This is a genomic window from Bifidobacterium sp. UTCIF-39 (assembly GCF_006408715.1).
In the GTDB taxonomy this organism is placed as follows: Bacteria; Actinomycetota; Actinomycetes; order Actinomycetales; family Bifidobacteriaceae; genus Galliscardovia; species Galliscardovia tissieri.
Window position 1 is genome coordinate 57,672 of record NZ_JEOG01000005.1, and the last position, 57,671, is coordinate 115,342.

Consider the following 57,671-nt stretch of genomic DNA (forward strand, 5'->3'; position numbering starts at 1 on the left):
TCGGCAAACGATCGTCGCGCCCGTGAATCGCGGGCCAGACGACACCGGTCGACTGTCGTCACCTCCGACTGACCTCCGATCTGGCCGCATGTCCCTCTCATGAAATACGAATACGGCACCGGTCAAGGTGATGCTTACGCAACTCCTGATCGGTGCCGTATCGATGAATCCTCCTCATGCAATATGCGAAGAAGGAACTTGGGTGCGTGCCTTACTTCTCGGCGGCGGAACGGACGTAGTCCTCCATCGCGTCGATCTCCACCACGTCATCGAATCGCACGTCCGCGGTCTCCAATCCGCGCAGCGCGGCGGGGGCCGTGGTGCCGGTGGCCTTGGACAGCACATCCATGCACTCGAAATCGGTGCCGGTGGCGTCGAGGCCAAGGGACTCATTGACCACGCGCGGGAACTTGTACGGGCTGGCGGTGCTTAGCAGCACGCGCGGCGTAAGCGGATCGCGCGGGATCTGCTGCATCACGAAGTAGCCGCAGGCGGTATGCGGATCGATCACGTAGTGGTTCTTCTCCCAGCAGTCGTGAATCGACTCGCGTACCTGATCCTCGTCGGCCCAGCCGCATCCGAACAGGGAACGGATCTTGGCCAGCATCTCCTCGGGCACCTCGTAGGCACCCCACTGGTTCAGATCGTTCATGAGCATGGAGATCAGACGGGTGTCCTTGTCGGAGAAGTAGTAGAGCATGCGCTCCAGATTCGACGAGATGAGGATGTCCATCGAGGGGGAGATGGTCTGGAAGAACGGGCGCTGACGGTTGTACGTGCCGGTGGTCAGGAAGTCGAACAGCACGTTGTTCTTGTCGCTGGCCACGATCAGATGCTTGACGGGCAGACCAAGCAGCTTGGCGTAGTAGCCGGCAAGGATGTCGCCGAAGTTACCGGTGGGCACGCAGAACTCCACCTCGTCGCCCACGTTGATCACCTGATCCTCGAGCAGCTGAGCGTAGGCGGCGAAATAGTACACCACCTGCGGCACCAGACGGCCCACGTTGATCGAATTGGCGGAGGACAGCACGGTGTGCGATTCGCCGGCGAGCTCGGCGGCCAGCTCATGGTCGCCGAAGATGCGCTTGACTGCCGACTGCGCGTCGTCGAAGTTGCCCTTGACCGCGCACACGTTCACGTTGGAACCGGTCTGCGTGGTCATCTGCAGCTGCTGGACCTGACTGACCTTGCCTTCCGGATAGAACACGGTGATGGCGGTACCCGGAGCGTCCGCGAAGCCGGCCAGAGCTGCCTTGCCGGTATCGCCGGAGGTGGCCGTGAGGATCATGATCTTCTCGTCGGCGTCACCGTCGTCCGGGGTGGTGCGGGCCATGAACCGCGGCAGGATCTGCAGCGCCACATCCTTGAACGCGCTCGTCGGGCCGTTGAACAGCTCAAGAATGTAGTCGTCGCCGAGCGGCTTGAGCGGCGTGATGGCCGGGTCGGACCACTGGTCGCCGTACGCCGCTCGAATGCAGTCGGACAGCTCCTCCTCGGTGAAGTCGGGAAGCAGCTTGGCGAGCACGGTCTGGGCGATCTGCTGGTAGCTTTTGCCGGCCAGCGAGGCGATGTCGACGCGCTCGGAGCCCAGCGAGTCGGAGACGAACAGGCCACCATCGTCGGCGATGCCCTTGCGGATGGCCTGCTTAGCGGTGAGCGAATCGGTGGTGCTGCGCGTGCTGTGGAAAGTGGTCACGGTCAAAACCCTCGGAATCTCCTAGAAAACATTGTGTGGACAGCCGTCAGTCTACCGGTAGCGCTGGGCAAGCGCGGTCGGGCGTCTCACGAACGTTTATGAGACAAAACCGTTACGGGGATTGGCACGATGCAAATGCCGCCTTAAACTGAACAGGTCATTCATATCCGTGTGCAACGAAGTGAGGAGCACCATGACGGAACAGACGTCCTACCCCCAGAAGCCGGGCGACGCGTTCAACGCGCCGATCGCCGAGGCCGATCCCGAGATCGCCGACATCCTGACTGCAGAGCTGCATCGTCAGCAGGACGGTCTCGAGATGATCGCCTCCGAGAACTTCGTACCGCGTGCCGTGCTTCAGGCGCAGGGATCCGTACTGACCAACAAGTATGCCGAAGGCTATCCGGGACGTCGCTACTATGGCGGCTGCGAACAGGTCGACAAGCTCGAGACCATCGCCCGCAACCGTGCCAAGGAACTGTTCGGCGCCGAATACGCCAACGTGCAGCCCCACTCCGGAGCCCAGGCCAACGCCGCCGTCTACCAGGCGCTCGTCAAGCCCGGCGACACCGTGCTCGGTCTGGCCCTCGACCACGGCGGCCATCTCACCCACGGCATGAAGATCAACTTCTCCGGCCGCTTTTACCACGCCGAAGCCTACGGCGTGAACCCCGAGACCTTCCGCATCGATCCCGAGATCATCCGCCAGCGCGCACTCGAAACGCACCCGGCCATGATCATCGGCGGTTGGAGCGCCTACCCCCGCATCGAGGACTTCAAGGCCATGAAGGAGATCGCCGACGAGGTCGGCGCCAAGTTCTGGGTCGACATGGCCCACTTCGCCGGACTGGTCGCCGCCGGACTGCATCCGAGCCCGGTGCCGTACGCCGACGTGGTGTCCTCCACCGCGCACAAGACGCTCGGCGGCCCGCGTTCCGGCTTCATCCTGGCCAAGCAGGAGTACGCCAAGAAGCTCAACTCCGCCGTGTTCCCCGGCCAGCAGGGCGGCCCGCTCATGCACGTGATCGCCGGCAAGGCCGTGAGCTTCAAGGTGGCCGGCACCCCCGAGTTCAAGGACCGCATGCAGCGCACGCTCGACGGTGCCAAGATCCTCGCCGAGCGTCTGACCTCCGACGACGTGAAGGCCAACGGCATCTCCGTGCTCACCGGCGGTACCGACGTGCATCTGGTGATGGTCGACCTGCGCAACAGCGAGATGGACGGCCAGCAGGGCGAGGATCTGCTCGCCCAGTGCGGCATCACCATCAACCGCAATACCGTGCCGTTCGATCCGCGTCCGGCGTCCGTGGCCTCCGGTCTGCGCATCGGCACCAGCGCGCTCGCCACCCGCGGCTTCGGTCCCAAGGAGTACGAGGAGGTGGCCGACATCATCGGCACCGCGCTCGCAGCCGGCAAGTCCGCCGACGTGGAGTCGCTCAAGGCGCGCGTCGACAGGCTCGTCGAGGACTTCCCGCTCTACCCGGAACTCGATCAGGTGCACTGATCACGTACTGATAGCGCACTGATCGCGCCTGCTGGGGGATATCCCCATCGCATTGACATATACCGCCATGTTCACCCCGCTTTGGGGAGGATATGGCGGTATATTGGCATGAACGGATGTTTCACGCACACGGAGGGGAGTTTCATGGCCGAACAGGACAGCCTGGCGGATGGCGTCTTCGACGCGGTCTGTGCCATGGCCGATGAGGCTGCACACGCCCAGCAGACGCTTGCCGGGGCGAGTACCGAGGTCAAGAACGCACTGCTGCTTGACATAGCCGACGCCTTGGTGAACGGCGCCGGGGACATCGAGAGCGCCAATGCCGAGGATATGGCCGAGGCCAGCGATTCGGGCATGAGCCAGGGGCTGCTTGATCGTCTGCGTTTCGACACGGACCGTATCGTTTCCACCGCTGACGGTGTGCGCAACGTGGCCGCGCTGCCGGACCCCGTGGGTGAGATGGTGCGCGGACGCAACCTTCCCAATGGCATGCGGCTCAATCAGGTCCGCGTGCCCATCGGCGTGATCGGCATGATCTATGAGGCCCGCCCGAACGTGACCGTCGACGTGGCGTCACTGTGTCTGAAGTCGGGCAATGCCGTGCTGCTGCGTGGAGGCCATGCCGCCCGTCGTACCAATGAGGCCACTCTTGAGGTGATCGGCGACGTGCTATCCGCCCATGGCTTCGATCCGGCGCTGGTGGCCAGCGTCGACCGGTTCGGCAGGGACGGTGCCACCGCGATGATGCAGGCGCGCGGTCATATCGATCTGCTGGTGCCGCGCGGCGGTGCCGGGCTTATCCGCGCCGTGGTGGAGAACTCCAAGGTGCCGGTCATCGAAACCGGTGCCGGCAACGTGCATATCTACGTCGACGAATCGGGCGATCTCAACAAGGCCTTGCCGATCATCATCAACGCCAAGACGCAACGCGTGGGCGTGTGCAACGCCGCGGAGAAACTGCTCGTGCATTCATCCGTGGCGGAGGAGTTCCTTCCCGTGGCGGCCCATGCGCTCACCGAGCATGGCGTGAGGCTGCACGCCGACGAGGCCGCGCTGAGCATCATCGTCAACGCCGGCATCGACGGGCTCGACATCGTCCCCGCCACCGAAGAGGATTGGTCCACCGAATATCTCGACTACGAGATGGGCGTCAAGGTGGTCGACTCCCTCGACGAGGCCATTGATCACATCAACGCCTACTCCACTGGGCACACCGAGGCGATCATCTCCGAGGACTACTCGCATATCGAACGGTTCACCGCCCGTATCGACTCCGCCGTGGTGATGGTCAACGCGTCCACGCGGTTCACCGACGGCGGCATGTTCGGTCTTGGTGCGGAGCTGGGCATCTCCACGCAGAAGATGCACGCCCGCGGACCCATGGGATTGGAGGAGCTGACAACGACCAAGTGGATCGGATACGGAACAGGGCAGGTGCGCGCATGAGCGAGAACGACAAGGCTTTCGACGTCGATGAGATGGTGCGGCGCGCCGAGGCGTCCGACGAGCGCAATATGTGGCTTCGTGTGGCGGCGGAACGCCTGAGCATCGTCCGATATGTCTTTCTGGTGCAGATCGAGGATGGCATTCCCACGGCACCACAGCGTTCCGCGTTGGAATATGCTGACGCGGTGCTGATCGGATGGCCCGATGCCGACGCCGAGGACGTGGTCGATGTGCAGTCCGACGAGCTTCGGACCATCGCCGGCCATGTGAAGATGATGGAGGAGTACATCACGCGTTTCCGCGAGTGCGAGCGCGAGAACAGCATCGACGATATGACGGATGTGCTCATCCGCATCTCCGAGCAGGTCGCCGAGATCCGCAAACGATTCCAGCCGGGATTCCCGCTGCCCACGTTCGCCGAGATCCGTCGCGTGGTTCAGGAGGAGTGGGATGAGGACATGGACCGCATCGATCCCGATTCGAGTGGAAACGCCAGTGACGTCGAGCGCGAATCGGAGGTCGAGGACGAGGAGCAGCGCGCCGGAGGTCAGGCATGAGCGAGGCGGTGAATGATCCTCCGGTGAGAAATATGTCCGAGCTCAGCGGCTTGGGCAAGGGGTCGTGGGGCCGACGGTCGGCCCGCGGCAATCGACATCGAGTGCCGCGCATCGGCATCATGGGCGGCACGTTCGACCCGATTCACAACGGCCATCTGGTGGCTGCGTCCGAGGTGGCATGGGTGTATGACCTTGACGAGGTGATGTTCGTGCCCACCGGCCGGCCCGTGTTCAAGCTCGACAAGGCGGTGACCAATGCCGAGGACCGGTATCTGATGACCGTGATCGCCACGGCGTCGAATCCGCAGTTCACGGTGTCTCGTGTGGACATCGACCGTCCTGGCGTGACCTATACGATCGACACGTTGCGTGACATCCATGCGGCACGTCCGGACGCCGAGCTGTTCTTCATCACCGGTGCGGACGCAGTGGCCGAGATCATGCGGTGGAAAGACGCCGACGAGATGTGGGGTCTGGCCCACTTCGTCGCGGTTTCGCGCCCCGGGTATTCGTCCGACATGCAGACGCTGGACGTGCCCGCTCGGGCGGTCGATATGCTCGAGATTCCGGCGCTGGCGATCTCGTCGACGGATGTGCGTCGACGGAGTCGTGATGGCGAGCCGGTATGGTATCTCGTGCCGGACGGCGTGGTGCAGTACATTTCAAAACACGGTCTGTATCACTGATAACTACTGTAATTCCAAGGAAAACCGCGGTCTTTGCGTAGTTGCCCTGTCAAAGTCGGCCTCTATAGTGGTCAATTGTCGTTGGACCTCACACACGTTTGGAGATATGGTGAGCGCAATCCTCGAAGGAAAGCCTGATAAGAATCTCATTCTCGTCACCGGAAGGGCCCATCCAAGGCTGGCCACCGATGTGGCGGATCAGCTCGGCATCGATATTCTGGAGACGACTTCGTATGATTTCGCCAATGGCGAGATGTACGTGCGCTACACCGAATCGGTGCGTGGCGCCGACGTCTTCGTGCTGCAGAGCCATACCACGCCGGTGAACAAGGCGATCATGGAGCAGCTCATTATGATCGACGCGCTGAAGCGCGCCTCCGCCCGTTCCATCACCGCCGTGTGCCCGATGCTTGGCTATTCCCGTCAGGACAAGAAGCATCTCGGCCGCGAGCCCATTTCCTGCCGTCTGGTGTTCGATCTGCTGGCGACGGCCGGTGCCGACCGCATCATGAGCGTCGATCTGCACGCCGCGCAGTCGCAGGGCTTCTTCGACGGTCCGGTGGATCATCTCATCGCCATGCCGGTGCTGGTGGACTATGTGCGTGACCGTCTTGATCTGTCCAACATCGCCGTCGTGTCCCCGGATGCCGGCCGCATCAAGGTGGCCGAACAGTGGGCGCAGCGTCTCGGTGGCTGCCCGCTGGCGTTTGTGCACAAGACCCGTGACATCACCCGTCCGAACCACGCCGTCGCAAACCGCGTGGTGGGCGATGTCAAGGACAAGGACTGCGTGCTTGTCGACGACCTGATCGACACCGCCGGCACCATCGCCAGCGCCTGCCAGGTCCTCAAGAATGCCGGTGCCCGTTCCATCACCGTCGCGGCCACGCACGGCGTGCTGTCCGGGCCGGCCGTGGAACGTCTCAAGAACTGCGGTGCCCGGGAGATCGTGCTGACCGACACCGTGCCGATCCCGGTGGAGAAGCGTTGGGAGGGACTGACCGTCCTGTCCATTGCGCCGCTGCTCGCCAGCGCCATCAAGGCCGTGTTCAGCGATGGCTCGGTGGCCGAGCTGTTCGATACCTATCCGACGCATCATGGGCAGGGATTCCTGTTCGCCTGACCGATCGCGACACACTGCGACACAGTTGACATTCCAACGGTGTCGCAGTGTCGTTCGTCACGCTCTCGAGGTCATGGCATAATAGTGACTCGGCGGTTTCGACCGCCGTTCCCCCATGGTGTAATGGCAGCACACGGGTCTTTGGAACCCTTTGTCTTGGTTCGAGTCCAGGTGGGGGAGCATGACCGAAAGGGTCCGATGACGTTCGCGTCGTTCGGGCCCTTTTGCATACCGATCAACGTCGATCCATATCGACGACAACCAATCAACGAAGGATCCGGATGGGTCCGCGATCACAAGGAAAGTGAAGATTTCAACATGGCATTCAGCGCTGCGATAATTCTTGCCGCCGGTGAAGGCACCCGCATGAAGTCCGCCGATCCGAAGGTGTTGCACACCTTGGCGGGCAGGACGTTCCTTAACCGTGTGATGTCGTCCGTCCGCGCGCTCGATCCGGGCATTCTGGCGGTGGTGGTGCATTACCAGGCCGAACGCGTGACCGAGGCCGCCCGCTCGTACGATGAGAACGTGACCATCGTGCAGCAGGACGACATTCCCGGTACCGGTCGTGCTGTGCAGTGCGCCATGGCCCAGCTTTCCCCCGACGGCCAGCTGGACGGTTCCGTGCTTATCGCCGCCTCCGACATGCCGCTGCTCGACGCCGACACGCTGCGTCGTCTGATGGACTTCCACGCCGCATCGGGCAACTCCGCCACCGTGCTGACCACGATTCTTGATGATCCCACCGGCTATGGTCGCATCATCCGCGATTCCGAGGGCCATGTGCTGCGTATCGTGGAGCAGAAGGACGCCAATTCCTCCGAACTGGCCGTGCACGAGGTGAACACGTCGGTGTACGTGTTCGATGCCAAGGTGCTGTCCCAGGCCATCGCCGGACTGAGCAACAACAACGCGCAGGGCGAGTTCTACCTGACCGACGCCCTCGAGAAGGCCAAGGAATTCGGCGGCGTTGGCGCCTATGCCGCTCCTGACGCCCTTGCGGTGGAGGGCGTCAACGACCGTGTGCAGCTCGCATCGCTCGCCAAACAGCACAATCGTCGCATCTGCGAGGCCTGGATGCGCGCCGGCGTGACGATCCTCGATCCCGACACCACCTGGATCGATGACGACGTCAAGCTCGCCCGCGACGTGACCGTGCTGCCCGGCAGCTTCCTGCAGGGACACACCACCGTCGCCGAGCGCGCGGTCGTGGGACCGTACACCACGCTGATCGACGCCGTGATCGACGAGGAGGCCGTGGTGGAACGCTCCCGTGTGCAGGGAACCCATATCGGCAAGGCCGCGAACATCGGCCCGTGGACCTACCTGCGTCCCGGCAACGAGCTGGGCGAGGGTACCAAGGCCGGAGCGTTCGTGGAGATGAAGAAGGCGCATATCGACAACGGCACCAAGGTGCCGCATCTGAGCTACGTGGGTGATGCACACATCGGCGAGCACACCAACATCGGTGGTGGCACCATCACCGCGAATTACGACGGCAAGCGCAAGCATCACACCGAGATCGGCTCCGGCGTGCACGTGGGTGCCGGCAACCTGTTCGTGGCGCCCGTCACCGTGGGCGACGGCGTGACCACCGGTGCCGGATCCGTGGTACGCCACGACGTGCCCGCCGATTCCATGGTGTACTCGGAGAACACGCAGCACGTGGTCGAGGGCTGGAAGCCCGCCGAGTGATGACAGATCCCGTCCGGTCGTCGGTTGTCGAGGATTGATGACCGGACGGGTCCTGATTTGAATGCGATAACCAGATCAATGGACAATAGATCAAACAGTGTGAGGTGAAAGGAGCGTCCGTGCCCGCAGCACAGGATTCCATCGATTCCGTACGCATCGCCGCCCAGGCGGCCGATTCCATCAAAGCCACCGATATCGTGGCATTCGATGTGAGCGATATGATCGGCATCACCGATGCCTTTCTGATCGCATCGGGATCATCCGACCGTCAGGTCGTGGCCATCGCCGACGAGATCGAACGTCAGTTGCATGAGCGCCGACATGTGGATGCGCGCAACTGCGAGGGCAAGACCGAAGGAGAATGGGTCCTGCTTGACTTCGGCGATTTCGTCGTGCACGTCATGCTTGACGACAAGCGTGAATACTATGATCTGGAACGACTGTGGGCCGATTGCCCGGCCATCGACCTGCACCTCGAACATCCCGAAACCAGCGGCACCGTGAACCCAATCGCAGAGAACGCCGACGCCGCTGACGAACTCGCGGATCAGACCGTATCCTCCGTGGAAGGACGCTGACATGGCCCAGAATGATTCCCGTACAGCGACGCACGTCCACTCAGTCACGCTGGTCCGTCATGGCCGTACGGCATACAACGCCGCCGGACGCCTTCAGGGACAGACCGACATTCCGCTGGACGCCGCCGGCATGTGGCAGGTGGAACGCGCCGGGGAATCACTGCGCAGACTCTATGTGGACGGCGAACAGGGCGGTCGGCCGCACGCGCGCCAGATGGTCGTCAGTTCCGATCTGATCCGTGCCATGCAGACCGCCCATGCCTTTGCTGACCCGCTCGGCGTGGAAGTGCATCCGGACCCGCGCGTGCGCGAACGTGACTTCGGGGAGTGGGAGGGGCGTACCCTACGCGAGCTCGAGGAGCGCTGGCCGGACGATTTCGCAGCCTGGATGGCATTCCAGGGTGGAGAGATGCGGCACGGAGCCGAATCCAAGCACGATGTCGGCATGCGAGGCACCGAAGCGGTCAACGACTGGGCCCGGCGCGCCGGCGACGACACCGACCTGTTCGTGTTCTCCCACGGAGCGTGGATCTCGCAGACCCTGCAGACTCTTCTCGGTCTTGACCTCGTCCATCCCGACTTCGCGTCGCTCGTGTCCCTGCGCAACGCCCACTGGGTGAGGCTGATCCCCATGGATCTGCCGGACGGCGTGATCCGCTGGCGTCTTGCAGCGTTCAATCAGGGGCCCGCCGCCGTGGAGGACGGGGGATGGGCCGATCCCAAACTGCCGTGATCCTCAAACTGCCGTGACCCCCAAGTTATCGTAGATTGGCGCTGCGCGTCAGCGGGCGCCAATGAGACCTCCGTGTTACGAGCACCCATCCATACCCCCGATATTCGTCCCGCTTGTGACGATGATGTGACGGAGTATGAGAATTTATGTGCAGATGAATGGTTCCCCGTCGTGTCGTATCCGATTTCGTCTACGCTGACCCCTGATAAAGGAACCACAATTGCAATCCATGTAGAGAGGTCCATTGTTCAATAAGTTTTTCAAGAACATATCGACCGTTCCCGTCATCGCCGGCGCGCTCGCCGCAGTGACGTCCTTCCTGTTCTCCGCGAAGATCGGCATCGCGGGATCGGTGATCGGCACGGCGGTCGGCTCCATAGTCTCCACGGTGGCCTCGCAGGTCTACCAGAACGTACTGCGCGAATCCGGAAAGAAGATTCAGGAGGTCGTGCAGATCAATTCCGAGGACGACGATTCGTCGTCCGAATCCTCCGATACCAAGAACGTCGCCGCCAAAACGGATGATGCCGTCGAAGCCGACTCCACTCAGGTGCTGGGCAACGAGGCGGCATCCGGCACCACGGTCATGCCGGCGGTGGGTGACGCCACGCAGACTCTTCCCGCAGCGGATGCCACCCGAGTGCTGTCCTCCGATGGCACGGCGGTTGACGGTACGAAGGTCATGCCCACGGTCGGTCGTTCGGCAGCATCCCACAGTGGCCGTACCACGATTTCCGGCGCGGCCGGCACCGGAACCAAGAACGTCAAGGGTGTGCTCGCCGCGTCGAAGGCGGCCGAACAGGACAATCATCGCAAGGCGATCATCATCTCGGTGGTGACCGCACTGGTCGCCGTAGGCATCAGCGCCGGCGTGGTCCTGCTGCTCACCAACGGACAGGGCACCGACGACGTGGTTCGTCGTCATCTGCCGTCGCAGACGCAAACCACGCAGACCGTGACGCCGAGCGAGACCGCCACGCCCACTGCGCCGACGGAGAAGAAGACGAGTGACACCTACGAGCCCACGGACGAATCCACCGGAAGCACCGGTGAACATGCCGGCAGCACATCGGAGTCCACCACGGGCACCAGCGGTACGGGCTCCTCCTCGGAGTCCACCACGGGCACCGGTACCTCCGGGGAATCCGACACCACCTCCGGAACGTCGGGTTCGACATCGAATTCCGGTTCCGGTTCGACGGGTTCCGGCACTGGCAGCGATTCGTCAGGTTCCGGCACCGGTACCAGCGGATCGGGTACGTCGGGTTCGACGGGTTCCGGTTCCACTTCGAATTCCGGCACCGGTTCCGGTTCGACCGGCTCTGGTTCGACCGGCTCCGATTCGTCGGGATCCAGCGGCACGTCGGGTTCCGGTTCGACCGGCTCCGATACCACTACCGGCAGCACGGGTACCACCAGCATCCAGTAGGATCACCGTGTTATTCCGCCGGCCGATATGAATGATCTCCGTCGCCGGACGCATGGCCATCAACGGCCGTGTGTCCGGCGATGTTGCATATATGCGCGAGCGCCCCGTTTTGTGGCACTCGCACAACACGATGTGCCTATAGGACACGCCGAAGTTGCGTGTACTGGAGTGCGCGTGTAATATATTTCAAGTCCGAAACGACCGGTTAGTTGTTCATAGCTATGAACAATGGCTGACGGGGCTATGGCGCAGCTGGTAGCGCATCTCCATGGCATGGAGGGGGTCGGGGGTTCGAATCCCCCTAGCTCCACTGATAAGGTCCGGAATCCGTATGGGTTCCGGACCTTTTTCAATTCCGTACCGGCATGTACTCCGATCCATAACACTCGAGGTGCGGCCCGGCCGACATGAAGTCAGGGTCGGGGCTATCCTTATTGAGGTATTTGCGACAACACCGCTGGTGGAAACGTAGATATCGCAAATTGACAACGTATTGATTGACGGCATCGAAAGCAACACAATCGACAGTTGAAGGACAGCTAGGCGTACGGGTAATGGTACGGCGACCGGGTGAAGGCAGGTGATGTGCGATGATGAGGATTTTCAGCACCGTCAGTGGGCAGATCGAGCAGATTGAGAAACCGGCTCCTGGATCATGGATATGTCTGAGCGAACCGACCGATGTGGAGCTTGCCACCGTTGCCGAAACCTGCAGCATCGATCTTGCCGATCTGCGGGCCCCGCTGGATGATGAGGAGAGGTCACGTGTGGACGTCGAGGACAACTACACGATGATCATCGTCGACATCCCGACCGTGGAGGAACGCGGCGGCCGCGACTGGTACGAGACCATCCCGTTGTCGATCATTCTTGTGGATGACGTGATCATCACCGTCTGCATGCAGGACACCCCGGTGCTCCATCCGTTCATGGAAGGCACGATCCGAGGATTCAACACGTTCATGAAGTCCCGGTTCATCCTGCAGATCCTGTACCGCAACGCCACCATGTACTTGCGGTATCTGCGCATCATCGACCGCGAGAGCGACAAGCTGGAACTCAAGCTGCGTCACTCCATGCAGAACCGTGAGATCCTGATGCTACTCGAGCTGAGCAAGACATTGGTCTACTTCACCACGTCGCTCAAATCGAACGAAATCGTGATGGAGAAGCTCAACACACTGACACGAATCCGTCAGTACCCCGACGATGAGGACCTGCTCGAGGACGTGATCATCGAGAACAAACAGGCCATCGAGATGGCGAACATCTACAGCGGCGTTCTTGCGAACATGACCGACGCATTCGCGTCCGTCGTGTCCAACAACCTGAACAATGTGATGCGAGTGTTCACCATCATCTCCATCACACTGTCGATTCCCACGCTTATTTTCTCGATGTACGGCATGAACTTTGCCGAGGGACAGTTGGGAATGCCGTTGACCGACAAGACGTGGGGCTTCGCGGCGATCATCGTCATATCGTTGATCGTCTCCGCTCTGGTGACCTGGTTCCTCACCCGCTCCCGCATGTTCAAGTAGGGGGACGCCACGTGCATGGCGATGTCGCGGCATGGCGATCAGGCCGCATCATAAGGGGATTGGCTGCCGTTCTGGTTGCCACGCTCACGCTGACCCTGTCGTCCTGCGGGCGCAGCCCACTCGACGTCAGCGAGGTGACCGGTCCACGCATCGTGATCGGCGTGACCTTCGACCAGCCCGGCATGGGGCTGCGCAAGGGCAGCCAGTACAGCGGATTCAACATCGAGGTCGCCGAATACGTCGCCCGCAAGCTTGGCTATGCGAAATGGCAGATCGTATGGGAGGAGGCGCCCTACGACCAGCGGGTGTCCATGCTCGCCAACGGCGATGTGGACATGGTTACCGGCATGTACGTGGACAAGACCACGGCCGCCGACGATTCCGCCATGAATGCGCTCGGCTACGACTTCGTCGGCCCCTATCTCGACGGACGACAGGACGTCATGATGCTGGCACAGGATGCCGATGACATCCACACCATCGGCGATCTTGCCGGACGACATGTATGCGTGGTATCCGGCAGCCGCACAGTGGACGATCTCCAGCAGGCCCTTGGCGCATCGATCACGCTGCTCGAACAGCCCAGCGCCACCCAATGCACCACGGCGCTGATGACGGGAATGGTCGACGCGGTCTCCGCCGAGGCCGCGGTACTCGCCGGCATGGTCGCATCCGCGGACACCGCCAAAGTGACGACGCTGGGACTTGACTATGCGCAAGGCCAATACGGGATCGGACTGAAAACCGGCAGCGACAAGCTCTCCTCGGAAGTGAAGAAAGCACTTGACGGCATGGAACAGGACGGATCCCTGGCCCGAGTGTACGCCGACACACTCGGCAGGATAGGATACCGGGCCTGATCAGTCCCACCACGCCTATTTCCACTCATGGCCGTGAAGCGCTCGCCGGTCCGCTCACCAACTGGGACGGCGGATGCGGCGTGTCCGGATGTGTGGTGATAATTGCCCCTGTTACTTGGAATTTTGTCAGACAAAGGAGCAACATGGCGCAGGACGCAACCGAGGCCGATGTCGCACAGCGGAGCGAGAACGGGGAACCCGCATTCCGATACAACGCCGATCTGGCGCAGAAGATCGAAGAGGACTGGCAGAAGCGCTGGGACGATGAAGGCACCTTCTGGGCGGCCAACGTCAACGGCGATCTGAAGGACGGCGACGGGCGCAACGCCGAGGGACGTCCTTCGTATTTCGCCATGGACATGTTCCCCTATCCGTCGGGCAAGGGCCTGCACGTGGGTCATCCGCTTGGCTACCTCGCCACCGACGTGGTGAGCCGTTACCACCGCATGAAGGGCGAGAACGTACTGCACGCCATGGGCTATGACGCCTTCGGTCTTCCCGCCGAACAGTACGCCGTGCAGACCGGTCAGCATCCTCGCATCACCACCGAGCAGAACATCGCCAACATGCGCCGCCAGCTGCATCGCATGGGCCTGAGCTTCGACAACCGTCGCTCCTTCGCCACCATCGATCCCGGCTATGTGCGCTGGACCCAGTGGATCTTCTCTCGCATCTACGACTCCTGGTACGACGAGGACGCCACCAACCCCAGTGGTTCCAAGGGATCCGCCCGTCCGATCGGCGAGCTGATCGCCAAGTTCGAATCCGGAGAGAAGGCCATCCCGGGCCATGAGTCCGATGGCAAGTCCTGGGCCGACCTGACCGAGGCCGAGCAGCAGGACGTGCTCAACGATTTCCGCATCGCCTACATCTCCAAGTCCCCGGTCAACTGGTGCCCGGGTCTGGGCACCGTGCTCGCCAACGAGGAGGTCACCGCCGAAGGCAAGTCCGAGCGCGGCAACTTCCCCGTCTTCCAGCGTGAGCTCCGCCAGTGGTCCATGCGCATCACCGCCTACGGCCACCGTCTGATCGAGGATCTCGCGACCATCGATTGGCCCGAGAAGGTCAAGCTCATGCAGCGCAACTGGATCGGCGAATCCCACGGTGCATCCGTGCACTTCACCGTGGCCACGCCGAACGGCGAACGCGACATGGAGATCTACACCACCCGTCCCGACACCCTGTTCGGCACCACCTTCGCCGTGGTGTCCCCCGAACACCACCTGCTCGAGGACGTGCCCGCTGAATGGCCGGCCGAGACGCCCGAGGAGTGGAAGGGCGGCTACGCCACGCCCGTCGAGGCCGTAAAGGCCTACCGTCTGGCCGCCGAATCCAAGACCGCCAAGGATCGTGTGGACGAGGGCGGCGAGAAGACCGGTCTGTTCACCGGTCTGTACGCCGTCAATCCGATCACCGGCGCGAAGCTGCCGCTGTTCACCGCCGACTACGTGCTCATGGACTACGGCACCGGTGCCATCATGGCCGTGCCTGGTGGCGATCAGCGTGATTACGACTTCGCCGTGAAGTTCGGCCTGCCGGTCATCTACACCGTGCAGCCGCTGCCGGAATCCGGCGACGATCTGTCGAACTACGAGGGCAAGGCCCCGTTCGTCAGCCACGATGGCATCGTGATCAACTCCTCCGTCGATGCGACCGCGACCAAGGGCGATGCGTTGAGCCTCAATGGTCTGCGTGTGGACGACGCCATTGCCAAGGTGAACGCATGGCTGGAGTCCGCCGGCGTGGGCAAGGGCACGGTCAGCTACCGTCTGCGCGATTGGCTGTTCAGCCGTCAGCGCTACTGGGGCGAGCCGTTCCCGATCGTCTATGACGAGGAGGGAACCCCGCATCTGCTGCCCGATTCCGCGCTGCCGATCAACCTGCCCGACGTGCCCGACTATGAGCCGCGCACCTTCGACCCGATGGACGCCGAGTCCAACCCGGAGGCTCCGCTGAGCCGCAACGAGGACTGGGTCAAGGTCACGCTCGATCTGGGCGATGGCGAGAAGACCTACTACCGTGACACGAACACCATGCCGAACTGGGCTGGTTCCTGCTGGTACTACATGCGCTACATCGACCCGACCGACACCGCACACATGGTGGAGAAGGACGAGTTCGACTACTGGATGGGCCCGAACCACAACGCCACGTCCGGCAAGTCGGGCGGCGTGGACCTGTACATCGGCGGCGTGGAGCACGCGGTGCTGCACCTGCTGTACTCGCGTTTCTGGCACAAGGTGCTCTTCGATCTAGGCTACGTGGATTCGGCCGAACCGTTCCACAAGCTGTTCAACCAGGGCATGATCCAGGCGTACGCCTACACCGACGACCGTGGCCAGTACGTGCCCGCCGCCGAAGTGGAGGAGGGACCGGCCGACGAGAACGGCGAACCGACGTTCACCTGGCACGGCCAGCACGCCAACCGCGAGTTCGGCAAGATGGGCAAGAGCCTGAAGAACATCATTACGCCGGACGACATGTACGCCAATTACGGTGCCGATACGTTCCGTCTGTATGAGATGAGCATGGGCCCGCTGGACGAGTCCCGTCCGTGGAACACGCGCAACGTGGTGGGTGGCATGCGCTTCCTGCAGCGTCTGTGGCGTAATGTGATCGACGAAAACACCGGCGAGGCCCACGCGTCCGACGACGAGCTCGACGTCAAGACGCTCAAGCTGCTGAACAATACGATCCACGATGTGACCGTGGAGATGGAGGCCATGCGCCCGAACACGGCGATCTCCAAGCTCATCGTGCTGAACAACCACCTGACGGGTCTGGACTCCGTGCCGCGCTCCGCGGTCGAGCCGCTGATCCTCATGCTGTCGCCGATCGCCCCGCATATCTGCGAGGAGCTGTGGCGCAGGCTCGGCCACCCCAAGTCGCTGGCGCACGAGCCGTGGCCGGTCGCCGACGAGCAGTACGTGGGTCAGGATTCCGTCACCGCCGTGGTCCAGGTCAAGGGCAAGGTGCGTGGCAAGCTCGAGGTGAGCCCCGACATCTCCGCCGAGGAGCTGGAGAAGCTCGCTCTGGCACTGCCCGCCGTGCAGTCCAGGCTGGGCGGCCAGCCGCCGCGCAAGGTGATCGTCAAGGCCCCGAAGATCGTCTCCGTGGTGCCTGCCAACTGATTCGGTGACTCACTGAATCGGCGGTTCTGATAAAGCCGTGGGGGTCCCTCTCGTGGAGAGGAACCCCCACAGTCGTATTGCAGTGATCGATGCGATGGTGACTGCAGCGTTAGGTGGAGGAGGAGGGGGTTCCATTCGACCACATCGTCCTGTATGGCTTGCGCCGTCGGTGATCGCAAGCCCATGGTGGAAGAGTGCCGAAACCCCTGCCTCATTCCGAATGGTCGTCCGACCCGCCCAGCATCCGTGACCTGCCCGTCACCGAGGTGCCATTGCCGGCGGACTATGCCGATCCAACGGACCCGACCATGACATTGGATCCAGTCATCGGTGACGATGCCCCGCCGGCTCGGACCGGATCATCATCGATGCTGGGCATGCTCGCCGGCGTCACCGTGGACGACGGGGGAGCCGACGACCTGCTGGAGCGACGTATTGCGCGTGACCGCCCCCGATTGGCATTGGAGCCACGGCATGCCATCATCATCATCCTGATCCTCGTAGTGGCCTTGAGCCTCAGCCTCACTCTGCTGGTGCAGCAGGGCATACGTCTCAGCGCCATGTCATGGAAAGAAAGCTCGGCTGACACGCCACCCGCATCGTCGGCACCGACCGACTCCAGCACATCGTCATCCACTTCATCGTCCCCACCCGCATCGGCCCCGCCGCAGAACCCGTCTGAGTCTCAGCCTCAGGATTCGCCATCGTCAGGATCGGACGACAACGACCATGCGACCGCTCCCTCTCCGATTCCGACTTCGACGCCCACATCGACGCTGATCGATCTCAATACGGCGACCGTGGAGGAGTTACAGACCATCAAAGGCGTCGGCCCGGTCACCGCGCAACGCATTGTCGACCATCGCAACCGGATCGGCAGGTACACCAGCGTCGATCAACTCCTCGACGTTTCCGGCATCGGCGCCAAAACACTGGAGAAGATCCGCCCCTACGTGGAGGTGCGGCCATGACGGCGCGAAATGGGGGACGTCGGTCATCGTCGCGACCGTATCATGACCGGGAGCAGGGAAGTCGAGACTGGCGCATGCTGCCCTGCGCGCTCGCCGTCTGGAGCGCAATGCTGGCGGAACACCTGCTGTTCGTCCACTATGCCGATGCCATCGGCAACGCCATTGGTGACGACAGGACAATGTGGCCCATGATCGCCGACCGGATGCCGTTGATCGTCGCATTCGTCATTCTTATCGCCGCGTTGGCGTGTGGCGTGGCCGTTCGATCGTATTGCCGTCATCGTGACCGGAACGCTCGTCGGCATCGATATGGCAGACGCCCTCGACGTCGATCATCGCTTCGACGTCGATCATCTCCTCGACCGCGATTCATGACCGTTGACGCCATGTCGTTGCGCTGCCATGTCATCGTGATCGTCGCCGCGGCGCTCTGCGCGTTCGTCATCGGCGGAATGACCGACATGAAACAGTCCGGCGATCCTATCGCCACTGCCATCGCCGACGGCGCGGATACCACCGTCGAGGTCATCGCCACGACATCCACGCCAATGGCCACGGCCTCCCTCCGTGACGCCGACTGCCAGACCGACATCCGCGTGCACGGAGTGACGATCGATCTCATTCGCCTGCCGTCATCGCTTGCGGTGCGCGTTTACGCGACCGGTTCCGCCTGCAGATTACGGCAGGGAGCCGCATACCGTATCGTCGGCACCCTGCGTCAGCCCCGGTTCGGCACGGCGACGGCATGGCTGATCGTCGACGACGATCCGGATGCGGTGACCGAAACCACGCGGCCGGTCTGGTGGCGACGTGCCGGCACCACCATGCAGGAATCCTTCATCCGCGGCACCCGCGGGCTTCCCGAGTACGGTCGGGTGCTGGTGCCCGGTCTCACCCTCGGTGTGCTGGGACAGGACGTCGTCATGACGCCGTGGACGGAGGAATCCGATACGGAACCACGGGCATGGTCCACCGGTGATGCCGACGATGTCGACGAGGCGTATGCGCAACGATTGGAGGATGATTTCAAACAGGCCGGCATCATGCATCTCATGGCGGTGTCAGGCAGCCATTTCGTGCTTGCCGCGGTCTTCATGCGACGATTGTGCGCCCGGTTCCTGACACCACGTTGGATAACCGCAGCCGGCATCGTCGCCGCGTATGCGGTACTCGGCACACTCGTCTACCCCTCCGACTCGGTGCTACGCGCCGCGATCATGGGTATGGGCGGCGTCGCCTGCCTGCTGGCCGGACGACGATCGCAGGCACTCGCCGGACTGAACTGGACGGTGATCCTCTCCCTACTGTTCGACCCGTCGCTGGCACGCAGCTACGGGTTCGCCCTGTCCTGCACCGCCGTATATGGTCTGGTCCTGTTCGGTGGCGCCGTGGAACGGTTCCTGAGACGGTTCATGCCGCGAGTGCTGGCCGACACGATGGCCGTAACCGTGTCCGCGCAGATCCTCGCCCTGCCCGTGCAGACCATGATGAACCCGCAGCTGCCCGTGCTTGCCGTACCTGCGAACATGCTGGTCGCGCCGTTCGTGGCCTTCGCCACCATCGCCGGTCTGCTGTCGCTTTGCGTGGCATGGGCTATCCCCGTCGTCGGATATGCGCTCGCATGGGGATCGTGTATTGGCACGTTGCCGATCGAACGATGCGCCACGCTGATCGGTGGATCCCGATTCAGTGTTCTGCCTTGGACGGAGGGGCCTGTGGGCGCGCTGATCGTCGTGCTCATCGAGACAGGCGTGTTCTTGATAATGCTGACGGCCCGCAGTGCGATCCGACGATTGACCCGTATGGTGATGCAACGACGATCAGACGGCACCCATCCGTCATATGACGATCCATACGAGGAGGGAGAACCCTATCGCGCGCGATACATGGAACGTGCGGACGTCTGGTGGCGTGAGACCCGCGCCATGCTGTTCGAACGGGACGTGGGTGATGTCCAGCAGTGACGCGACATTAGGATGCATGGCAGCAGCACAAGGCAGAGGCGGAGCGCCCGTCAGCATCGTATTCGGCGGGGACCGGTTCCTCAACACCCAGAATGTGCGCGACCTGTGTCACGCGGCATGCGATCAACGTCCGGATGCGGAACTCGTGGAACTCGATGCATCCGAATGCGACTCCTACGCCTTTGACGAGGCCGTCAGCCCGTCGTTGCTCTCCGACATCGCAATCGTCGAGATCAGCAATCTGCAGTCCGCTGACGATCGTCTTGGCGACGCGTTGATCGCGTACACCAAACAGGCGAAAAACGATCCGACCAACTCCAGCATTCTGATCTGCCAGCATGAAGGCGGCCCCAAGGGCAAGCGCATCCTCGACGCCATGGTGCGTGCCGGCGCGAAACGGATCGACGTTCCCGATCTCAAGAAAGCCGACGCGAAGATCAACTTCGTCTATCAGCGGTTCGAACGCGAAGGCCGGCGCGTGGACCCGCTTGCAGCCCAGCAGCTCGTCGGCGTGCTGGGGGAGAAGACCGGTGAACTCGCCGCCATGTGCTCCCAACTGTGCTTCGATTTCGATGACGAGATCATCGGGCTCGACCGCGTCAACCAGTATCTGATCGCCAATCCACAGGTCACCGGCTTCATGGTGGCCGACAAGGCCGTGGAAGGCCGTACCGCCGAGGCCATCGTCGCCATGCGATCGGCCATCGAGCAGGGAACGGATCCGATCGCGCTCATCGGCGCGCTCGCCATGAAGCTGCGCACCCTGGCCAAGGCGTCGGCCGTGAAATCGGGGACCATCTCCCAGGCTGAGGCAAAAACCAACCCATGGGTGCTGAAGAACGCCACCCGTCAGCTGCCGGGCTGGACATCAGCCGGACTGGCCCGTTGCATCCGCATGCTCGCATGGGCGGACGAGCAGAGCAAGACCAACGGCGGCGATCCCGTCTACGCTTTGGAACGGTCCATCGAGATCATCGCGACCAAGGGCCGCGGCTGAATGTGACGGATGACGATATCCGCGATACACGAGATACGAGTCACGAATACGATTGAGGATGCCATGAACAGAAACGACAACGCGAGCACTACAACCATCACCCTGCAGGCGCCGACCGCCGACGACATGCGTCGCATCGGCCGGCAGCTGGCCGAAATCGTGCACGGCGGCGACGTCCTGCTGCTGTCCGGACCGCTGGGTGCCGGCAAGACCACCCTCGCCCAAGGGTTTGGCGCCGGTCTGGGAATCACCGAACCGATCGTGTCGCCCACCTTCACGATCGCCCGTGAACTCAACGGACGGTTCGCCGACGGTGCGCGCGCGCATCTGGTGCACGTCGACGCGTACCGTCTCGGCGGCACCGCCTACGCTCCGGGACAGGACGCGGTGGGCCGGCTACTCGATGAACTCGAATCCCTGGGTCTCGACGAGGAGCTTGAGGATCCTAGCGACAACACGGTGATCCTCATGGAATGGGGCGAGCAGATGGTGGCTGCCCTCGCCCCGGAACGTCTGGAGATTCACATCGATCGTCCGCTGGACGGATCGTCGGCGACACGCGACGACGGGGAGCTGACCGGCGACGGCATGCGTACCGTCACACTGGTTCCCGTTGGCGAGTCATGGCAGGATCGCCGACTTCCCGCATGATCGCACCGACGCCGATCGGTGTAGACTCACTACAGGCTTTTTGCAGGGCTTGACGCAGACAGGGAGGATTACATGGGCTGCACACTGGTGATCGACACCTCATACGGTTCGACGGTGGGCGTCGTGGGCTACGAGCCGATCATCGAGACCGATTCGCGCACCCACGTGGAAAAACTGCAGGGCAACATCGCCCACGCCATCGAACGCTCGGGCAACACGCCGCAGGACATCGACACGATCGTCGTCGGTACCGGCCCGGCGCCTTTCACCGGCCTGCGCGCCGGCATCGTCACCGCCAAGGCACTGGCCTTCGCCACCGGAGCCACGCTGATCGGTCAGAACATCCTGGAACCGCAGGCGCACTGGAACATCATCCGGCGCAGGGGGAACGCCGCCGGCCCGCATGTGCTGACGCTTGCAGTGAATGACGCTCGACGCAAGCAGCTGTATTTCGAACTGTGCGCAGTACCGGCCGTCGGAACCGACGATGAGGCGCGGACCGTGCCGCTGATCGCCATGGACATCGATTACCCCACCACAATCGTCGACCGCGTGAACACGGCCGTCCGCGACTATGCCGAGGCGCACGGATGCGATGTCGAGGCGATCGTCGTCGACGTGGTGGGCCACGGTGCGGGCAAGTACGAGTCCGTGCTGAGGAACGTGGAACAGCTGGGCGATATCGTCGATGAATCCGTGCTGGATCAGACGGAGAGCTGGTCCCTGTTCGCCACTCTGGCCATCGTCCAGCACGCCGAACACCCGGACGATCCCATCGAACCGCTGTACCTGCGTCGCCCGGACGCCGAAGTGCCGAATCCGCTCAAGCACGTGCTCAACCACGCCGGTGCCGAAAGGACCGTCTGAATGCTCGTCGGATTGCATGACATCGACCGTGATCGGGCGATCGCCGCGTTTGCCGCACTCGAACGGGAGCTGTTCGGCAAGGGCGCATGGAGCGAAAACGCCATCCGTCAGGAACTCGATGCGCCGGCGCGCACCTACGTCTTCGACGTCGATGAACCGGACGGACCTATACGGGGCTACGCGGGATTCTGGTATGACGGAGACGACGCGGAACTCATGACGATAGGCGTGTCGAAGGATCACCATCGACAGGGCATCGCCGCGGCGATGCTCGACCGTCTGCTGCACGACGCCGAACTGCAGGGGGCACGACGAATGCTGCTGGAGGTGCGAGTGGACAACGCCCCTGCCATCGCGCTCTACCGTCGGTTCGGCTTCTCCATCATGGGGCGGCGCAAACGCTACTACCAACCCGAGGGAATCGACGCATACACGATGAGCGCCGATATCAGGCCCCACGTCATGGGATTCCAGACGACGCAGACGACGCAGACAAGGGGCAACGACCAAGACATCCACGACAATGAAGGAGCGGCACAATGAACGAACCCGTGGTGCTGGGCATCGAATCCACCTGTGACGAAACGGCCGCGGCCGTAGTATGCGGCGGCACGTTGCTGTCGAACGTGGTCGCATCCTCCATGAACGAGCACGCCCGCTACGGCGGTGTGATCCCGGAAATCGCCTCGCGAGCCCATGCCGAGGCTTTCGTACCCGTGGTGTCCAAGGCACTCGCCGACGCCGATATGGACATCGCCGACGTGGATGCGATCGCCGTATCCGCGGGTCCCGGCCTTGCCGGATGCCTTGCCGTCGGCGTGTCCGGAGCCAAGGCCCTGGCCTATGCCGCGGGCAAGCCCATCTACGGCATCAACCATGTGATCGGACATATCGCCGTCACGCAGTTGCAATTCGGCCCGTTCCCGGAGGATACGCTGGCGTTGATCGTCTCCGGCGGTCATACGTCGCTGCTGCATGTGCAGGATGTCGCCCGTCACGTCGACGTGGTCGGTACCACGCTCGACGATGCGGCGGGGGAGTGCTTCGACAAGGTGGCTCGTCTGCTGGGCTTCCCCTACCCGGGAGGGCCGCATATCGATCGTCATGCGCAGTCGGGTGATCCCCATGCCATCAGAGTGCCGCAGGGACTGACCCAGGGCAAAGCCGGTGCCAAGCATCCGTATGATTTCAGCTTCTCCGGCGTCAAGACCGCCGTGGCACGGTGGATCGAGGAGCGTCAGACCGCCGGCGAGACCATTCCGGTGGATGACGTGTGCGCGTCGCTGGCCGATTCGGTGGCGTCCGTGCTGGCGAAGAAGGCCGTGCGCGGTTGCGAACAGTATGGCTCCCGTACGCTGATCGTTGGCGGAGGATTCTCCGCCAACTCACAGCTGCGCGCCAAGCTGCTCGAAGTCGGTTCACGGCACGGCATCGAAGTGCGTATTCCCGAGATCAAACTGTGCACCGACAACGGTGCCATGGTGGCCATGCTCGGTTCGAACCTGGTGCAGGCCGGTGTCAAGCCCAGCAGTCTCGACTTCTCCATCGATTCGGCCATGCCGCTATCCAAGATCTGCATGGAGTAGCGCGCTGCATGGGATGGCGATCCGATCCGGATGGTCAATCGCGAGATTCGATTTTCACGCCTCGATGTACCGACTCCGCTTTCAGGATGAGTTCGGCGAGACTGATGTGCAGAGCGTCACAGACCGCCCACAGTTTGTCATAGCTCACCGATCGTTCCCCGCGTTCGATCCTGCCCATATACGAGCGGTCGATGCCGGCATCCAGTGCCAGTCGTTCCTGACTGAGATCGTGTTCTTTGCGAAGTTGCACTATGGCCTGTCCGAGATCCCTGCGTCGCTGCATTGCCGATTCATGTGCCGATATGCCCCTTGAGGGCGTTTCGTTCGTAACCATAGGGGACATGGTCCGTTTCAAAGGGTATGCAGTCCACGGCATATAGTCCGTATTTGCTTCTATGGTGAGCGCAAGAAGAGCGAATTGTGCTACGGTGAGGTCCTGTCGGCGCAGTGTGGTTTCTTCGTAAGCGCCCTAGGAAGAAAGATTTCATGAACATTCTTGCCGAGCTTCACTATATCGGTCACAATACTGCTGCGGTGGCGGATCTGCTGTCCAACATCGACGACGATATGCTGACGGATACGTTCAATGCACTCGATCCCGCTGAGGATACGTTTTTCAGGAACATCGCCGGTGTGGAGATGATGAGACGCAATCTCCCGATCGACGGGAAGGACGATATCGTCATCGAAAAACTGTGGCCCGGCGATATGCAGTAGAGGCGGCATGTGGTAAGACCGAACGGGTCGCACGGCAGGGTTTACGTTGCCTCGCGAGAACGAGGTGACGCAACTGGCTGCCGGCGGGTTTGCTTGGGCTTGTCTGGGCAAGCTGACGGATGGCGAAAACGCAAACGCGACGAAAATGCAAAAACCCCGAGAATCGTTTCCGTTCCCGGGGTGTAGGTGGTGCGCCAGACAGGATTCGAACCTGCGACCTTCTGATCCGTAGTCAGATGCTCTAATCCGCTGGGCTACTGGCGCATGCTGTCTCAAATCGACAACTCAATTAATATAACTCGCATTGTGGCATATGCAAAATCGGCGTGTCGCGCCTGACTGGTAGACTTTCAACCATTGTCTTTTTAAAGAATCGGCCAGCGAATGGAAGTGAAACGCGTGACTGAGACGAACAATAGGGGAGTATGGCGGGCGATCCATCGGGTGGCGGCATCAGATACGATTTCCGGACTGATCATGCTGGGGTTTGCGCTGGCCGGACTGTTGCTGGCGAACATTCCCGCCACGGCCCACATGTTCGAGACGATGTCGGAGATCCACATCGGCATTCCATATACCAACATCAATCTCTCCATCGGCCATTGGGCTCAGGACGGTCTGCTTACCGTGTTCTTCCTGGTCGTCGGTCTTGACCTCAAACAGGAGCTCACCACCGGCTCCCTCGCCAATCCCAAGGCCGCCGCGGTGCCGATGGCCTGCGCCGTGGGCGGTATGCTCGTTCCGCCGGCGTTGTTCCTGCTTACCGTCTTTCTGTTCTCCTCATTCGGTCCCGGACCCGTCGGCATGGACGTGGTCGCTACCGGCACGGCCCATGAGCTCGCCGACGTCTCTCAGGGATGGGCGGTTCCCATGGCCACGGATATCGCGTTCTCCCTGACCGTGCTCGCGTTGTTCGCCAAGGGGCTGCCCGGCTCCATCCGCGCGTTCCTGATGACATTGGCGACCGTGGACGATCTGCTTGCGGTGATTGTGATCGCGCTGTTCTTCTCGAACCTCAACGCATGGTACTGGTTCCTCGGCATTGTGCTCTGCGCGGTCGCATGGGCTTGGCTGGTCAAACGGCGTCGTGTGCCGTGGGTGGCGGTGGCTGTGGTCGGCATTCTTTCCTGGGTGATGATGTTCGAGGCCGGAGTGCATCCCACGCTTGCCGGCGTGCTCGTCGGACTGCTCACCCCGGCACGCGAGATGCATGGTGAGGCCACTCCGCGCGCCGAACGGTACAAGGACAAATTGCAGCCGTTCTCCGCCCTGCTGGCGTTGCCGATCTTCGCGCTGTTCGCCACCGGAGTCCATTTTGAAACGATCAGCGCGGCGATGCTGGTATCGCCGGTGGTGCTGGGTATCGCAGTCGGTCTGGTGGTCGGCAAGCCCGTGGGCATCATGATCACGGCATGGCTGTCCACGCACCTCGCCGGACTGAAACTGGCCAAGGGGTTGCGCGTGCGGGACCTGTTCCCGGCGGCCTGCGCCTGCGGCATCGGTTTCACCGTATCGTTCCTCATCGCATCGCTGGCCTACGCCGATACGGAGTTGTCCGGCGAGGCTCGATTCGGCGTACTGGTGGGATCACTGCTGTCGGCGGCGATTGCCGGCGTGTTGCTCAGCCGTCAGGCGCGGCGTTTCCGCGAACATGCCGCGGAAAGCCTGATCGACGGTGAAGACCAGACCGATGACTCCGATGACGAGTACGAGATCGTGGGCGAAGACGGCAGCGTGACCGTGTCGATCGACAAGATACGTTCGTCCGGAAAGACCGAACGAAAGACAAGGAGCTGAATGTCATGGCGAAGATCGTGAAGAAGAGTCACGAAAAGGCCAAGTCCGGCAAGGGGAAGGACAAGGCCAAGGCCAAATCCACCAAGGTGGACAAGAAATCGACGGATGGGAAGTCGTCGAGCAAGGGCGCCAAGGACAAGAACCGCGTCAGCACGGCGGAGATCGTGGAGCCGAAGCTGGAAACCTCCGCCAATGCGCCAGCCGATTCGGATTCCCCGTATGACGACACGTATTATCGCGGTCCGGTGATGATGCGCGGATCCATGATCCCCGAAGACACCACCATCGGCAATCTGCTGCGTGCCGACGATCGTACCGACTGGCTGCATATGGATCCTTGGCGTGTTCTGCGCATCCAGGCGGAGTTCGTCGATGGATTCGGTGCGCTGGCTGAGGTCGGTCCCGCGGTGGCCGTGTTCGGCTCGGCCCGTACGCAACGCACCGATCCCGCCTACAAGGCCGCCCGGAGGATGGGCCGTCTGCTTGCCGAGCGTGGGGTGGCCACGATCACTGGTGGCGGACCCGGCATCATGGAGGCGGCGAACCGAGGCGCATCCCTGGCCGGAGGAAAGTCCGTGGGGCTGGGCATCGAGCTGCCCCACGAACAGGGAATGAACAACTATGTCAATCTGGGCATGACGTTCCGATACTTCTTCGTGCGCAAGACCATGTTCGTCAAGTATTCGTCCGGTGTGATCGTCTGCCCCGGTGGATTCGGCACGCTTGACGAAATGTTCGAAGTGCTCACTCTGGTTCAGACGCATAAGGTCACCACGATGCCGATCGTGCTGTTCGATACGGCGTATTGGCAGGGACTGTTCGATTGGATCCAGAGCACTCTGATGGATCGTGGCATGATCTCGCCCATTGATCCGAATCTGGTGACGCTCACTGACAGCCCGGACGAGGCCGTGCAGTACGCCACTCGCCTTATCGCACAGTGACCTTATCGCACAGTGACCTTCAATGACGATGATCTCGGAGATGCCGAATGGCGGCCGAGATCATCGTTTGATGCTGAGAATCATGCCGGTGCCCACTGGAATCAGCGCCGAGTCGAACCGTTCGTCGTCGAACGCGTCGTCGATCAACTGACACATGTGCGCCACCCGGTCATGTTGGCTGCTCTGATGCTGTCCGCTGTGATCCTGTCCTGATGCCTCGGTCTGGGATCGGGGTGATGGGGTAGCGCTTGCACTGTGCAGGGCAAGCGCATCACACAGCATCAGCACGCCGTCACGACGCAGCAGACGGTAGGCGTGGTCGAACGCCCCACTGTAATTCTGCTCGTCACCGGTCACGATCACCATGTCGTAGTCGCCGGGATTCAACCGAGGAAGAAACACATCGGCCTTGGCGTTGACCACACGCAGTTTGACATGCGTATGATCCTGCATCCGATTGAACGCCTTGCGGATCAGGACGGTACCTTGCGCCGACGAATCGACGGCGGTGAGCTGACCTGGGGTATCGGCTGACAGCGCATTCAGCGCGCCGATCAGATGAACGGTCTCCACCAGCGCACCGGTGCCGAGGATGATCACCGATCGCGCGCGGACCTGCCGCACCTGAATCGCCATGAATCGAGCCTGCGACGCCGATCCCTGTTCGAATCCCGCATCCAGTGCCTGACGGCGCAGTTCGTGCAACAGATCCGATTCATTGTCGTAAGCGGTATCCTCGATGAACTCCCAGCCGTTGGCCAGCTTGGAATAGTCCCGTCCGCTCATCACTCGGCCTCCGAAGACACCCTTGCCGCATCCACTTTCTGAATGGTCTGCCACAGCTCCTCGCCCACGTCGATGCCCTTGGGGCAGTGCATTGAACAGGCGCGTACGGACTGACAGGCACGCGCGCCATCCGGTTCCATCAGGGCGGTCAGACGGTCGGCGGTGGCACCGTCACGTGAATCGTTGATGAATCGGGATGCGGCGATCATGGCCGCCGGGCCGACGAAGGCGTCTCCACCCGCGTACACCGGGCAGCTGCCCTCGCACACGCCGCAGGCGATGCAGTTGCTCAGCAGCTCATATCGGGCGAGCTGTGCGGGATTCTGCAGATATTCGAACGCATTGATCTTGCCTTCGTCAGTGACCTTCAGATCACCCGACGCCTTAAGATACGGCTCGAGCTTGCGGATCTGATTCAGCATCGGATCAATGTCCGCGATCAGATCGCGCTGTGTGGGGAATCCGGGCAGCGCCGCCAATTCGATGATCAGAGGGGTGTCCGGATCAAGGTCGTCAAGATTCAGTGCGTGCGCGTCGTCATCCAAAGGCTCCCCGGTGGGACGGAACCCGTCGCTGTCGACAAATCCGGGGGTGTCAGGGCGCACCCAGTCTCGCACCTTGGCGGTGCACAGCAGAGTGGGCGTGCCGTTGATGGCCACCGCGTCGGACCCGCACATGCCATGGCCACAGGAGTAGCGGAACGCGAGGGACGGATCCTGTTCACGCTTGACGGCGAGCAGACAGTCCAGCACCGAATCGCTGGCATGGACGTCCAACGTATAGTCCTGCGTCCAGCGCTTGCCGCGCGCGCGATTCGTACGGCCTGATGCGACATCGCCCCCAAATGGGGACTTCGACCGGGAGCCGAACGGGCTGCCGCCGCGACGACGGCCGGGGCGTTCAGGCTTCGGGGTGAAACGGGAGACGCGCAAGGTCACCGTAAGCATACGGTCAACTGCGGCATTGGTCATGAATGTTCTTCTCCTCGCAAATTCGTGCATGAATTCGTACATGCTGTCAACACAGTCTACTCAGCATTCTGACGCCGGAAATGACGTTGTCGCGATTTCCGGCGTCAGAACGCTGAGGATATGCCTTGGTCGGGAATGGAACCGACATGATCGGCTCGGGCGGCGGCGGGACCGGTCCGGAACTCAGTATTGACGGGCCTTCGGCGGATACGCGGTGATGATCACCGGCTGCCAGGCGACGTTGCGGCCGCCATCCACCATGGAATGCGTCAGGAACCGTTCATCGTCGCGCTGCGGATGATCCGTGCGATACAACGATCCGCGTGACTCTTCTCGTGCATCGGATGCGGTAAGCATCACGCCGGCCAGCGTGAGCAGATGACGGGCTTCGAGGATTGCGGTGAGCTCCTGATTATAGGCGGCGGTATCGCTATGCGTGTGCAGAAGCTCAACACGGGGGCACAGCGTGCCGTCGATCTCGGCAAGCGCCGCGGCGATTCCGTCATGATCGCATCGCACGGCGGCATACCGTTCCATGAGCGCACCCAGATCGGCCATCAGACGGTAGGGATTGTCGTCGGGCGCATCCGTGTCGATCTGGTCATCGTCCACCGGCTGCAGCAATGCCTTGAGGTCCTGTTCGCGGTGTGCGGCGGCATCGTCCACGGCGGTGGTGTCGATGTCGGTCAGCTCCTCGTCGGGGGCTCCGGCCATGGGATCGTCGGCAATGAGTCGGGCGATCGTTGCGCCGGTGCGGGAGCCGAACAGGCAGGCGTCGAGCAGCGAGTTCGCGCCCAGACGGTTCGCGCCGTGTACGCTGACGCAGGAGCATTCGCCGGCGGCGAACAGGCCTTCGACGGTGCGACGGGAGTCGTCAGTCCATTCGTAGACGTTGCCATCAGCGGTGATCGGGATTCCGCCCATGGTGTAGTGCGCGGTCGGCTTGATCGGAATGAGATCGTGCGCGGGGTCGAGTCCGGCGTATTCACGTACCGTATCGCACACTTCGGGCAGCTTCTCCTTGAGCGCCTGCTCGCCGATGCCGGTCAGGTCAAGCCAGACGCAGTCCTTCGGGCCATCGGGGTCCTTGGGGTCGGCCACTCCACGTCCGGCATCCACCTCGGCAACGATCGAGCGGGACACCACGTCGCGTGCTGCAAGATCGCCGTGCCCCGGGGCATACCGGTCCATGAAGTGTTCGCCGTCGGCGTTGAGCAGTCGTCCGCCTTCGCCGCGAGCGGCCTCGGACAGCAGGATGCCGGTGTGGGCCAGACCCGTGGGGTGGAACTGCACGAACTCGATGTCCTCCAGCTGCAGGCCCGCCTCGAGCGCCAATGCCATGCCGTCACCGGTCAGATCCCAGGAGTTCGATGTGGTGTGGAAGAGCCGGCCTGCGCCACCGGTGGCCAGAACGATATTGCGCGCATTCACGCCATGCACGGTACCGGTGTGCGTGTCGATCACCACCAGACCACGCGCCATGGCATGGCCATTGCCGTCGCGTTCCAGCACGAGGTCACTGACGTACCATTCCTCGGCGAATTCAACGCCCTCCTTGACGCACTGCTGCCAGAGCGCGTGCAGAATCTGATGGCCGATGCGGTCGGCGGCGTAGGCGGTGCGACGAACCGGCTGCTTGCCGAACTCCGCGGTATGCCCGCCGAACAGACGTTGGGCGATATGACCGTCCTCGGTACGAGAGAACGCCACACCGTCATGCTCCAGACCGATCACCGTGGCCGGCGCCTCCTTGGCGAGGATCTCGGCCATGTCCTGATCGGCGAGCCAGTCGCTGCCCTTGATCGTGTCGTAGAAATGCCAGTGCCAGTCGTCATGATCGATATTGCCCAGACTGGCCGCGATGCCGCCCTCCGCGGAACCGGTGTGGGAGCGCAGCGGCTGAAGCTTCGAAATGACCAGAATACGAGGGGTGCGTCCCTCCTCCTTCATCTGCGCGAACTGGTCCGACCTGACCAGTCCCAGACTTGCCGACAGGCCTGCCGCGCCTGCGCCCACGATTACCACGTCATACTGTGTTTCCAACTGCTTCGGACTCATAGGTTCGATTGTCCCACAAGCCATGACCGGGGGAGGACCGGCTCTGACGCGGCTGGATGCCGTGGATAATGGGAGCCATGGAGCAGACGTTTTCCCAGCGGGTCTATGACGTGGTTCGGCGTATTCCGAAAGGGCGGGTCGCTACCTACGGTCAGGTGGCGGCTTTGGCGGGAGCCCCGCGTTCCGCCCGGTTTGTCGGTTTCGCGTTGCATGCGAATCCCGAGCCCGGTGTAATCCCCTGCCATCGCGTGGTGTTTCGGGACGGTTCTTTGGCCCCCGGATTCGCATTCGGCGGTCCCGATCGTCAACGGGAGTTGCTGGAGGAGGAGGGCGTGGCTTTCGTGCCTCCGACTGGGAACGCACCATGCGGCGCCGATGGATGGAAAGTGGATCTCGACCGCTGCCAGTGGAGGGCATGAGCCTATACCGCTAAAGCGGATGCTGAACGCTGATATGGTCCTCCGGCATGGCCCGGGTTCCGGATCGGCGAGTGACACCTATTGTGCCGTCCGCATCCATGGCGATGAGTTCCGCCGCTTCCAATGCGGCCAGGGCCCGTTGTGCGGCGGCGACGCCGATAACCTTGCCGGGATGCCGTTCGCGTATCCGTGCGATTACGGTGTCCATCGTGCAGACGATGTGCTCCCGGCCGAGAGAGCGTATGGCGGCCAGCATCATCGTCTGCAGAGGGTCCTCGACGGTGATGGTCGTGTCGCCGTCGGATTCGTCGTCATCGGATGGTTCGCCATGCGGTGTGTCCAACAGGTATGGCGTGTGCTCCGGATGGCAGATTTCGCTGATATCCGTGGCCGAGGCGAGCAATACGGCCTTGCCGTCATGCACCAGGCGATTGCATCCGGTGTTGTATGGCTCGTCGATGTCGCCGGGCGCGGCGACCAGAGTCCGGTTCATCTCCGCGGCCCAGGTGGCGGTGTTCAATGCGCCGGAACGGTGACGGGCCTGCGCCACGACGATCACACCGGCCATTGCGGCGATGATCCGATTGCGGAGCAGAAACCGTCGCGCCTCGGGGACGGTGCCGGGTGGCATCTCACTGATCAGAGCACCCTGTGTCATGAGCATGGCATCGAACAGTCTGAAGTTGCATGAGGGGCCACGGCGCTCCACTCCGCCGGCGAATACCGCCACCGTACGCCCGGCATGTTCGGGGTCGTCCGAGCCCTCACGCTCCTCCCGCGCCGCGAGTGCGCCCCAATGCGCCGCCGCATCGGCACCCTTCGCTCCTCCGGACACCACGAGATGACCGTGGCGGGCGGCCTGCAGCCCCACGCTGCGGGCCACGAACCGGCCATAATCGTTGACATCGCGTGACCCGACGACGGCGATCGGCTCATCACAGCTGACCAGCGTGGCGGGGTTCCCCATGCCCCACAGGCACAGCGGGGGAGCCCAATCGGAACGGATGGCCAGATCGTCGAGCTGACCGGGCCAGTACGGTGAGCCGGGGCCGATGATCCACTGTCCGCCGTGAAAGGTGAAATGATCCGTCAGCGTTTCCCATGCATGAACGGGCAGCGTGGAGAGTCGCTCACGCCATCGGGAAAGCGCCGTGTGGAATCGTTCCAGTCCACGCGCATCGGGACGGCGTCCCCATCGCGCGGCACCGACGATGAAGAACCGGTCCAGTTCGGCATTGGCCTTGCCGATCATCGTGTCGATGCGGCCCTGATCGTCAAGCCATGCAGGCGGTGAGCCGGACGAGGGGGCTGCCAGCAGCGCCAGAAGCAGGCTGGCGGATTGCGTGCCCTTGAGCGCCGCGAACATCAGCGCATCCGGACCATCGGCGCAGAATGACAGCACGGCACGGGCCAACGCGTCGGCGTCGAGCGAAAGAGTCCTGCTGTCGTGGTCGGGGTGAGCAAGCCTTGTCATAATCGGTGCCTCCCATCATCGCAATCGGGTGCGCAGGGCGATGCCGGATGACACGTCCTGCGCGTCGGGACTGGTCCGGCCTGCAACGTCGGACAGCGTCCACGCCAGGCGAAGGGCTCGATCGGCGCCTCTCAGGCTCAGTCGTTGCTGCTCCAACGCCTGTGTGAGCGGCATCAGCGCCTTGGCCGACGTGTGGGCTCTGAGCCATTCTCCGCTGGCCTTGGCGTTACATGGCCAGTTTTCGAACCGATACCGTTCGGCGGCGGCATTGCGCGCCTCGATCACGCGTGCCCGGATCGTGGCGCTGGTCTCGGCGGGTGATGCGGCGGTCGGGGTGAAGGTCGCGATGGGCGGCACGGTGATCTGAATATCGATACGGTCAAGAATCGGACCGGACAATCGATTCCAGTACCGGGTGCGCTCCTTAACGCTGCACACGCATTTCTCCCCGGTACCCCATCCGAATCCGCACGGACAGGGGTTTGCGGCCATGACCAGCTGGAATCGTGCGGGGTAGTGGGCATTGCCCTTGGACCGGGAGATCGCCACGTATCCCGTCTCCAACGGCTCGCGAATGGTCTGCAGCACGCGTGGCGGGAATTCGGGTGCCTCATCCATGAACAGCACGCCGTTGTGCGCGCGGGTGATGGCACCCGGGCGGGCTATCCCGGACCCGCCTCCCACCAGTGCCGCCACACTGGCGGTGTGATGCGGGGCCTCGTACGGGGGAACATCGGTGATGCCATGTTCGGTGAGCGTGCCGCAGAGTGAACGGATCGAGGCGACCTCCAGCTGCTGTCGTTCGTTCATCGGCGGCATGATCGTAGGCAGTCGTGAGGCCAGCATCGTCTTGCCCGCGCCGGGAGGCCCCACCATGATCACATGATGGCCTCCCGCGGCCGCGACCTCCAACGCCCACTTCGTATGCTCCTGACCCATGACCTGACTCATGTCCAGTCCAGTGGCCGGCTTGTCGCTCAGTGGATCATCGAATGACGGGGTACGCAGTTCGTAGGAATCGTCGGGAATCCGATACTTGGTCTTGCCTCCCATATGTTCGATGAGTTCGCCTACATGACGGATCGTCACGACGCCGATGTCGGGAACCAGTTCGGCTTCCTCATGATTGCTATGGGGAATGAATGCCTTGGCGATGCCGCTGTTGCGCGCATGCAGCAGGATCGGCAGCAGACCGGTGACCGGCAGCACCGTGCCGTCGAGTTTGAGCTCGCCCAGTACCAGCGTGTCGGATAGTGAATCATGGGGGATCGCACCGCCTGCGCACAGTACGCTCGCCGCGATCGCCAGATCGTGGGCGGCACCGCTTTTGGGCAGGGATGCGGGGGACAGGTTCACGGTCACCCGCGTCTCCGGCCAGGAGAATCCGGCGGAGGCACAGGCCGATTTCACCCGTTCCCGGGCCTCGGACAGGGAGGTATCGGGAAGTCCGATGATACTGAAATAGGGCAGTCCGGGGGAGATATACGCCTGCATGCTTACGGTGAATGCCTTCAACCCGTTCAGGCTGACGGAGAGTGCGGTACCTATACGCATCAGAACGCTCCCGGAATCAGATGGACTTCAGGGGCTCGTCGTGAGCCGTGCACGGTGATCGCCAGTACGTCGAAGCGTGTGGAAACGTGGGGGAAGTCGTGTCCGCGCTCCTGTAGCCATTGGATCCCGGCACGGCGCAGCGTGGTCTGCTTGTGCGCGTTCACTGCTGATTGCGGACTGCCGAAACTGGCATTGCGACGGGTCTTGACCTCTACGAACGAGAGCCGATCATCAGGAGTGAGCGCAATGATGTCGAGTTCGCCGTACCGGGAATGCCAGTTGCGGTCCACGACCCGCCAGCCGCGACGTTCAAGCCAGAGGACGCCATAGGCCTCGCCGAGTGCGCCGAGCCGTTTCGGCGTGAGGCCGGGCTCGTGCAGGGCGGCGGTAAGCCTGTTGAATCGTTCGAAGGGATTGGAGACGGAAGAGATGATGGAGGCATCGGCCGCTGATGGTGCGTTCGATGGAGTGGGAGAGAGGAGGGATGCTGCTGGGGTGAGGATTGAATCTGTCATGATTCGAGTCCATCATCATGCGTCGTGGTCCGTCTAGGGTTACGGCGCAATGTGGTCGAATGCACCCCCGGCATGGCCGGCGGTACGCGAGTCGACGCCGGCCATGCCAGTCTTGCCGTGGCGGTCAGCCCACCAGGCCGGTGAGCTCCGCAAGATTGAGTTCGAAGCTCACGCCACGTTCCTCAAAGTGTGGCTGGTTGCGGGTGGACTTCATGGCGGAACGTACGAATTCGCCGGCGATGCGGGCGCTTTCGGCGAGCGTGCGGCCAGCCATCACCGCGCCGCACAACGCCGAGGCGAAGGCGTCGCCGGTGCCGTGGATCATGTATGGCAGCTTCTCATGGGCCAGTTCGGTCATGCCGTCCACTCCGGAGTCCGCGGTGGCCACATAGTTACGGATCATGCCGTCTTCGCGATCCACGCCCTTGAGCACCACGCTCTTGGCACCGAGCGCCAGCAGTGCATCCATCCAGTCGGCTACCTCGTCGACGGTCAGGTTCTTGCCCGGGTAGTCACGCCCGGTGAGGATCGACGCCTCGGTAAGGTTCGGCATCAGCACGTCGGCACCATCGGCCAGCGCGCCCATGGCCTCGCACAGCTCCGTGGTGTATGTGGGGTACATGTGACCGCCATCGCCCATCACCGGATCGACCAGTCGTAGGGCGTTCGGATACTCACGGTACAGACGCTGGATGATGGCCACCTGGCCGGCGCTGCCGAGGAATCCCGAATACACGCCGTCGAGCTCCACGCCCTCCTTGCCCCATGCGTCAAGGTAATCGTTCAGCATGTCGGTGGTGTCGTGGAACGTGTAGTCCTTGTACATCGTGTGCGCGGAGAACAATGCCGTGGGTACCGGGCACACGTCGCATCCGGCGGCGGACAGGATCGGAATCGCCGAGGTCAGTGAGCATTTGCCGTAGCCGCACATATCGTGCACGGCCGCGATGCGGGGGATGTAGTCGGGGTCGCGCTGATAGAGCACGGCGTCGTCGTTCGTGGTCATGGAACTCGCTTTCTCGATCGTCGGGAGGCTCCACGGTGGCAATGCGGCGGAGCCGTTCCCGTCCAGACTACCGTCGCTCGATGATGATCGATTCGGATTCCTCGGCGTGTCATGGGAGAAAACCGCGCCGAAGGGACGATTCCGGCCATCGGCAAACCCTTTGCGCCCGCAAGGGTTGGGAAAAGGCTATAACCAAGCCCGATAGCGAAAAGCCCGTTTGGGCTTGAAACCACGCCCTTCAAGCGCATATTGTCACTACCAACAACCAAACAAACCACACTCAAGGAGACAACCTCATGGCTGAAGCCAACAAGAACTACCGTTTCGAAACCCTGCAGCTGCACGTCGGCCAGGAGCAGGCCGACCCGGCCACCGACTCCCGCGCCGTCCCGATCTACGCCACCACCTCCTACGTCTTCCACGATTTCGATCACGCCGAGGCCCGCTTCGGTCTCGCTGATCCCGGCAACATCTACGGTCGTCTGACCAACTCCACCCAGGGCGTGTTCGAGGACCGTATCGCCGCCCTCGAAGGTGGCACCGCCGGCATCGCGGTGGCCTCCGGCGCCGCGGCCGTCGAGTACGCGGTTCGCAACATCACCCAGTCCGGCGACCACATCGTCTCCTCCAAGAACATCTACGGCGGCACCTTCAACCTGCTCAAGCACACGCTGCCGCGCGACGGCATCACCACCACCTTCGTCGACCCGGAGGTTCCGCAGAACTTCGAGGATGCCATCCAGGAGAACACTAAGCTCGTCTACTTCGAGACCTTCGGCAACCCGAACGCCGACCTGCCTGACTTCGAGGCCATTTCCGAGATCGCCCACAAGCATCACCTGCCGGTGATTGTCGACAACACCTTCGCCACCCCGTACCTGTTCCGTCCGCTCGAGCACGGCGCCGATGTGGTCGTTGAGTCCGCCACCAAGTTCATCGGTGGCCACGGCACCACGCTGGGTGGTGTGGTCGTCGAAGGCGGCAAGTTCAACTGGGCCGAGGTGCCGGGCAAGTTCCCGACCCTGACTGAGCCGGATCCGTCCTACCACGGCCTGAACTTCTACGAGGCTCTGGGCGGTGCCGCATTCGTGACCCGCATTCGCGCCATCCTGCTGCGCGACACCGGCGCCACGCTCTCCCCGTTCGCCGCGTTCCTGCTCCTGCAGGGCACCGAAACCCTGTCTCTGCGCGTTGAGCGTCACGTGCAGAATGCGCTGAAGGTTGTCGAGTACCTGCAGACCGTGCCGGAAGTCGAGTCCGTCTCCCACCCGAGCATCGAGGGCCGTCGCGACCACGAGCTGTACAAGAAGTACTTCCCGAACGGCGCCGGCTCCATCTTCACCTTCGACATCAAGGGCGGCAAGGACGCGGCACGTGTGTTCATCAACAACCTGCACCTGTTCAGCCTACTGGCCAATGTCGCTGATGTGAAGAGCCTCGTCATTCACCCGGCCTCCACCACGCACTCCCAGGAGACGCTGGAGGAGCTTGAGGATCAGGGCATCCACCAGGGCACCATCCGCCTGTCGATCGGTACCGAGAACATCGAGGACATCCTCGACGATCTCAAGGCCGGCTTCGAGGCCGTCCGCGCCTCCGGCCTCGCCAAGTGACGCCGATCACGGGGAAGCTTACTCGCGTATAGGAAAATAACGGACGTACACCGCCGGGGGATGCGGTGCGCGTCCGTTTTCCTATATTCACCAATCATCGTGCGGTCCAAACCGCCTTGGCCCGACAGCCGTCAGTCGGTGCCGCAGACGCCATCCAGGAATTCCCGAACATAGATCAGCGCGGAACCGATCACATCCTGATCAGGCCTGCAGGCGCTTTTTCGAATCGTGAAATCATCGTCGGGGAAGGCGCTGATCCGATTCACCCTCATTCGCAGCTCGACGATGTCGTCGGTGGTGAGAAACTGTCCGGCCTGTCCGCCCACGATCACATCGCAGTTGAGCACCGTGCGCATGTTCTTGATCGCCTGGGCCAGATGATCGAGATACAGACTGAAAATACGACGATGCGCGTACTCGTCGTCGCGCACCTGATTGAAGAACTCGTCCAGGGTCTCGTCACGTTGGCTGATCAGCACGCGTGCCGAACAGTAGACGTCCGCGCATCCCCGCTGTCCGCAGTAGCATTCATCGCCGTCCGGTACCAGGGTCATGTGTTCGATCGTGCCGTTCTTCATCGTACCGCCCTGACGTAGCCTGCCGTCGATGATCACCGCGCCGCCCATATACTGTTCAAGATAGATGCACAACGCATCATCGATCGACGGATCCAGCCAGAGCTCGGCCATGGCCGAGGCATCCGAATCGTGGATGAACGTGCACGGCACCGTGAGCTTCCGTTCGAATTCCTCCAGACCCAGCCCGGTATTGCCCAGAATGTCACCGAATACGATGCTCCGGCCGTCGGGCGACACGATGCCCTGCATGCAGAACGCCACGCCGATCACATGATCGCCGTCCTCGCCAAGCGAGCCGATGAACTGGTCGATGAGCTGACAGATACGGTGATAGTAGGCGTGTGCGTGCCGGTAGGGAAGCCTTCCCGTGGCGCGTTTGATGCAGGTGCCACGCAGATCCACCGCGCACAGGATGATCTGCCGGGCCGTCATACGTACGCCGATGGCGATGGCCGCGCGATTATTGAACGTATAGATTTGCGGCTTACGTCCGCCGGTCGACTTGAAGAAGCCGCCGCGTCGGATCAGCCCGTCGGCCTCAAGATCGCGCAGGTTCTGCGTGATCGTGGGCAGACTCATGTTCAGGGCGCGCATGATGTCCTGCTTGGACGAGCCCTGGTTGCGGTAAATATGGTCAAGCACCTGATGACGGTTGTGCACCTTGACCTGCGCCGTTGTTGCAGTTGCCAATCGAAAGCCTTTCTTCCCGGTTCATTGTAATGGACGGACGATTCACGGACGAGTTCATCGACCAATGAAAAGATCATGGGTACGATGGCAGAGAACGTTCGACGGAATGGATGGTGCCATGGGACGACATACGGCGCAGGCGGTGCAGGCTCGACGTGGACGCGGCGACAATACGAACGCCACGAGTGCCTCACGGATCGCGACTTCACGACGGACCGCGGACCCGGAGGTACGGAACGGCGGCGAGGCAGTGGCCCGCGCCGTGGATCTGGTCAAGACCTACGGAGACAAGGACACGGCTGTAGTGGCGCTCGACCATGTGAGCGTGGAGTTCATGCGTGGTCAGATGACCGCCATCATGGGCCCGTCCGGCTCCGGCAAATCCACACTCATGCATTGCATGGCGGGACTGGACGTGCCGACATCCGGCAAGGTGTTCGTGGAAGGCCTTGAAGTATCGGCCATGGGACAACGGCAGCTGACGAAACTGCGCCGCGAGCAGATCGGCTTCATCTTCCAGTCGTTCAATCTGGTGCCCACGCTGAGCGCCGAGGAGAACATCCTGCTGCCGTTGCAGATCGCCGGTCGGCCCATCGACCGTGCGTGGTTCGACCATGTGGTGCATGTGGTGGGTCTGGAACAACGACTCACGCACCGGCCCAGCCAGTTGTCCGGTGGCCAGCAGCAGCGTGTCGCCTGCGCCCGCGCCCTGATGGCCCGTCCATCCGTCATCTTCGCCGACGAGCCCACCGGCAACCTCGATTCGCGATCCAGCCGGGAGGTGCTGAGCTTCCTCAAACAGTCCGTGCACGACTACGGGCAGACCATCGTTATGGTGACGCATGACCCGCGCGCGGCCTCCTACGCCGATCGTGTGCTTGTCCTCGCCGACGGCCGCATCGTCAACGACATGAGCAATCCCTCCTACGAGCAGATCCTCGACGTGTTCGCCGCCGAAGGCGACACGGATGGTGTGGATGAACCGATTGCCCAAAAGTCGATGGGAACGATGGAAGGCGGGGCTACCGTATGATCCGGATCGGATTGCGCGACGCCCGCGCCCATTTCTCGCGATTCGTGATGTCGATCATCGCGATCGCGCTGGGCGTATCGTTCGTGGTCGGATCGTTCTGCTTCCGCGAGCTGATGAACGACCAGGTCGACCAGATGATGGGATCGAACACCGACCATGATGTGTACGTGCGCGGCAGCGACGAGAAGAAGGACGACGATACGGACGCCTCGTCCTCGTCGATGACGACCTACAACACCATCGACGACTCACTGGTGGATGACGTCAAAACCGTCAAGGGCGTCGGCACCGCGGAGGTCGTCTATTCCGTCAGTGGTTCCCTCGTACTGGTGAAGCAGGACGGCAATGCCGTGTCCACCATGGGATCGCCCACCATGGGCATCGGATTGGAGAAGGGCACCTGGCGGTCCGCCCACCTCACCGAGGGCCGATGGGCCGAAAACCGCGACGAGATGGCGTTGCACTCCTACGCCGCCGAAGCTGCGGGACTCAAGGTGGGGGACACCACCAAACTCGTCTACCCATCCGGGCCGGAGGACGTGAAGGTGGTCGGCATCTTCAACACCGACGTGTCACAGGCCGGCGCGATCATCATCGGACTCGCCCCCAGCGTGGCCAAGGATCTGTACCAGCAGCAGACCGGCGAGATCGGCCAGACCCAGTACATCGGGGTCTATGGAACCGGCAACAAGGGACAGCCGCTCAGCGGCGAACAGCAACAGGCGCTCGCCGACCGCATCAATCAGGCCCTGCCCGCCGGCTCCAAGGCGCATGCGATCACGGGCGATCAGCTACGTGACGAATACTCGAAATCCATCAAGGACATGCTCGGCTTCATCCAGCCGCTGATCCTCATCTTCGCGGTGATCGCGCTGTTCGTCGGTTCGTTCATCATCGCCAACACGTTCTCCATGATCGTGCGTGAATCGATGCGGGGATACGCGCTGCTGCGATCCGTCGGAGCCTCGCCCATGCAGGTGTTCTCCACGGTGATCATCCAGGCGCTGCTGCTCGGTCTGGTCGGCTCGGCGGCAGGCATCGGGCTGGGCTGGGGCATGGTGCGACTCATCGTGTTCGGCATGGCGAAGATGGGAACACCGCTGAGCGGAACCGCCAGTCCGAGCGTATCCGACATGCTCGTCGGACTGGTGGTCGGCGTGGTCGTCACGTTCATCGGAGCGGCTCTGCCGGCCCGGCGCGCCGCCATGGCGCCGCCCATCCAGGCGATGAACGAGACCGTCAATCCGGAGAAGCCGGTACGGGCGCGGGCGATCATCGGCGCGATCATGGTCGCTCTCGGCGTGGTGGCCTGGCTGTTCTGCTGGCGGATCGCCACGGTGGATGGCACCCCCACCCCGGTCGGTTTCCTTAACACGATCGCCGATCGGTATGGTACCGGCTGGCCGCTGGGCGTTGGCGCCGGACTTATCGTCATCGGCGTGATCGTATTGGCCCCGGCACTGGTTCGCCCGGCTGGTCTCGTGCTGGGATTCCTGCCATCGCTCGTGTTCCGGGTGACCGGTTGTCTTGCCGTACGTAACCTGTCCCGGCAGAAACGACGCACGGCGAACACCGCCGCGGCACTGTTCGTGGGCGTGGCGATCGTCAGCTGTCTGGCCGTGGTGGCCGCATCCGCCAAGGCGTCGGTCGCAGGCATCGTCGACACGGGACTCAAATCCGACTTCGCGGTGTCGTCCGCGGCCAACGGGCAGATCCCCGACGCCGCGGTCGATGCCGTCAAGAAGGTCGACGGCGTGAAATCGGTATCCACCAGCCGCATGCTGATGAACGTCAAGTACGATGGCAAGCGCATCAACGGTACCTCGTTCGCCGAACAGCCGTCGCTGTTCACCGACGTGTTCGCCCCGGTCGTCGTATCCGGAGACGCGAACAAGGCGCTGCATGACGGCGAGCTTGTGGTGGGCGAGACCATCGCCAAGGATCGCGACTGGCACGTCGGCGATACGGTGACCATGACCGGCGAACGTGTCAGCGTGGACGAGGAGGCCACCGCCAAGGCGCAGGCAGACTGGCAGGCCCAGACGCAGGCGAAGGTCGACGCGCTACAGCAGGAGGCGAAGAAACTGGCGATGGCCGGCGATTCCGCGGGAGCCCAGACCAAGGCCGCCGAAGCGCAGCAGGCCGTCGCGGACGCGCAGAACGTGGACCCGTCCACGCTGGTCCGTACGAAAACCGAGACCACCACGGCTACGGTGAAGGTCGGTGCGGTCATTTCGAACGCCGTCTATCGCACGATGGTGCTGATGAACGACGAGACCGCCGAAAAGCTCGCCGACCAGCAGACCATGTTCACGATCCAGCTGTTTATCGCCGCGAAGGACGGCACGGATATCGAAGCGTTGCGGGGACGTCTGGTCAAGGCGGTCAAACCGTATTACGTGCTGTCGGTGCTTGACCGGGAGGACTACAAGTCCACCATGAGCTCGATGGTGGATCAGATCCTCGTCATCCTGTACGCGTTGCTCGCACTGTCGATCGTGATCGCGATCTTCGGCATCGTGAACACCCTGGCGCTGTCGGTGTCGGAACGCACCAAGGAGATCGGTCTGCTGCGGGCGATCGGCACGTCGCGGGGTCAGGTGCGTGGCATGCTGGCCATCGAGGCGGCGATCATATCGGTGTTCGGTACGTTGCTCGGACTGGTTACGGGTGTGGGTGCCGGCGTGGTGATCCGTGCCGTGTACAGCAGCAAGGGATTGGAGACGCTCAGTGTTCCCTGGGATCAGCTTGGGGCGTTCCTTGCGCTGTCGATTCTGGTCGGTTTGCTGGCCAGCGTGCAGCCGGCCGGTCGCGCGCTGCGAAAACCGGTACTCGACGCCGTCGCGTCGGAGTAGGGGAGAGCCGATGGGATCGGATACTGGACTGCACTGCAGAATAACGCCGGCATGATCTTGGTGATCGCATGATCTTGGCGATCGTATGGAAGGAAGATGAATCATGACATATGCATTCAGGCCGCATGTTCCCGAGTTGACCATGGCTTCGGGGCCGTGCTCGATCTATCCACAGGTGCTGTCCGCCATGGGCACGCAGATGGTGCACCATCGCACCGATGATTTCGTGGCACTCATGCGGTCGGTGAGTGATGATCTGTCCATGCTGTTCCGCACCGTCGGACGGGTGCTGCCGGTGGAAGGGGAGTCGATTCTCGGACTGGAGATGGCCGCCTACAATCTGGTCGAACCCGGGGACGTGTGCATCAATCTGGCATCGGGATATTACGGTGCCGGGTACGCGAAGGTGTTGCGCGGTTACGGCGGCACGGTGGTGGATGTCGCCGTGCCCTACGACACCAGTGTGTCGATCGAACAGGTGCGTGCGGCGCTGGACGCCCATCCGGAGGCGAAGGTGCTGGCGTTCGTGCATTCCGAGACTCCGTCGGCATCGGAGAATCCGATGGAGGAGATCTGTCGCGAATGCCATAGCCGCGGCGTGCTGACCATCGTCGACTCGGTCTCCGGCGTCGGTGGCTCCGACGTACGCTTCGATGAATGGGGCGTTGACGTTTGCGTCACCGGACCGCAGAAATGTCTGGGCTCCACGCCTGGCATGTCGCTGGTGGCAGTGAGTGACCGAGCCTGGGAGCGTGCCTGTCGGGTGATCGCCGAAACGGGCAGATACGATCGCTCCTACCTGTGCCTGCTGCCGTGGCGGTCATGGGTGGAACGCGACTACGTGCCGTATACGCCGCCGATCTCCAGCATCTACGGGCTGAAGGCCGCACTTGACATCGTGGCGGACGAGGGGCTCGACAATGTGATCGCCCGGCATGAGACCGCGGCCCGCGCCACGCGTGCCGGCATCCGGGACATGGGACTCGACCTATGGGTGGATGACGAGTCGCATATGGCCAATTCGGTGACCGCCGTGCGTGTGCCGGACGGCATCGACGACACGATGTTGCGCGGTCTCATGGACGAACGGTACGGTCTGCACATCTCCGGTGGTCTGGGCGAGGAGGCAGGTAAGCTGATCCGCATCGGTCACATGGGGTATACGGCCAGCCGGCAGAAAGTGCTCACCGCGTTGTCGGTTCTGGGCTCGGTGCTGATGGAGTTGGGATATCCCGTGGACATGACCGGCGGGCTGCAGGCCGCGTCGGCGGCATGACGCCGTCTTTGCTATGGTGGTTGTCTTCGCTATGTTGATAGACTCGGCGTGCATTAATTCCAGAACGCATATTCGGGCCGGAGGGCGGCCCGCAGGATGGTTTCGCAGTGAAGAAACAACAGAACACCATGTTGTCGACCAATACCACCAATACCAGTGACGTGCCGGAGGGGAAGATTCCGGCGCAGACCTCCCGCACATCGGAGAATGAGAAGATCCCGCCCAAGCTCATCGGCGCGATCATCGCCGTAGGATCGCTGGCGTTCATCGGCATCCTCACCGAAACGGTCATGACCGTACTGTTCCCCGAACTCATGCGGGAACTCAACGTCGGCACATCGACCGTGCAGTGGATCACCACCGTATATCTGCTCGTGGTGTCCGCCACCATGCCGATCTCCTCATACCTCAAGCGCAAGTTCCCACTCAAGGGCATTTTCGTGGCCGCCGTGATCCTCGCGATCACCGGTTCGGTCATCATGATCTTCGGCCATTCGTTCCCCGTGCTCATCCTTGCCCGCGTCATTCAGGGCATCGGCTCGGGCGTGGCCACGCCGCTGATGATCAACATCATCCTCGAGCAGTCGCCGCGGTCCAAGATCGGCAGGCTGATGGGCGTCGGCTCGCTGGTCATCACCGTGGCGCCCGCCATCGGACCGACCGTGGGCGGCGCCGTGTCGAGCGTGCTGCCGTGGCGTGCGATCTTCGTGATCGTGATTCCGGTGATGGTCATCGCACTGATCATCGGACTGTGCTGCATTGAGCAGAAGGAGCCCACACAGGAGGCGCATCTCAATCCGCTGCAGTTCCTGGCGGTCGTGCTCGGATTGTGCGGACTGGTCATGGCGCTCAATCAGGCGGGTGTGGCCGCCGGTGCCGCCGTTTCCGGACAGTCGTACACCCATGCACTGGCGTTCGCGGTGGCCAGCCTGATCGTGGGCGTACTGTCCCTGCTGTTCTTCGGCTATTCGTCGAAGCGTTCGTTCTCGCCGCTGATCCGACTGGGAATCCTGCGCGATCCGGTGGTGCTGCTGCATCTGCTCGCGTACACGATCCTGCCGATCGTGGGCATCGGATTCGGCTACGTGATCACCAACCTTGCCCAGTTGTCGCTGGGCACGAACGCGTTCCTCGCCGGTGCACTGGTACTGCCCGGCGCGCTGATCGGCGCGTTCTTCGCCCCGGTTGGCGGCATGCTCTATGACCGGTTCGGTCCCACCCGCCCCATCCTCACCGCATTCGCAGTGGCGATCGTCGGCCCGGTGCTGCTGCTCGTGTTCTCCATGCGGCTGACGCCGGAACTGCTCGCCGGATTCTATTTCATCTTCGGTCTGAGCTATGCGCTGGGTTTCTCGAACATCATGACCAGTGCGTTGTCGCAGATCCCTCATCAGTTCGCCCCCGACGGCAATGCGATCTTCAACACGATGCTCCAGTTCGGCGGTGCCGCGGGAACGGCCCTGTTCTCCACGATCCTGACCATCGCCCAGGCCGGTTCCGGCGACGAGGGCACGCCCGGGTTCGCGCATGCCACGGCCGTGGGTGGCGCGTGGACCTTCGCCACGATGATCGTGATCTGCGTGATCGCCTACGTGGCCTTGGTCTGCGCGTTCCTCATCCGCGCCAAGCGCGTGGAAGCGGTCGGCTGATTCAGCGTTCGCGAATACGGTGATCAGCCATATGGCTGATGCCGATGCTAGCCACTACGGCGGTTATCGTCCTCAGGGATGATGACCGCCGTTGTGGTTTTTCGCCCCTGCGCACGATGGGGTGCGCAGCACATTCCCCGTACCGTTGCAGATATCAGCAAACGATCGGCGAACGTTAGGCCGTTCGTCAGGATGCAATGACAGCAACACGACACGAAGGGATACGACCATGGGACGGCATATGCGGACTCAAGATGAAACGGCAATGGCCAGCGCATCGAGGTACGGTGGCGAAGCGGACAACAGCCGCTCATCGGTGGCGATCGAGGCAATCGGCCTGACCAAGGACTATGGCGAGGGCGACACCGTGGTGCATGCGCTGCGCGGGGTGGACGTCTGCTTCGAGCAAGGCAGATTCACGGCGATCATGGGACCGTCAGGTTCCGGCAAATCCACGCTCATGCACACGCTTGCCGGCCTCGACTCCGCCACCAGCGGACATATCCTGCTCGGCGGCGAGGATCTGACCGCCATGAACGACCGGCAGCTGACACTGCTGCGCCGCAAGCGCATCGGATTCATCTTCCAAAGCTTCAATCTGCTTCCCATGTTCACCGCCGAGCAGAACATCCTCATGCCACTCACCCTCGCCGGTGCCAAACCTGACCGGGGCTGGATGCGCACGCTCGTTCGCACGCTTGGACTCGAGCAGCGACTCAACCATCGCCCGAACGAACTGTCCGGCGGCCAGCAGCAGCGTGTGGCCATCGCCCGCGCACTGATCACACGCCCCAGCGTCGTGTTCGCCGACGAGCCCACCGGCAACCTCGATTCCGTATCCAGCGCTGAAGTGCTTGACTTCCTCAAACGATCCGTACGCGAACTCAAGCAGACCATCATCATGGTCACGCATGACGCCGTCGCCGCGTCATACGCCGACCGGGCCATCGTGTTCGCCGACGGTCGCATCGTGGCCGACGAACCGAACCCCACAGCCGACCGCATGAACGAACTGCTGATGGAGGAACGGCAGCGCGCCACCGCCTTGGCCATGACCTACTGACGGCCGACGACCACGCGCACCACATAACAGAGGAAACGAGAGACCATCATGCTGTCCATCACCATACAACTCATGAAACGCAGCGCGAAGATGCTGATTCCCGCCGGCATCGCCATCCTCATCGGCACGCTGTTCATCTCCAGCACGTTCCTGTTCGGCAACACGCTCGACTATTCGATACGCCGACAGATCACCGCCGATTTCGGCGGCGCCAACTACGTGGTCAATGCCGGAGCCGCCGACGACATCACCACCTCCCGATCCGTCGACGACTTCAGGCTCGACGACATCCGAGCCATCACGGGCGTTGACGGTGTGCGGGTCTCCACCGCTCTGCCGTTGCAGATCAGCAATGCCGACGGCAAGCATTCCACCACCACCATGGTTCCCACGGCCGATAACGCCAGTGCGATGATGCCGATGACGATGGCCGAAGGACATTGGCCAAGCGCCAACGGAGAAATCGCGATTCCCGCCGACGTGGCCAAACGACTCGGCGTGCGTGTGGGCGACACGGTGCGCGTCGACAACTCCACCATGTTCGGTTCCGCCGACATGGGTGATATGACATCCACCCTTGACGAAACGGTTGTGGGACTCACCCGTGACGACAACGGTGCCTACGCCGGCAACGGTGGCGCAAGCGCCATGGCCGGCGACGATTTCGCCGTCATGAACGCGGTCCAGGATTTCGGCAAGGTACCCGCCTATGCGGTGTATCTGCTCATCAACGCGCCGCAGGGGTCCACCAACGCCACGATCATCGACCAGATCAAGAAGACCGTGCCGCACGCCCTCGCCGTACTTGACATCAACGAGTACGGGGACAAGCAGATGGAGTCGATGAGCAAAAGCGGCACCAACATCATCACCACGTTCATGCTTGCCTTCGGAGCGCTTGCCATGGTCGTCGCCGCTCTGGTGATTGGCAACACGTTCCAAGTGCTTGTCGCTCAGCGCCGCCGTACGCTGGCGTTGCTGCGCACCATCGGAGCGCAGAAGGGCCAGCTGTATCGGTCGGTGATCCTCGAGGCGGCGCTTCTGGGCTTCATCGCCTCCGCGCTCGGTGTGGCAGCGGCGTTCGGACTCATCGGCATCATGCATGCCGCAGGTGCCAACTATCAGGGACTCGTGTTCTCCGTGATCCCCAGTCCGGAGGCGTTCTGGGTGCCGATCGCCTTCGGCATGGTCGTGACTATGATCGCCGCCATCGGGTCCGCACGATCCGCCACCCGGGTCACTCCGCTTGAGGCATTGCGTCCTGTGGAACTTGTCGAAGGCAAGCGTTCCGGACTGTTCCGTACGGTATCCGGCATCCTTCTGGTGATCCTGGGCCTGGCACTGACCGGTGTGGCGCTCTGGCAGAATCACGTGGCGGTCAACGGCGGCCGTATGCTGATCAATGCCTCATCGGCACCGCTGCTCATGGCGATGGGCGGTGTGGCGCTGATCTTCCTCGGACTCCTGTTCTCCGCCATCCGCTGGCTGCCATGGGTGCTTTCCGGCATCGGCGCGCTGGTCTCGCACATCGGTCCGTCCGCTGTCATCGCGGCCGCGAATATCCGCAAGAACCCGCGACGCGTGGCCGCCACCGGATCCGCATTGCTCATTGGCGTCACCCTCGTCTCCTGCATCGGCACGGGCGCGGCCAGCGCCAAGGCCACCATGGCCGATGCGCTCGACTCGCGCTACGGGGTGGACATCACCATCACCGGTGCCGATCTCAACGCCGACCTTGCCACAACAATCGCCGGAACCAAGGGCGTCAAGGCGGCCGAGGCGGTACAGACGTCCATGGCGCAATGGAATGATGGCCACGGCCACGACGTCACCGTGCAAGTCGTCGGCATCAGCGAGGCGCAGCGCAATGCCGTACTCAATATCAGCGCAGGCATGCATGCCATCGATTCCCGCAGCATCGAAATGATGAATACGATGGGCGACAGTAAGAACCCGATCGCAGACGGCTCCGATGTCACCATACGATTCGGCAAGCCCGAGGGCGACGCATTCACCGCAGTCGGGGAGAAGACCCTGACCGCGCACAAGTCCGATTTCCGAATCTCCGACGACTACGTCGGCACCGCACTCGTCGATTCGACCGTGCTCGCCGATGCCACCGGCGGCGATACGGTCACGCAGATCTGGGTGAAATCCGACGGCACCACAAGCGCGACCGACCTGTTCACCAACGTGAAGGATGCCGTAAGCTCGGAAAACGGCGTGAACGTGACCGGTTCCATCGCCGAGCGCGCGCAATGGGAGCAGATGGTCGACATGCTCATGATGGTGTTGGTGGCGCTGCTCGCCGTGGCCGTGTTCATCGCACTGGTGGGCGTGGCCAACACGCTCTCCCTGTCGGTGATCGAACGCACCCGTGAATCGGCCACATTGCGGGCCATCGGCATGACCCGCGGTCAGCTTCGCGGCTCGCTGGCGGTAGAGGCGCTGCTGATCTCCCTGGGGTCCGGTGTGGTCGGCGTCATACTCGGTACGGTGTTCGGCTGGGTGGGAGCCACCGTCGTATTCTCCGATTTCGGTGCCGTGCAGTATCCCGTCGAATGGGAGACCGTCGTTGCGGTACTGATCGTGTCCGCCGTGGCCGCGCTCATCGCCAGCATCGTTCCCGCGCGACGAGCCGTCCGCACGCCGCCGGTCGCCGCGCTCGCCGAAGCCTGACCGGACGACGAACAGATGAAACCGTCACCGAACTGTTCCCGAACATCTACGCGATGGTGAGCTTCCGTTCAGGTTCGCCATTCATACTCGGAGACAACGGTTAAGAGAAGAACCGAAACACCAAAGTGGTGCCCGCACGACGCATCTACGGATGCGAAACGGCGGGCATCGTCAATTGTGTCACTGTTGTGCCTCGTATGCGTCGCATGACCGCAATGATCACACCAGGTGGTTTTCATAGGCGAACACCACGGCCTGAACACGGTCACGGGCGTTGATCTTCGCAAGAATATGCGCCACATGCGTCTTGACGGTGGACAGACTGACAAACAGCTTGTCGGCGATCTCCTGATTGCTCAATCCATGCGCGATCTCGATCAGCACCTCGCGTTCACGATCCGTCAGCAGATCAAGCTCCGGATCGGTGTACACCGCGGCCTGAACGGGGAAGGGATGCTGCGCGGCGGCATTCCCCGCCTGACTCATCTTCTCGATCAGACGTTTGGTGGCCGAAGGCGCGATGATCGCATTGCCCTGATACACCGTACGGATCGAACTGAGCAGCGACTCGGGCTCGGCATCCTTGAGCAGAAATCCCGACGCCCCGGCGTTGATCGCCGCCATCACATACTCATCCAGATCAAACGTCGTGAGAATGATCACGCGGGTCAGCGGCGCGTTTGCCCCGCCACAGTGCTCGGTGATCAGGCGAGTGGCCTCGATGCCATCCATACCGGGCATACGCACGTCCATCAGCACCACATCGGGATGCAGTCGACGCACCAGCTCCACGGCCTGTGCCCCATCGCCGGCCTGTCCGACCACATCAAGATCCTTCTGCGAGCCGATCACCATGGCGAATCCGGCTCGGACCAACTCCTGATCATCGGCGATCACCACACGAATGGGGGATGAGGGCTCCGCGTCCGCGGATTCGATGGCCCCGGTCATATTCACGTCAGTCACGGACACTCCTTCTTCGTTCACTGCTTCAACTCTAGCTGCTCGTCAAGTGAAACCGCCGGAACCAGACGCATCTGGTCCTTCCGGGGCGTCTCATCGCTGAACCCGGTCTCACGCAGCACGCCCAGCAGCTGCCGCATGCGCTTCAGTGCGGCACGCCCCTCCGTGGCAATGCCTTCGAATGCGGCGGCGATCGAATCGGCGTCCGCGTTGCCCGAATCGATCGTCCGCAATCCCGCATCGGTCTTGCCGATCACCCCCAGCAGCGTGTCGGTCACATCGGTCTGGATGTTCGCGCTGATCCGATCGCGCTCCATATTCGCAGCCAGGATCTTCTGCTTGCGTTCCTCGGCACGCAGCGCCTCCTCGCGAGCCTGCAACACCAGCAAGTTCGATCCGCGCGAGCGCGACCACATGCCTGCGGCCATGGCACCCATCAGGGTGATGAACGTGGCGACCGTGTATATGGCCACCGCCCACAACACCGACGGCAGGGACATCGTCGACGGTTCGATGAACCCAGCCGGCCATTCTCCTGCCAGCATCGTGATAGCCCGGAAGATCGTGTTTATCCCGTACGCCACCGACACCATCACCTTGACCGCGAACAGCACCGAACCGATGCCGATCGTCGGAATCACCCAACGTCTGGCCGTCCGAGGCCCGTACAACGTCACCGAATACACGGAATACACCGACACCAGCCCCGCCACGGTGATCCATGGCAAGAACAGGAGCTGCAGTATGGTCAACACCGCGAATACGGCTGCACTCGCCTGCGGGAACCGTCGACGCCAGATCAACGGCACTGTCACGATGATATTCGACCACGACCAGCCCAGCAGAGCTGGGGAACCGTAATAGACCGCGATGCTCCCGTCCGTAGACGAGGAGGCCTCATTGGTCGGCGCGCCGAACAGCACGAGAATCAGCACCACATACAGGGTGTCCATGATCAGATAATGACGCTCCGTCCACTGGGAGAGCCGCTCGATCACATTGAGTCGGGAGCGCTCCGGTGAGTCCGGCAACGCCCCCAATTGCTTCACTGAACGTATGAACGAGCGATGATGCTCGAGCAGCGCCTGCTTCAAGCCGCTGGCGATCCCGGTGGAATCGTCGTTCTGATTCGATTGGCCCGTTACCGACGTCGACACGGGTTCCGTTGTGGGAGCGGGACTCGACGAAACAGATTCCTGTCCATCAGTCGGCGTGGGCACGGCCCCGACCGCCGACTGCACCGACGATGTTGACTGCGTTATCGGCATCGACTGCGCCGACGATGCCGGCACCCCCGATCGGTCTCCGCCAGGGAAGGGGATGAACGTGGTCACCTCGAAGCCGCCGCCAAGACGCGGTCCGGCAGAGCACGAGCCACCCAATGAGTCGAGCCGCTCCCTCATGCCGATCAGACCATAGCCCGGTTTGTGCCCATCATCGGCGGACGTAAGCCCCCGGCCATCATCAGACACGCGGATCATCAATCCATCCTCGGACCAGCGTTCCTCCACGGACACGTGCACATTCGTTCCCGCATATTTGCGGACATTGGTCAGCGCCTCCTGCACCACGCGATATGCGGTGCTCGCGGCCAGCGTACTCAGCCTGTCCGGATTCGGAGTGCCAAGAACCGTATGGGTGATGCGCACGTCCGTCGACGCCGCGTCCGCCTGCCGCACCAGACCGGCGATATCGGCATAGCCTGGTGCGTGGGCGAACGAATTCGTGTCGGTTCCGTCGTCTCCTCCGATGGGGGAAATGGATGAAATGGGGGAGACAACGTCACCGGTGTGCGCTCCGAAAATGCCGAGCAGTCGTTTCATATCGCCCAATGCACGCACGCTCTCATGCCGGATCGTCTCCATGGTGGATCGTGCGAGCACGGGATCGTTCGCCCCGGCGAACCGACCGCCGTCCGCCTGCACGATGATGATCGACAGCGTATGGGCCACCACGTCATGCATGTCCCGCGCAATGCGGGCACGCTCGGCGAGCGCGGCGATATGCGCCTCCTCCTCGCGCCTCGACTCCAACGCGGCATTACGCTCCTGCATCATGCGCACCGTCTGCGTCTTCGCCCGCTGCCAGTAGCCCATCACGATCACCGCGGCGAGCGGTGCCGCGATCATCATCAACGTCAGCAGAAAATCCGTCCGAAGCGTCTGATTGCAGAAGTCGAGATCCATCACTCCCGACGCCACACAGTCATAGAACCCGATCTCATGCCGTTCGCTCACCGGTATCGTCAATGGTCCGAAATCCTGCACACCGGCGTTGACGCCCGCCGCAACCAGAGTCATCCCCGCCGCGATGACGATGAACGCTCGGATTGCGTCGCGTTCGCCATACACGATCACCGTGTAGACGTGAATGAGCGCGAAGCAGTTGCTGAACACCAAGGCAGGCCCGAACACCAGCTGTATCAGGCAGAGCAGTACGAACGCGATGGCACTGGCCCGGGGCAGCCGCCGTCGGAGCGCCAACGGCAGACAGTACATCCATGTCCAGAACTGCAACACTGCATTGTTATCCGCGTAATGGAAGAGCAGTCCATCCTGTAACGAGCCGTAGCCCGTGATGGCTGTGCACAGCGATGTCAGTACCAGTGCGAGCAGCGTGTCGGGAATGAGTACGAGATTGCCCTGACCCGTCGTCATGATGCGGCGGATCGTTCCCCTGCCTTTGAAAATCTCCATTGGTTTCACAATAGTCCCGTGATTTCCCGACGGCCATCATGCCAGAGGACGACGGCCGATACATGGGTGTGCGAGTATGGGCATGGACGGAACAGGCAAGGACAGGCAAGGAGATGCGTGATGACGTTGCTGGCCAAATATCATGTACCGGGACTGGTGGTGGAGGATCATGCCATCGAAGTACCCCTCGACTGGCATGGACGGGATCCGATGGATGTCGTCCGATCCGGATTCGGCGAGACGGATGATGGCGGTGAAACGATCGGCTTGTTCTACCGGGTGCTGTGCGCTCCGGAGCATGTGCATGATGATCTTCCGTTGCTGGTCTTTCTGCAGGGAGGCCCCGGCGGACAGTGCCCGCGGCCACTCGGGCCGGACGATGACGGATGGATCGCCGAGGCGATACGGCACTTCCGTGTGATCCTGCCGGATCAGCGTGGCACCGGACGCTCCTCACGTGTGGAGCCCAGGTCGATCGATGGGATGAGCGCACGTCAGGCGGCTGACTATCTCAAACGATTCCTTGCGGATTCCATCGTCCGTGATTTCGAATATCTTCGGCTCACCGAGTTCCGCGGACAGCGTTGGGTGAGTCTGGGACAGAGCTATGGCGGATTCCTGACACTCACGTATCTGTCGCTGTTTCCGCGCGCGTTGGCGGCCTCGTTCACCACGGGTGGCATTCCGCATGTGCCTGCCAGTGCCGACGAGGTGTATGCGCATACGTTCCCGCGTATGATGCGCAAGACGCGACAGTATTACGAACGGTATCCGCAGGATCGTGCGCGTGTGGCCGCAGTGGCGGATCTGCTTGCCGGGGGAGAGGTGCGGTTGCCGAATGGCGATCCGTTCTCCGTACGTCGATTGCAGATGCTCGGCTCGGATTTCGGCATGAAACCCAGTTTTGAACGATTGCATTGGCTGATCGATCAGGCGTTCGTGGATGGTGCCTTCGGGGCCGACGAACACTCCGGCAAGATCCGTGAATCGGCGAATCTGTCGTCGGGATTCGCGATGGAGGTTCTGGCACGCACCGCGTCGTATGGTCGACCGCTCTACTGGCCGTTGCAGGAGTTCATCTACGCCGACGGCGAGCTGGAGAAGCCCATCCGGTGGGCGGCGTGGTCCGAACTGCAGCGGCATCCCGAATTCGCCGTGGATGCACGTCCGCTCATGTTCACCGGCGAGGCGGCATTGCCGTGGATGTTCGAGGAGGACAGTGCATTGGTGCCGCTCCGTCCGGCGGTGGATGTGCTGATGCAGGACACGCATTTCGGTCGCATCTATGATGCTGACCAACTGGCTCGCAACGAGGTGCCGTTGCAGGCCGCCGTCTACTTCGACGACATGTACGTGGATTCCGGCATGCAGTTGGATACGCTCTCGCGCATCGGCAATGCGCACGCCTGGGTGACGAACGAGTTCGAGCACGATGGCGTGCATCATGGCACGACCGTGTTCCGTCACCTGTATGAGGAGGCGCTGTATCGCGGGGATCTGGACTCGCTGCTGTAGCAACGGGGATCGGAGGACGGGTTTGCTGACGGAAAACGGCTGGTGCGAAGCACGATGCTTCACACCAGCCGTCTGGTTTTCTCACATCGTCGGCCGAAGCCGAACGTCTATATGGCGAGACCGTGGGATACGGTCATCGTCGCGAGAGCATGATCACTTGGTGATGATGACGTCCTCGGGCTTGATGTCGTCGGTGAACGACGGGGCGAGCTCGGTCTGGTAGGCCTGCTCGAAGAATCCGTCGTCGGTGAGGGTCTTGATCTCCGAGTTGACCCACTTGAGCAGGTCGGCGTTGCCCTTCTTCACGGCCGGGGCGATGGTGGATTCCTCGCCGAGGGTCTTGACGCCCACGGTGTATCCCGGGTTCTCCTTGGCCCACGCGTACAGATAGGTGTTGTCGTCGGCCAGAGCGTCGACACGGCCGTCCTTGAATGCCTGGAACTGCTGGGTCTTGGAATCGTACTTCTGCAGGGTCACGTCAGGGTAGTTCTGGGTGAAGTACGTTTCGGCGGTGGTGCCCTTGGTCACGGCCAGAGTCTTGCCCTTGAGCTGGTCGGCGTCGGTGATCTTGGCGGAATCGGGGGAGACCACGCCGATCGACACCTTCATGTACGGGCTGGCGAAGTCGACGACCTGCTTGCGCTCATCGGTCACGGTGAAGTTGGCGAGCACCAGATCCACCTTGTCGGACTTCAGGGCGTCCACTCGGCCATCGGCGTTGACCTGCACCCAGTCGACCTTCACGCCCAGATCCTCGGCCAGCTTGTTGCCCAGAGCCACGTCGTAGCCGGCACGGGTGCCGTCGTTCTTCACGTAGCCGTACGGCGGCAGATCGCCGAAGGTGGCGATGCGGATCTTGCCCGCCTTCTTGATCTGCTCAACGGTCTGACCCTGCTGGCTGGAGGCCGAGGAGTCGCTGCTGCCGGAGCTGGACGAACCGCATGCGGCGAGCGAGATCAGCGCGGCACCGGCCACCAGACCGGCGATGATCTTCTTGAGTTTCTTCATGATTCCTCCCTTGTGGATTCCTCTCATTTGCCAATATGCAAAAAAATGGTGTCGGATGATCGATGACTTGCGTCGATCATTGCAATGTCAGGCTTCCTCGTCATCCGTGATCGGCGACATGCTGTCCAGGAAGCTGCGGGCGCGATCGGTCGCCGGATGCGTGAAGAAGTCCTCACCGGACTGGCGTTCCAGAATCACGCCGTTCTCCAGGAACAGCACAGTGTCGGCCACGCGGCGGGCGAACTCCATCTCGTGCGTCACCACGATCATGGTCATGTGCTCCTTGGCCAGTCGCAGCATGAGCTCGAGCACCTCGCGCACCATCTCCGGATCGAGCGAGGCGGTCACCTCGTCGAACAGCATGAGCTCGGGGTTCATGGTCAGTGCGCGCACGATGGCGATGCGCTGCTTCTGTCCGCCGGACAGCTCACGAGGATAGGCGTTGCGATATTCGCTCAGCTGCACGTCCGCCAGAAGGCGGTCCATCTGCGGTTCCACCTCGGATTTGTCGCGCTTCTGCACCTTGGTGGGGCCGAGCAGGATGTTCTGCGCCACGGTAAGGTTGGGGAACAGGTCGTAGCTCTGGAACACCATGCCGATCTCGGTGCGCAGTTTGCGCCATTCCTTTTCGGTGCCGCTTACCGGCCTGCCCTTGAACTCGATCGTGCCTCCCTGAATGGTCTCCAGACCGTTGAGGCATCGGATGAGCGTGGACTTGCCGGAGCCGGAGGGGCCCAGCAGCACGAATACCTTGCCGCGCGGCACGTCGAAGCTGATGTCCTTGAGCACCTCGTGATCGCCGTAGGCCTTGCGCAGATGCTTGACCGACAGCAGCGGGGTCTCGGTGGCGGCGTTGCTGTTCGCCGCGGTTGCGGGATTCTCGTTTTCAGCCATTGTTACGCTCCTTGGCGCGCTTCTCTAGGGCCTGGGCAATACGAGCCAGAGGCCAGCACACGATGAAATACAGCAGGAACACGAATCCGTACACCCAGAACGCGGAGTCGGGGTGGCTCATGCGATTCGCCTCCATGATCTGCTGTCCGACAGTGATCACGTCGATCACGCTGATCAGCAGCAGCAGGGACGTAGTCATGATCACGCGGGCCGCCAGATTGATGGTCGCCGGAATCATGAGGTTGACCGACTGGGGAAGACGGACGTACCACAGCAGCTGCAGTCCGTTCATGCCCAGCGCCTTGCCGGCGTCCACCTGATGCTTGGGTACGGAGATCAGGGCGCCGCGCACGACGTCGCTGATCTCGGCCGCCACCCACAGGCCGAACGCCACCACGGCGATGGTCTCACCGTCCACCTGCACGCCCATCTCGCGGGGGAGGATGTAGTAGAAGAGGAACAGGATCACCAGTGTGGGGATGATGCGGAAGAACTCCAGATAGAGGCGCAGAACCGCGCGCAGAATCGGATTGTGCATGATGCGCAACGCGCCAAGCACGACTCCCAGCGGGATGCCGAAGATCAGTGCAAGTCCCGCCACGCTGACCGACGTCCACAATCCGCCGAGCAGACGGGTGAAGTTGTCTCCCGTGAAGATGACCGTCCAGCCGGGTTGCGCCGCAAGGATGAGGGCCTGATCAATCGCCGAAGGTGCCACGACGGACCCTCCTTTCCAGAAGCGTGAGGATGATGGACATCGGGATGAGGATGATCGCATAGGCGATCACCAGCACGAGCAGGTACTCGTCGGTGCGGTAGTACATGCCGATCAGGTCTCGTGCCGTATTGGTCAGTTCGGGCACGGCGATCACCGTGAACACTGAGGTCTCCTTGACCAGGAAG

At 62.3% G+C, this 57,671-nt stretch carries 49 protein-coding genes and 3 tRNA genes (2 of these 52 cut by a window edge); 34 read left to right on the forward strand and 18 right to left on the reverse strand.

Annotated features, from left to right (window positions below; translation table 11 throughout):
- Positions 1-72, forward strand: partial view of a membrane protein insertase YidC gene (gene yidC, locus EP30_RS03060; RefSeq protein WP_258185333.1) — the 3' end only. 906 nt of this gene lie to the left of the window's left edge; 72 of the gene's 978 nt are visible here — the last part of the coding sequence; its start codon lies off the left edge, out of view; it ends in the stop codon at positions 70-72.
- Between the two features lie 139 nt (positions 73-211).
- Here yidC and thrC read toward each other — a convergent pair whose 3' ends face one another.
- Entirely contained in the window at positions 212-1,696 is a 1,485-nt protein-coding gene (gene thrC / locus EP30_RS03065) for a threonine synthase (RefSeq protein ID WP_140556213.1), read from the reverse strand.
- Between the two features lie 193 nt (positions 1,697-1,889).
- Here thrC and glyA point away from each other — a divergent pair, with 193 nt between their 5' ends.
- From glyA to EP30_RS03140, 15 genes are all read left to right on the forward strand, one after another.
- Positions 1,890-3,200: a serine hydroxymethyltransferase gene (gene glyA, locus EP30_RS03070; RefSeq protein ID WP_140556037.1), complete on the forward strand. Its 1,311-nt coding sequence runs from the start codon at positions 1,890-1,892 to the stop codon at positions 3,198-3,200.
- A gap of 144 nt (positions 3,201-3,344) precedes the next feature.
- Positions 3,345-4,646 carry a glutamate-5-semialdehyde dehydrogenase gene (locus EP30_RS03075; protein ID WP_181160765.1) on the forward strand — a complete coding sequence of 434 codons (1,302 nt, stop codon included), beginning with the start codon at positions 3,345-3,347 and terminating at the stop codon, positions 4,644-4,646.
- Positions 4,643-5,203 (forward strand): phosphoribosylglycinamide synthetase, encoded by a 561-nt coding sequence (locus EP30_RS03080; RefSeq protein ID WP_094663536.1) that lies wholly within the window; start codon positions 4,643-4,645, stop codon positions 5,201-5,203. The genes EP30_RS03075 and EP30_RS03080 overlap by 4 nt, the downstream gene beginning before the upstream one ends.
- Positions 5,200-5,889 (forward strand): nicotinate-nucleotide adenylyltransferase, encoded by a 690-nt coding sequence (gene nadD / locus EP30_RS03085; RefSeq protein ID WP_094663538.1) that lies wholly within the window; start codon positions 5,200-5,202, stop codon positions 5,887-5,889. The genes EP30_RS03080 and nadD overlap by 4 nt, the downstream gene beginning before the upstream one ends.
- Before the next feature lie 106 nt (positions 5,890-5,995).
- A complete protein-coding gene (locus EP30_RS03090; protein WP_140556042.1) occupies positions 5,996-7,012 on the forward strand; it encodes a ribose-phosphate diphosphokinase in 1,017 nt (338 codons plus the stop codon).
- A 109-nt stretch (positions 7,013-7,121) separates the two neighbouring features.
- Positions 7,122-7,192: transfer RNA gene (locus tag EP30_RS03095), tRNA-Gln, on the forward strand.
- A gap of 138 nt (positions 7,193-7,330) precedes the next feature.
- Positions 7,331-8,707 (forward strand): bifunctional UDP-N-acetylglucosamine diphosphorylase/glucosamine-1-phosphate N-acetyltransferase GlmU, encoded by a 1,377-nt coding sequence (gene glmU, locus EP30_RS03100; RefSeq protein WP_094663751.1) that lies wholly within the window; start codon positions 7,331-7,333, stop codon positions 8,705-8,707.
- Positions 8,708-8,826: 119 nt separating this feature from the next.
- Positions 8,827-9,285 carry a ribosome silencing factor gene (gene rsfS, locus EP30_RS03105; RefSeq protein ID WP_140556044.1) on the forward strand — a complete coding sequence of 153 codons (459 nt, stop codon included), beginning with the start codon at positions 8,827-8,829 and terminating at the stop codon, positions 9,283-9,285.
- 1 nt (position 9,286) lies between these two features.
- Complete coding sequence (locus tag EP30_RS03110; protein ID WP_140556047.1) at positions 9,287-10,018, forward strand: histidine phosphatase family protein; 732 nt, start codon at positions 9,287-9,289, stop codon at positions 10,016-10,018.
- Positions 10,019-10,262: 244 nt separating this feature from the next.
- The gene (locus EP30_RS03115; protein WP_140556050.1) at positions 10,263-11,447 is read left to right on the forward strand and encodes a hypothetical protein; all 1,185 of its coding nucleotides are present in this window, start codon (positions 10,263-10,265) and stop codon (positions 11,445-11,447) included.
- Between the two features lie 237 nt (positions 11,448-11,684).
- Positions 11,685-11,757: transfer RNA gene (locus EP30_RS03120), tRNA-Ala, on the forward strand.
- 280 nt (positions 11,758-12,037) lie between these two features.
- Positions 12,038-12,988, forward strand: coding sequence for a magnesium transporter CorA family protein (locus EP30_RS03125; RefSeq protein WP_094663548.1), 951 nt, complete (start codon positions 12,038-12,040; stop codon positions 12,986-12,988).
- A 59-nt stretch (positions 12,989-13,047) separates the two neighbouring features.
- Positions 13,048-13,848, forward strand: a complete 801-nt coding sequence (locus EP30_RS03130; protein ID WP_140556052.1) for a transporter substrate-binding domain-containing protein — start codon at positions 13,048-13,050, stop codon at positions 13,846-13,848.
- A 143-nt stretch (positions 13,849-13,991) separates the two neighbouring features.
- Entirely contained in the window at positions 13,992-16,979 is a 2,988-nt protein-coding gene (gene leuS, locus EP30_RS03135) for a leucine--tRNA ligase (protein WP_140556054.1), read from the forward strand.
- Between the two features lie 194 nt (positions 16,980-17,173).
- A complete protein-coding gene (locus tag EP30_RS03140; protein ID WP_258185335.1) occupies positions 17,174-17,950 on the forward strand; it encodes a helix-hairpin-helix domain-containing protein in 777 nt (258 codons plus the stop codon).
- A gap of 231 nt (positions 17,951-18,181) precedes the next feature.
- Here EP30_RS03140 and EP30_RS11065 read toward each other — a convergent pair whose 3' ends face one another.
- The gene (locus EP30_RS11065; RefSeq protein WP_258185336.1) at positions 18,182-18,304 is read right to left on the reverse strand and encodes a hypothetical protein; all 123 of its coding nucleotides are present in this window, start codon (positions 18,302-18,304) and stop codon (positions 18,182-18,184) included.
- 17 nt (positions 18,305-18,321) lie between these two features.
- Between EP30_RS11065 and EP30_RS03145 the strand changes: the two genes are divergently transcribed.
- The 6 genes from EP30_RS03145 (at position 18,322) to tsaD (ending at position 24,015) form a co-directional block, all read left to right on the forward strand.
- A complete protein-coding gene (locus EP30_RS03145) occupies positions 18,322-19,914 on the forward strand; it encodes a ComEC/Rec2 family competence protein (RefSeq protein WP_181160766.1) in 1,593 nt (530 codons plus the stop codon).
- Positions 19,915-19,930: 16 nt separating this feature from the next.
- Positions 19,931-20,911: a DNA polymerase III subunit delta gene (gene holA, locus EP30_RS03150; RefSeq protein ID WP_169713065.1), complete on the forward strand. Its 981-nt coding sequence runs from the start codon at positions 19,931-19,933 to the stop codon at positions 20,909-20,911.
- Positions 20,912-20,974: 63 nt separating this feature from the next.
- Positions 20,975-21,562, forward strand: a complete 588-nt coding sequence (tsaE, locus tag EP30_RS03155; protein ID WP_140556060.1) for a tRNA (adenosine(37)-N6)-threonylcarbamoyltransferase complex ATPase subunit type 1 TsaE — start codon at positions 20,975-20,977, stop codon at positions 21,560-21,562.
- A 72-nt stretch (positions 21,563-21,634) separates the two neighbouring features.
- On the forward strand, positions 21,635-22,429 hold the full coding sequence (gene tsaB / locus EP30_RS03160; RefSeq protein WP_140556062.1) for a tRNA (adenosine(37)-N6)-threonylcarbamoyltransferase complex dimerization subunit type 1 TsaB: 795 nt from the start codon (positions 21,635-21,637) through the stop codon (positions 22,427-22,429).
- A complete protein-coding gene (rimI, locus tag EP30_RS03165; protein ID WP_140556064.1) occupies positions 22,430-22,972 on the forward strand; it encodes a ribosomal protein S18-alanine N-acetyltransferase in 543 nt (180 codons plus the stop codon).
- Positions 22,969-24,015, forward strand: coding sequence for a tRNA (adenosine(37)-N6)-threonylcarbamoyltransferase complex transferase subunit TsaD (tsaD, locus tag EP30_RS03170; protein ID WP_140556067.1), 1,047 nt, complete (start codon positions 22,969-22,971; stop codon positions 24,013-24,015). The genes rimI and tsaD overlap by 4 nt, the downstream gene beginning before the upstream one ends.
- Positions 24,016-24,049: 34 nt before the next feature.
- On the opposite strand, the gene EP30_RS03175 is transcribed toward tsaD, so the two are convergent.
- Positions 24,050-24,298 carry a helix-turn-helix domain-containing protein gene (locus EP30_RS03175; protein ID WP_140556069.1) on the reverse strand — a complete coding sequence of 83 codons (249 nt, stop codon included), beginning with the start codon at positions 24,296-24,298 and terminating at the stop codon, positions 24,050-24,052.
- A gap of 203 nt (positions 24,299-24,501) precedes the next feature.
- Here EP30_RS03175 and EP30_RS03180 point away from each other — a divergent pair, with 203 nt between their 5' ends.
- On the forward strand, positions 24,502-24,732 hold the full coding sequence (locus EP30_RS03180) for a hypothetical protein (protein WP_140556071.1): 231 nt from the start codon (positions 24,502-24,504) through the stop codon (positions 24,730-24,732).
- A gap of 187 nt (positions 24,733-24,919) precedes the next feature.
- On the opposite strand, the gene EP30_RS03185 is transcribed toward EP30_RS03180, so the two are convergent.
- Positions 24,920-24,996 (reverse strand) — tRNA-Arg (locus tag EP30_RS03185).
- A gap of 120 nt (positions 24,997-25,116) precedes the next feature.
- Between EP30_RS03185 and nhaA the strand changes: the two genes are divergently transcribed.
- Positions 25,117-26,529 (forward strand): Na+/H+ antiporter NhaA, encoded by a 1,413-nt coding sequence (nhaA, locus tag EP30_RS03190; RefSeq protein ID WP_140556074.1) that lies wholly within the window; start codon positions 25,117-25,119, stop codon positions 26,527-26,529.
- Between the two features lie 5 nt (positions 26,530-26,534).
- Positions 26,535-27,473, forward strand: a complete 939-nt coding sequence (locus EP30_RS03195; RefSeq protein WP_140556077.1) for a TIGR00730 family Rossman fold protein — start codon at positions 26,535-26,537, stop codon at positions 27,471-27,473.
- 60 nt (positions 27,474-27,533) lie between these two features.
- Here EP30_RS03195 and EP30_RS03200 read toward each other — a convergent pair whose 3' ends face one another.
- The 3 genes from EP30_RS03200 to EP30_RS03210 form a co-directional block, all read right to left on the reverse strand.
- Complete coding sequence (locus EP30_RS03200; RefSeq protein WP_140556079.1) at positions 27,534-28,259, reverse strand: O-methyltransferase; 726 nt, start codon at positions 28,257-28,259, stop codon at positions 27,534-27,536.
- Entirely contained in the window at positions 28,259-29,230 is a 972-nt protein-coding gene (locus EP30_RS03205; RefSeq protein WP_258185338.1) for a succinate dehydrogenase/fumarate reductase iron-sulfur subunit, read from the reverse strand. The genes EP30_RS03200 and EP30_RS03205 overlap by 1 nt, the downstream gene beginning before the upstream one ends.
- 183 nt (positions 29,231-29,413) lie before the next feature.
- A complete protein-coding gene (locus tag EP30_RS03210; RefSeq protein ID WP_140556081.1) occupies positions 29,414-31,288 on the reverse strand; it encodes an FAD-binding protein in 1,875 nt (624 codons plus the stop codon).
- Positions 31,289-31,365: 77 nt separating this feature from the next.
- Here EP30_RS03210 and EP30_RS03215 point away from each other — a divergent pair, with 77 nt between their 5' ends.
- A complete protein-coding gene (locus EP30_RS03215) occupies positions 31,366-31,707 on the forward strand; it encodes an MGMT family protein (RefSeq protein ID WP_094663758.1) in 342 nt (113 codons plus the stop codon).
- A 10-nt stretch (positions 31,708-31,717) separates the two neighbouring features.
- On the opposite strand, the gene EP30_RS03220 is transcribed toward EP30_RS03215, so the two are convergent.
- The 4 genes from EP30_RS03220 to EP30_RS03235 form a co-directional block, all read right to left on the reverse strand.
- Positions 31,718-33,181, reverse strand: coding sequence for a DNA-processing protein DprA (locus EP30_RS03220; RefSeq protein WP_140556084.1), 1,464 nt, complete (start codon positions 33,179-33,181; stop codon positions 31,718-31,720).
- A 15-nt stretch (positions 33,182-33,196) separates the two neighbouring features.
- Complete coding sequence (locus EP30_RS03225; RefSeq protein WP_140556086.1) at positions 33,197-34,735, reverse strand: YifB family Mg chelatase-like AAA ATPase; 1,539 nt, start codon at positions 34,733-34,735, stop codon at positions 33,197-33,199.
- Positions 34,735-35,250, reverse strand: coding sequence for a YraN family protein (locus EP30_RS03230; RefSeq protein WP_094663580.1), 516 nt, complete (start codon positions 35,248-35,250; stop codon positions 34,735-34,737). Before EP30_RS03230 ends, EP30_RS03225 begins: the two co-directional genes overlap by 1 nt.
- A gap of 124 nt (positions 35,251-35,374) precedes the next feature.
- A complete protein-coding gene (locus EP30_RS03235) occupies positions 35,375-36,256 on the reverse strand; it encodes a pyridoxamine kinase (protein ID WP_094663582.1) in 882 nt (293 codons plus the stop codon).
- A 296-nt stretch (positions 36,257-36,552) separates the two neighbouring features.
- Between EP30_RS03235 and EP30_RS03240 the strand changes: the two genes are divergently transcribed.
- On the forward strand, positions 36,553-37,869 hold the full coding sequence (locus EP30_RS03240; protein WP_094663584.1) for an O-acetylhomoserine aminocarboxypropyltransferase/cysteine synthase family protein: 1,317 nt from the start codon (positions 36,553-36,555) through the stop codon (positions 37,867-37,869).
- Positions 37,870-38,000: 131 nt separating this feature from the next.
- On the opposite strand, the gene EP30_RS03245 is transcribed toward EP30_RS03240, so the two are convergent.
- Positions 38,001-39,137, reverse strand: a complete 1,137-nt coding sequence (locus EP30_RS03245) for an ROK family transcriptional regulator (protein ID WP_258185340.1) — start codon at positions 39,135-39,137, stop codon at positions 38,001-38,003.
- A 118-nt stretch (positions 39,138-39,255) separates the two neighbouring features.
- Between EP30_RS03245 and EP30_RS03250 the strand changes: the two genes are divergently transcribed.
- The 6 genes from EP30_RS03250 (at position 39,256) to EP30_RS03275 (ending at position 49,692) form a co-directional block, all read left to right on the forward strand.
- Positions 39,256-40,170, forward strand: coding sequence for an ABC transporter ATP-binding protein (locus EP30_RS03250; protein WP_140556089.1), 915 nt, complete (start codon positions 39,256-39,258; stop codon positions 40,168-40,170).
- A complete protein-coding gene (locus EP30_RS03255) occupies positions 40,167-43,025 on the forward strand; it encodes an ABC transporter permease (RefSeq protein ID WP_140556091.1) in 2,859 nt (952 codons plus the stop codon). The genes EP30_RS03250 and EP30_RS03255 overlap by 4 nt, the downstream gene beginning before the upstream one ends.
- 103 nt (positions 43,026-43,128) lie before the next feature.
- Entirely contained in the window at positions 43,129-44,301 is a 1,173-nt protein-coding gene (locus EP30_RS03260; protein WP_140556093.1) for an alanine--glyoxylate aminotransferase family protein, read from the forward strand.
- A gap of 128 nt (positions 44,302-44,429) precedes the next feature.
- Complete coding sequence (locus EP30_RS03265; protein WP_140556222.1) at positions 44,430-45,950, forward strand: MDR family MFS transporter; 1,521 nt, start codon at positions 44,430-44,432, stop codon at positions 45,948-45,950.
- Between the two features lie 265 nt (positions 45,951-46,215).
- Positions 46,216-47,013: an ABC transporter ATP-binding protein gene (locus EP30_RS03270; RefSeq protein WP_094663592.1), complete on the forward strand. Its 798-nt coding sequence runs from the start codon at positions 46,216-46,218 to the stop codon at positions 47,011-47,013.
- 48 nt (positions 47,014-47,061) lie between these two features.
- Complete coding sequence (locus tag EP30_RS03275; protein ID WP_140556095.1) at positions 47,062-49,692, forward strand: ABC transporter permease; 2,631 nt, start codon at positions 47,062-47,064, stop codon at positions 49,690-49,692.
- Positions 49,693-49,911: 219 nt separating this feature from the next.
- On the opposite strand, the gene EP30_RS03280 is transcribed toward EP30_RS03275, so the two are convergent.
- Together EP30_RS03280 and EP30_RS03285 are read right to left on the reverse strand one after the other, a co-directional pair.
- Positions 49,912-50,643, reverse strand: a complete 732-nt coding sequence (locus EP30_RS03280; protein WP_140556224.1) for a response regulator transcription factor — start codon at positions 50,641-50,643, stop codon at positions 49,912-49,914.
- Between the two features lie 32 nt (positions 50,644-50,675).
- A complete protein-coding gene (locus EP30_RS03285; protein WP_140556098.1) occupies positions 50,676-53,351 on the reverse strand; it encodes a histidine kinase in 2,676 nt (891 codons plus the stop codon).
- A 120-nt stretch (positions 53,352-53,471) separates the two neighbouring features.
- Between EP30_RS03285 and EP30_RS03290 the strand changes: the two genes are divergently transcribed.
- A complete protein-coding gene (locus EP30_RS03290; RefSeq protein WP_140556100.1) occupies positions 53,472-54,866 on the forward strand; it encodes an alpha/beta fold hydrolase in 1,395 nt (464 codons plus the stop codon).
- Between the two features lie 153 nt (positions 54,867-55,019).
- On the opposite strand, the gene EP30_RS03295 is transcribed toward EP30_RS03290, so the two are convergent.
- The 4 genes from EP30_RS03295 to EP30_RS03310 all read right to left on the reverse strand — a co-directional run.
- Positions 55,020-55,874 (reverse strand): transporter substrate-binding domain-containing protein, encoded by an 855-nt coding sequence (locus EP30_RS03295; protein ID WP_140556103.1) that lies wholly within the window; start codon positions 55,872-55,874, stop codon positions 55,020-55,022.
- Between the two features lie 87 nt (positions 55,875-55,961).
- Positions 55,962-56,768 carry an amino acid ABC transporter ATP-binding protein gene (locus EP30_RS03300; protein WP_094663602.1) on the reverse strand — a complete coding sequence of 269 codons (807 nt, stop codon included), beginning with the start codon at positions 56,766-56,768 and terminating at the stop codon, positions 55,962-55,964.
- Positions 56,761-57,486 (reverse strand): amino acid ABC transporter permease, encoded by a 726-nt coding sequence (locus tag EP30_RS03305; RefSeq protein WP_258185342.1) that lies wholly within the window; start codon positions 57,484-57,486, stop codon positions 56,761-56,763. Before EP30_RS03305 ends, EP30_RS03300 begins: the two co-directional genes overlap by 8 nt.
- A protein-coding gene (locus tag EP30_RS03310) for an amino acid ABC transporter permease (protein WP_094663606.1) crosses the window boundary here: on the reverse strand, positions 57,467-57,671 show its final stretch. It continues 455 nt past the right edge of the window; 205 of the gene's 660 nt are visible here — the last part of the coding sequence; its start codon lies beyond the right edge, outside the window; the stop codon is at positions 57,467-57,469. Before EP30_RS03310 ends, EP30_RS03305 begins: the two co-directional genes overlap by 20 nt.

What these genes read in the sequence shown, in the direction of transcription:
- glyA (WP_140556037.1), top strand. Translation starts at nt 1,890, where the DNA reads ATGACGGAACAGACGTCCTACCCCCAGAAGCCGGGCGACGCGTTCAAC.
- EP30_RS03075 (WP_181160765.1), top strand. Translation starts at nt 3,345, where the DNA reads ATGGCCGAACAGGACAGCCTGGCGGATGGCGTCTTCGACGCGGTCTGT.
- EP30_RS03080 (WP_094663536.1), top strand. Translation starts at nt 4,643, where the DNA reads ATGAGCGAGAACGACAAGGCTTTCGACGTCGATGAGATGGTGCGGCGC.
- nadD (WP_094663538.1), top strand. Translation starts at nt 5,200, where the DNA reads ATGAGCGAGGCGGTGAATGATCCTCCGGTGAGAAATATGTCCGAGCTC.
- EP30_RS03090 (WP_140556042.1), top strand. Translation starts at nt 5,996, where the DNA reads ATGGTGAGCGCAATCCTCGAAGGAAAGCCTGATAAGAATCTCATTCTC.
- glmU (WP_094663751.1), top strand. Translation starts at nt 7,331, where the DNA reads ATGGCATTCAGCGCTGCGATAATTCTTGCCGCCGGTGAAGGCACCCGC.
- EP30_RS03110 (WP_140556047.1), top strand. Translation starts at nt 9,287, where the DNA reads ATGGCCCAGAATGATTCCCGTACAGCGACGCACGTCCACTCAGTCACG.
- EP30_RS03125 (WP_094663548.1), top strand. Translation starts at nt 12,038, where the DNA reads ATGATGAGGATTTTCAGCACCGTCAGTGGGCAGATCGAGCAGATTGAG.
- leuS (WP_140556054.1), top strand. Translation starts at nt 13,992, where the DNA reads ATGGCGCAGGACGCAACCGAGGCCGATGTCGCACAGCGGAGCGAGAAC.
- EP30_RS11065 (WP_258185336.1), bottom strand. Translation starts at nt 18,304, where the DNA reads ATGATCGACGTCGAAGCGATGATCGACGTCGAGGGCGTCTGCCATATC.
- EP30_RS03145 (WP_181160766.1), top strand. Translation starts at nt 18,322, where the DNA reads ATGACCGTTGACGCCATGTCGTTGCGCTGCCATGTCATCGTGATCGTC.
- holA (WP_169713065.1), top strand. Translation starts at nt 19,931, where the DNA reads ATGGCAGCAGCACAAGGCAGAGGCGGAGCGCCCGTCAGCATCGTATTC.
- tsaE (WP_140556060.1), top strand. Translation starts at nt 20,975, where the DNA reads ATGAACAGAAACGACAACGCGAGCACTACAACCATCACCCTGCAGGCG.
- tsaB (WP_140556062.1), top strand. Translation starts at nt 21,635, where the DNA reads ATGGGCTGCACACTGGTGATCGACACCTCATACGGTTCGACGGTGGGC.
- rimI (WP_140556064.1), top strand. Translation starts at nt 22,430, where the DNA reads ATGCTCGTCGGATTGCATGACATCGACCGTGATCGGGCGATCGCCGCG.
- tsaD (WP_140556067.1), top strand. Translation starts at nt 22,969, where the DNA reads ATGAACGAACCCGTGGTGCTGGGCATCGAATCCACCTGTGACGAAACG.
- EP30_RS03175 (WP_140556069.1), bottom strand. Translation starts at nt 24,298, where the DNA reads ATGCAGCGACGCAGGGATCTCGGACAGGCCATAGTGCAACTTCGCAAA.
- EP30_RS03180 (WP_140556071.1), top strand. Translation starts at nt 24,502, where the DNA reads ATGAACATTCTTGCCGAGCTTCACTATATCGGTCACAATACTGCTGCG.
- nhaA (WP_140556074.1), top strand. Translation starts at nt 25,117, where the DNA reads ATGGAAGTGAAACGCGTGACTGAGACGAACAATAGGGGAGTATGGCGG.
- EP30_RS03195 (WP_140556077.1), top strand. Translation starts at nt 26,535, where the DNA reads ATGGCGAAGATCGTGAAGAAGAGTCACGAAAAGGCCAAGTCCGGCAAG.
- EP30_RS03200 (WP_140556079.1), bottom strand. Translation starts at nt 28,259, where the DNA reads ATGAGCGGACGGGACTATTCCAAGCTGGCCAACGGCTGGGAGTTCATC.
- EP30_RS03205 (WP_258185338.1), bottom strand. Translation starts at nt 29,230, where the DNA reads ATGACCAATGCCGCAGTTGACCGTATGCTTACGGTGACCTTGCGCGTC.
- EP30_RS03210 (WP_140556081.1), bottom strand. Translation starts at nt 31,288, where the DNA reads ATGAGTCCGAAGCAGTTGGAAACACAGTATGACGTGGTAATCGTGGGC.
- EP30_RS03215 (WP_094663758.1), top strand. Translation starts at nt 31,366, where the DNA reads ATGGAGCAGACGTTTTCCCAGCGGGTCTATGACGTGGTTCGGCGTATT.
- EP30_RS03220 (WP_140556084.1), bottom strand. Translation starts at nt 33,181, where the DNA reads ATGACAAGGCTTGCTCACCCCGACCACGACAGCAGGACTCTTTCGCTC.
- EP30_RS03225 (WP_140556086.1), bottom strand. Translation starts at nt 34,735, where the DNA reads ATGCGTATAGGTACCGCACTCTCCGTCAGCCTGAACGGGTTGAAGGCA.
- EP30_RS03230 (WP_094663580.1), bottom strand. Translation starts at nt 35,250, where the DNA reads ATGACAGATTCAATCCTCACCCCAGCAGCATCCCTCCTCTCTCCCACT.
- EP30_RS03235 (WP_094663582.1), bottom strand. Translation starts at nt 36,256, where the DNA reads ATGACCACGAACGACGACGCCGTGCTCTATCAGCGCGACCCCGACTAC.
- EP30_RS03240 (WP_094663584.1), top strand. Translation starts at nt 36,553, where the DNA reads ATGGCTGAAGCCAACAAGAACTACCGTTTCGAAACCCTGCAGCTGCAC.
- EP30_RS03250 (WP_140556089.1), top strand. Translation starts at nt 39,256, where the DNA reads ATGGGACGACATACGGCGCAGGCGGTGCAGGCTCGACGTGGACGCGGC.
- EP30_RS03255 (WP_140556091.1), top strand. Translation starts at nt 40,167, where the DNA reads ATGATCCGGATCGGATTGCGCGACGCCCGCGCCCATTTCTCGCGATTC.
- EP30_RS03260 (WP_140556093.1), top strand. Translation starts at nt 43,129, where the DNA reads ATGACATATGCATTCAGGCCGCATGTTCCCGAGTTGACCATGGCTTCG.
- EP30_RS03265 (WP_140556222.1), top strand. Translation starts at nt 44,430, where the DNA reads ATGTTGTCGACCAATACCACCAATACCAGTGACGTGCCGGAGGGGAAG.
- EP30_RS03270 (WP_094663592.1), top strand. Translation starts at nt 46,216, where the DNA reads ATGGCCAGCGCATCGAGGTACGGTGGCGAAGCGGACAACAGCCGCTCA.
- EP30_RS03275 (WP_140556095.1), top strand. Translation starts at nt 47,062, where the DNA reads ATGCTGTCCATCACCATACAACTCATGAAACGCAGCGCGAAGATGCTG.
- EP30_RS03280 (WP_140556224.1), bottom strand. Translation starts at nt 50,643, where the DNA reads ATGACCGGGGCCATCGAATCCGCGGACGCGGAGCCCTCATCCCCCATT.
- EP30_RS03285 (WP_140556098.1), bottom strand. Translation starts at nt 53,351, where the DNA reads ATGGAGATTTTCAAAGGCAGGGGAACGATCCGCCGCATCATGACGACG.
- EP30_RS03290 (WP_140556100.1), top strand. Translation starts at nt 53,472, where the DNA reads ATGACGTTGCTGGCCAAATATCATGTACCGGGACTGGTGGTGGAGGAT.
- EP30_RS03295 (WP_140556103.1), bottom strand. Translation starts at nt 55,874, where the DNA reads ATGAAGAAACTCAAGAAGATCATCGCCGGTCTGGTGGCCGGTGCCGCG.
- EP30_RS03300 (WP_094663602.1), bottom strand. Translation starts at nt 56,768, where the DNA reads ATGGCTGAAAACGAGAATCCCGCAACCGCGGCGAACAGCAACGCCGCC.